This is a genomic window from Rhodococcus sp. PML026, from assembly GCF_000963615.1.
GTDB lineage: Bacteria > Actinomycetota > Actinomycetes > Mycobacteriales > Mycobacteriaceae > Rhodococcoides > Rhodococcoides fascians.
The window spans coordinates 700281-757951 of the sequence record NZ_KQ031375.1; the positions used below are offsets into that span (position 1 = coordinate 700281).

General features: G+C 65.2%; 55 protein-coding genes and 1 pseudogene. 17 read left to right on the forward strand and 39 right to left on the reverse strand.

The genetic code is table 11. The features are described 5' to 3' along the window. From gatB to VF34_RS18755, 4 genes are all read right to left on the reverse strand, one after another. On the reverse strand, nucleotides 1-1400 hold a 1400-nt coding region (gene gatB, locus VF34_RS18740), incomplete at its 3' end, for an Asp-tRNA(Asn)/Glu-tRNA(Gln) amidotransferase subunit GatB (RefSeq protein WP_045841956.1). A 70-nt stretch (nucleotides 1401-1470) separates the two neighbouring features. Then, entirely contained in the window at nucleotides 1471-2502 is a 1032-nt protein-coding gene (locus VF34_RS18745) for an ATP-dependent 6-phosphofructokinase (protein WP_027496638.1), read from the reverse strand. 101 nt (nucleotides 2503-2603) lie between these two features. After that, complete coding sequence (locus tag VF34_RS18750) at nucleotides 2604-3266, reverse strand: response regulator (RefSeq protein WP_032366365.1); 663 nt, start codon at nucleotides 3264-3266, stop codon at nucleotides 2604-2606. A 10-nt stretch (nucleotides 3267-3276) separates the two neighbouring features. Further along, on the reverse strand, nucleotides 3277-4464 hold the full coding sequence (locus VF34_RS18755) for a sensor histidine kinase (protein WP_045841874.1): 1188 nt from the start codon (nucleotides 4462-4464) through the stop codon (nucleotides 3277-3279). 253 nt (nucleotides 4465-4717) lie between these two features. On the opposite strand from VF34_RS18755, the gene VF34_RS18760 reads away from it, so the two are divergent. Together VF34_RS18760 and VF34_RS18765 are read left to right on the forward strand one after the other, a co-directional pair. Further along, complete coding sequence (locus tag VF34_RS18760; RefSeq protein ID WP_231578249.1) at nucleotides 4718-5326, forward strand: hypothetical protein; 609 nt, start codon at nucleotides 4718-4720, stop codon at nucleotides 5324-5326. Further along, nucleotides 5326-6720 carry an alpha/beta-hydrolase family protein gene (locus VF34_RS18765; protein ID WP_045841875.1) on the forward strand — a complete coding sequence of 465 codons (1395 nt, stop codon included), beginning with the start codon at nucleotides 5326-5328 and terminating at the stop codon, nucleotides 6718-6720. Before VF34_RS18760 ends, VF34_RS18765 begins: the two co-directional genes overlap by 1 nt. Before the next feature lie 35 nt (nucleotides 6721-6755). Here the strand turns inward: VF34_RS18765 and VF34_RS18770 are convergent, their stop codons facing one another. The 3 genes from VF34_RS18770 to gatC are packed head-to-tail and all read right to left on the reverse strand — an operon-like array spanning nucleotide 6756 to nucleotide 9613. Continuing rightward, nucleotides 6756-7838 carry an alpha/beta hydrolase gene (locus tag VF34_RS18770; protein ID WP_051365121.1) on the reverse strand — a complete coding sequence of 361 codons (1083 nt, stop codon included), beginning with the start codon at nucleotides 7836-7838 and terminating at the stop codon, nucleotides 6756-6758. A gap of 6 nt (nucleotides 7839-7844) precedes the next feature. Then, a complete protein-coding gene (gatA, locus tag VF34_RS18775; protein ID WP_027496635.1) occupies nucleotides 7845-9317 on the reverse strand; it encodes an Asp-tRNA(Asn)/Glu-tRNA(Gln) amidotransferase subunit GatA in 1473 nt (490 codons plus the stop codon). After that, complete coding sequence (gene gatC / locus VF34_RS18780) at nucleotides 9314-9613, reverse strand: Asp-tRNA(Asn)/Glu-tRNA(Gln) amidotransferase subunit GatC (RefSeq protein ID WP_027496634.1); 300 nt, start codon at nucleotides 9611-9613, stop codon at nucleotides 9314-9316. Before gatC ends, gatA begins: the two co-directional genes overlap by 4 nt. A 292-nt stretch (nucleotides 9614-9905) precedes the next feature. On the opposite strand from gatC, the gene VF34_RS18785 reads away from it, so the two are divergent. Beyond that, complete coding sequence (locus VF34_RS18785) at nucleotides 9906-10556, forward strand: ACT domain-containing protein (protein WP_032372649.1); 651 nt, start codon at nucleotides 9906-9908, stop codon at nucleotides 10554-10556. 24 nt (nucleotides 10557-10580) lie between these two features. Here the strand turns inward: VF34_RS18785 and ligA are convergent, their stop codons facing one another. The 10 genes from ligA to VF34_RS18835 all read right to left on the reverse strand — a co-directional run bounded on the left by ligA (nucleotide 10581) and on the right by VF34_RS18835 (nucleotide 21460). Beyond that, nucleotides 10581-12731, reverse strand: coding sequence for an NAD-dependent DNA ligase LigA (gene ligA / locus VF34_RS18790; RefSeq protein ID WP_371827915.1), 2151 nt, complete (start codon nucleotides 12729-12731; stop codon nucleotides 10581-10583). A gap of 54 nt (nucleotides 12732-12785) precedes the next feature. Then, the gene (locus VF34_RS18795) at nucleotides 12786-12968 is read right to left on the reverse strand and encodes a hypothetical protein (RefSeq protein WP_027496631.1); all 183 of its coding nucleotides are present in this window, start codon (nucleotides 12966-12968) and stop codon (nucleotides 12786-12788) included. Nucleotides 12969-12993: 25 nt separating this feature from the next. Continuing rightward, nucleotides 12994-14181, reverse strand: coding sequence for a GGDEF domain-containing protein (locus tag VF34_RS18800; protein WP_052718694.1), 1188 nt, complete (start codon nucleotides 14179-14181; stop codon nucleotides 12994-12996). A gap of 155 nt (nucleotides 14182-14336) precedes the next feature. Further along, entirely contained in the window at nucleotides 14337-15356 is a 1020-nt protein-coding gene (locus tag VF34_RS18805) for a methionine synthase (protein WP_032372650.1), read from the reverse strand. Continuing rightward, a complete protein-coding gene (mnmA, locus tag VF34_RS18810) occupies nucleotides 15353-16441 on the reverse strand; it encodes a tRNA 2-thiouridine(34) synthase MnmA (RefSeq protein WP_027496628.1) in 1089 nt (362 codons plus the stop codon). The genes VF34_RS18805 and mnmA overlap by 4 nt, the downstream gene beginning before the upstream one ends. Further along, nucleotides 16441-17679 (reverse strand): cysteine desulfurase family protein, encoded by a 1239-nt coding sequence (locus VF34_RS18815; RefSeq protein ID WP_045841876.1) that lies wholly within the window; start codon nucleotides 17677-17679, stop codon nucleotides 16441-16443. Before VF34_RS18815 ends, mnmA begins: the two co-directional genes overlap by 1 nt. A gap of 82 nt (nucleotides 17680-17761) precedes the next feature. Continuing rightward, on the reverse strand, nucleotides 17762-18691 hold the full coding sequence (locus VF34_RS18820) for a lysophospholipid acyltransferase family protein (RefSeq protein ID WP_045841877.1): 930 nt from the start codon (nucleotides 18689-18691) through the stop codon (nucleotides 17762-17764). Beyond that, nucleotides 18688-19506 carry a GNAT family N-acetyltransferase gene (locus tag VF34_RS18825; protein WP_032372652.1) on the reverse strand — a complete coding sequence of 273 codons (819 nt, stop codon included), beginning with the start codon at nucleotides 19504-19506 and terminating at the stop codon, nucleotides 18688-18690. The genes VF34_RS18820 and VF34_RS18825 overlap by 4 nt, the downstream gene beginning before the upstream one ends. A gap of 153 nt (nucleotides 19507-19659) precedes the next feature. Next, on the reverse strand, nucleotides 19660-20616 hold the full coding sequence (locus tag VF34_RS18830) for an electron transfer flavoprotein subunit alpha/FixB family protein (protein WP_027496625.1): 957 nt from the start codon (nucleotides 20614-20616) through the stop codon (nucleotides 19660-19662). 43 nt (nucleotides 20617-20659) lie between these two features. Further along, the gene (locus VF34_RS18835) at nucleotides 20660-21460 is read right to left on the reverse strand and encodes an electron transfer flavoprotein subunit beta/FixA family protein (protein WP_027496624.1); all 801 of its coding nucleotides are present in this window, start codon (nucleotides 21458-21460) and stop codon (nucleotides 20660-20662) included. 173 nt (nucleotides 21461-21633) lie between these two features. Between VF34_RS18835 and VF34_RS18840 the strand changes: the two genes are divergently transcribed. From VF34_RS18840 to VF34_RS18850, 3 genes are read left to right on the forward strand one after another with little or no spacing between them, the layout of a single operon-like run. After that, nucleotides 21634-22473, forward strand: a complete 840-nt coding sequence (locus VF34_RS18840) for a class I SAM-dependent methyltransferase (protein ID WP_032366359.1) — start codon at nucleotides 21634-21636, stop codon at nucleotides 22471-22473. A 23-nt stretch (nucleotides 22474-22496) separates the two neighbouring features. Continuing rightward, entirely contained in the window at nucleotides 22497-24011 is a 1515-nt protein-coding gene (locus tag VF34_RS18845) for a 1,4-alpha-glucan branching protein domain-containing protein (RefSeq protein WP_045841962.1), read from the forward strand. After that, a complete protein-coding gene (locus VF34_RS18850) occupies nucleotides 24008-25255 on the forward strand; it encodes a glycosyltransferase family 4 protein (RefSeq protein ID WP_032372654.1) in 1248 nt (415 codons plus the stop codon). Before VF34_RS18845 ends, VF34_RS18850 begins: the two co-directional genes overlap by 4 nt. A gap of 52 nt (nucleotides 25256-25307) precedes the next feature. On the opposite strand, the gene VF34_RS18855 is transcribed toward VF34_RS18850, so the two are convergent. Further along, nucleotides 25308-26069, reverse strand: coding sequence for an acyltransferase (locus VF34_RS18855; protein WP_027496620.1), 762 nt, complete (start codon nucleotides 26067-26069; stop codon nucleotides 25308-25310). A gap of 151 nt (nucleotides 26070-26220) precedes the next feature. Here VF34_RS18855 and VF34_RS18860 point away from each other — a divergent pair, with 151 nt between their 5' ends. Further along, nucleotides 26221-27549, forward strand: coding sequence for an outer membrane protein assembly factor BamB family protein (locus VF34_RS18860; protein WP_045841878.1), 1329 nt, complete (start codon nucleotides 26221-26223; stop codon nucleotides 27547-27549). Here VF34_RS18860 and VF34_RS18865 read toward each other — a convergent pair. The 5 genes from VF34_RS18865 to VF34_RS18885 are packed head-to-tail and all read right to left on the reverse strand — an operon-like array spanning nucleotide 27537 to nucleotide 32367. After that, complete coding sequence (locus tag VF34_RS18865) at nucleotides 27537-28709, reverse strand: THUMP-like domain-containing protein (protein ID WP_032372655.1); 1173 nt, start codon at nucleotides 28707-28709, stop codon at nucleotides 27537-27539. The genes VF34_RS18860 and VF34_RS18865 overlap by 13 nt on opposite strands. A 54-nt stretch (nucleotides 28710-28763) precedes the next feature. Continuing rightward, entirely contained in the window at nucleotides 28764-29822 is a 1059-nt protein-coding gene (locus VF34_RS18870) for a class I SAM-dependent methyltransferase (protein ID WP_032370757.1), read from the reverse strand. Nucleotides 29823-29878: 56 nt separating this feature from the next. Continuing rightward, a complete protein-coding gene (locus VF34_RS18875) occupies nucleotides 29879-30658 on the reverse strand; it encodes an enoyl-CoA hydratase/isomerase family protein (RefSeq protein ID WP_032372656.1) in 780 nt (259 codons plus the stop codon). A 24-nt stretch (nucleotides 30659-30682) separates the two neighbouring features. After that, a complete protein-coding gene (locus VF34_RS18880; RefSeq protein ID WP_027496615.1) occupies nucleotides 30683-31498 on the reverse strand; it encodes an NUDIX hydrolase in 816 nt (271 codons plus the stop codon). Nucleotides 31499-31545: 47 nt separating this feature from the next. Further along, a complete protein-coding gene (locus tag VF34_RS18885; RefSeq protein WP_027496614.1) occupies nucleotides 31546-32367 on the reverse strand; it encodes an ABC transporter ATP-binding protein in 822 nt (273 codons plus the stop codon). Nucleotides 32368-32428: 61 nt separating this feature from the next. Between VF34_RS18885 and glgX the strand changes: the two genes are divergently transcribed. Then, a complete protein-coding gene (gene glgX, locus VF34_RS18890; RefSeq protein WP_045841963.1) occupies nucleotides 32429-34585 on the forward strand; it encodes a glycogen debranching protein GlgX in 2157 nt (718 codons plus the stop codon). A gap of 11 nt (nucleotides 34586-34596) precedes the next feature. On the opposite strand, the pseudogene yczE reads toward glgX, so the two are convergent. From yczE to ctaD, 4 genes and pseudogenes are all read right to left on the reverse strand, one after another. After that, nucleotides 34597-35175 (reverse strand): annotated as a pseudogene (yczE, locus tag VF34_RS25630) (membrane protein YczE); the annotation flags it as partial. Nucleotides 35176-35250: 75 nt separating this feature from the next. After that, nucleotides 35251-36060: an aminoacyl-tRNA hydrolase gene (locus tag VF34_RS18900; RefSeq protein ID WP_032372659.1), complete on the reverse strand. Its 810-nt coding sequence runs from the start codon at nucleotides 36058-36060 to the stop codon at nucleotides 35251-35253. Next, nucleotides 36057-37283, reverse strand: coding sequence for a phosphoserine phosphatase SerB (serB, locus tag VF34_RS18905; protein WP_032372861.1), 1227 nt, complete (start codon nucleotides 37281-37283; stop codon nucleotides 36057-36059). The genes VF34_RS18900 and serB overlap by 4 nt, the downstream gene beginning before the upstream one ends. A 149-nt stretch (nucleotides 37284-37432) precedes the next feature. Beyond that, entirely contained in the window at nucleotides 37433-39223 is a 1791-nt protein-coding gene (gene ctaD, locus VF34_RS18910; protein ID WP_027496609.1) for an aa3-type cytochrome oxidase subunit I, read from the reverse strand. Nucleotides 39224-39596: 373 nt separating this feature from the next. Here ctaD and VF34_RS18915 point away from each other — a divergent pair, with 373 nt between their 5' ends. The 4 genes from VF34_RS18915 to VF34_RS18930 all read left to right on the forward strand — a co-directional run bounded on the left by VF34_RS18915 (nucleotide 39597) and on the right by VF34_RS18930 (nucleotide 42305). Continuing rightward, complete coding sequence (locus VF34_RS18915) at nucleotides 39597-40610, forward strand: ABC transporter substrate-binding protein (RefSeq protein WP_045841879.1); 1014 nt, start codon at nucleotides 39597-39599, stop codon at nucleotides 40608-40610. Between the two features lie 4 nt (nucleotides 40611-40614). Continuing rightward, complete coding sequence (locus VF34_RS18920; protein WP_032372661.1) at nucleotides 40615-41088, forward strand: NUDIX hydrolase; 474 nt, start codon at nucleotides 40615-40617, stop codon at nucleotides 41086-41088. A 98-nt stretch (nucleotides 41089-41186) separates the two neighbouring features. Then, nucleotides 41187-42104, forward strand: a complete 918-nt coding sequence (locus VF34_RS18925) for an SPFH domain-containing protein (RefSeq protein WP_027496606.1) — start codon at nucleotides 41187-41189, stop codon at nucleotides 42102-42104. A gap of 3 nt (nucleotides 42105-42107) precedes the next feature. Next, nucleotides 42108-42305: a type II toxin-antitoxin system antitoxin gene (locus VF34_RS18930; protein ID WP_027496605.1), complete on the forward strand. Its 198-nt coding sequence runs from the start codon at nucleotides 42108-42110 to the stop codon at nucleotides 42303-42305. Between the two features lie 24 nt (nucleotides 42306-42329). Here the strand turns inward: VF34_RS18930 and nrdF are convergent, their stop codons facing one another. From nrdF to VF34_RS18965, 7 genes are all read right to left on the reverse strand, one after another. Beyond that, nucleotides 42330-43340 (reverse strand): class 1b ribonucleoside-diphosphate reductase subunit beta, encoded by a 1011-nt coding sequence (gene nrdF / locus VF34_RS18935; RefSeq protein WP_032366349.1) that lies wholly within the window; start codon nucleotides 43338-43340, stop codon nucleotides 42330-42332. Nucleotides 43341-43638: 298 nt separating this feature from the next. Further along, entirely contained in the window at nucleotides 43639-44547 is a 909-nt protein-coding gene (locus VF34_RS18940) for a hypothetical protein (RefSeq protein ID WP_032366348.1), read from the reverse strand. Nucleotides 44548-44731: 184 nt separating this feature from the next. Beyond that, nucleotides 44732-46897 carry a class 1b ribonucleoside-diphosphate reductase subunit alpha gene (nrdE, locus tag VF34_RS18945; RefSeq protein ID WP_032370748.1) on the reverse strand — a complete coding sequence of 722 codons (2166 nt, stop codon included), beginning with the start codon at nucleotides 46895-46897 and terminating at the stop codon, nucleotides 44732-44734. Nucleotides 46898-46931: 34 nt separating this feature from the next. Then, on the reverse strand, nucleotides 46932-47393 hold the full coding sequence (gene nrdI / locus VF34_RS18950) for a class Ib ribonucleoside-diphosphate reductase assembly flavoprotein NrdI (protein ID WP_027496602.1): 462 nt from the start codon (nucleotides 47391-47393) through the stop codon (nucleotides 46932-46934). A gap of 24 nt (nucleotides 47394-47417) precedes the next feature. Further along, nucleotides 47418-47651: a redoxin NrdH gene (locus VF34_RS18955; protein ID WP_027496601.1), complete on the reverse strand. Its 234-nt coding sequence runs from the start codon at nucleotides 47649-47651 to the stop codon at nucleotides 47418-47420. A gap of 402 nt (nucleotides 47652-48053) precedes the next feature. Beyond that, a complete protein-coding gene (ykgO, locus tag VF34_RS18960; protein WP_027496600.1) occupies nucleotides 48054-48176 on the reverse strand; it encodes a type B 50S ribosomal protein L36 in 123 nt (40 codons plus the stop codon). Between the two features lie 43 nt (nucleotides 48177-48219). Then, nucleotides 48220-48786, reverse strand: coding sequence for an NAD(P)H-dependent oxidoreductase (locus VF34_RS18965; RefSeq protein WP_027496599.1), 567 nt, complete (start codon nucleotides 48784-48786; stop codon nucleotides 48220-48222). A gap of 104 nt (nucleotides 48787-48890) precedes the next feature. Here VF34_RS18965 and VF34_RS18970 point away from each other — a divergent pair, with 104 nt between their 5' ends. Continuing rightward, entirely contained in the window at nucleotides 48891-49490 is a 600-nt protein-coding gene (locus VF34_RS18970; protein ID WP_027496598.1) for a TetR/AcrR family transcriptional regulator, read from the forward strand. 10 nt (nucleotides 49491-49500) lie between these two features. Here the strand turns inward: VF34_RS18970 and VF34_RS18975 are convergent, their stop codons facing one another. After that, nucleotides 49501-50283, reverse strand: a complete 783-nt coding sequence (locus VF34_RS18975) for a fructosamine kinase family protein (protein ID WP_032372862.1) — start codon at nucleotides 50281-50283, stop codon at nucleotides 49501-49503. Nucleotides 50284-50349: 66 nt separating this feature from the next. On the opposite strand from VF34_RS18975, the gene nadE reads away from it, so the two are divergent. Further along, on the forward strand, nucleotides 50350-51195 hold the full coding sequence (nadE, locus tag VF34_RS18980; protein WP_032372663.1) for an ammonia-dependent NAD(+) synthetase: 846 nt from the start codon (nucleotides 50350-50352) through the stop codon (nucleotides 51193-51195). A gap of 30 nt (nucleotides 51196-51225) precedes the next feature. On the opposite strand, the gene VF34_RS18985 is transcribed toward nadE, so the two are convergent. Further along, complete coding sequence (locus VF34_RS18985; RefSeq protein ID WP_032372664.1) at nucleotides 51226-51471, reverse strand: MoaD/ThiS family protein; 246 nt, start codon at nucleotides 51469-51471, stop codon at nucleotides 51226-51228. A gap of 31 nt (nucleotides 51472-51502) precedes the next feature. Further along, entirely contained in the window at nucleotides 51503-52615 is a 1113-nt protein-coding gene (gene moaA, locus VF34_RS18990) for a GTP 3',8-cyclase MoaA (protein WP_045841880.1), read from the reverse strand. A gap of 119 nt (nucleotides 52616-52734) precedes the next feature. Here moaA and VF34_RS18995 point away from each other — a divergent pair, with 119 nt between their 5' ends. From VF34_RS18995 to VF34_RS19005, 3 genes are read left to right on the forward strand one after another with little or no spacing between them, the layout of a single operon-like run. After that, on the forward strand, nucleotides 52735-53925 hold the full coding sequence (locus tag VF34_RS18995; protein ID WP_032372666.1) for a molybdopterin molybdotransferase MoeA: 1191 nt from the start codon (nucleotides 52735-52737) through the stop codon (nucleotides 53923-53925). After that, complete coding sequence (gene moaCB / locus VF34_RS19000; RefSeq protein WP_045841881.1) at nucleotides 53913-54929, forward strand: bifunctional molybdenum cofactor biosynthesis protein MoaC/MoaB; 1017 nt, start codon at nucleotides 53913-53915, stop codon at nucleotides 54927-54929. Before VF34_RS18995 ends, moaCB begins: the two co-directional genes overlap by 13 nt. Next, nucleotides 54922-55335 (forward strand): molybdenum cofactor biosynthesis protein MoaE, encoded by a 414-nt coding sequence (locus VF34_RS19005; protein WP_027496591.1) that lies wholly within the window; start codon nucleotides 54922-54924, stop codon nucleotides 55333-55335. The genes moaCB and VF34_RS19005 overlap by 8 nt, the downstream gene beginning before the upstream one ends. A gap of 5 nt (nucleotides 55336-55340) precedes the next feature. Here VF34_RS19005 and VF34_RS19010 read toward each other — a convergent pair whose 3' ends face one another. Both VF34_RS19010 and VF34_RS19015 read right to left on the reverse strand, forming a co-directional pair. Beyond that, nucleotides 55341-56399, reverse strand: coding sequence for a CobW family GTP-binding protein (locus VF34_RS19010; RefSeq protein ID WP_032372667.1), 1059 nt, complete (start codon nucleotides 56397-56399; stop codon nucleotides 55341-55343). An 11-nt stretch (nucleotides 56400-56410) separates the two neighbouring features. Then, entirely contained in the window at nucleotides 56411-57496 is a 1086-nt protein-coding gene (locus VF34_RS19015) for an N-acetylmuramoyl-L-alanine amidase (RefSeq protein ID WP_045841882.1), read from the reverse strand. Nucleotides 57497-57671 lie beyond the last annotated feature (175 nt).

Here is a 57671-nt window from a genome sequence, read left to right on the forward strand (position 1 = left end):
CCACTGCGAATCTTGTCCACCACACCGGGGTTCGCGGCAAGTGCTTCGTCGACGGCGGCTTGAAGCTTGGTGTCGTCTTTCTCCAACACCAGATTCCGCGCCGACATCACCTCTGCGGGCTCGCCCTCACCGGCCAAGACGCCGTCCACGATCTGACGAGCACCGTTGTTGTTGACCTTGCCGTCGGCCACCAAGGCTGCCACCTCGGCCACCTGAGCCGGAGTGATCGCCAGATCCCCCAATTCGACGCCGGCGATGTTGGCCTGCTGCGCCAGGTACGACACCCACCACGACCGCGCAGCCTGCGCCGACGCGCCGGCGTCGACGGTCGCCGCCACGAGTTCGAGAGCACCCGAGTTGACCAAGTCGCGCATTTCCTCGTCGGAGACGCCCCAGTCCTTCTGAATTCGCCCGCGGCGCAACCACGGCAGCTCGGGCAGAGTGGCTCGCAGCTCCTCGATCCACGCTGCATCCGGGGCCACGGGAGCGAGGTCGGGCTCCGGGAAGTAGCGGTAGTCCTCCGCGGTCTCTTTCTTCCGGCCCGCCGTGGTGGTGCCGTCGGACTCCTGGAAATGTCGGGTTTCCTGCGTCACCTCGCCGCCGGATTCGAGCACCGCAGCCTGACGGCGCATCTCGTAGCGCACGGCGACCTCGACGCTCTTGAGCGAGTTGACGTTCTTCGTCTCGGTGCGAGTACCGAACTCGGTGGCCGACTTCCGCATCAATGAGACGTTGGCATCGCAACGCAACGAACCCTGATCCATCCGCACATCGGAGACGTTCAGCGACTTCAACAGGTCACGCAATGCGGTCACGTACGCCCGCGCCACCTCCGGTGCCCGCGCCCCGGTACCGGTGATGGTCTTGGTCACGATCTCGACCAGGGGCACACCGGCGCGGTTGTAGTCGAGCAACGAATGCGACGCGCCCTCGATTCGTCCGGTTGCGCCACCGACGTGCGTCGACTTGCCGGTGTCTTCCTCCATGTGGGCACGCTCGATCTCGACGCGGAACGTACTGCCGTCGTCGAGCACGACGTCGAGGTAACCCTCCGTGGCGATCGGCTCGTCGTACTGCGAGATCTGGTAGTTCTTAGGCTGATCCGGGTAGAAGTAATTCTTCCGCGCGAACCGTCCCCACGGAGTGATCGAGCAATTGAGCGCCAGCCCGATACGGATCGCCGACTCCACCGCAGCAGCGTTGACCACCGGCAGTGCGCCGGGGAGGCTGAGGCACACCGGGCACACCTGCGTATTGGGCTCCGCACCGAACGCGGTGGGGCAACCACAGAACATCTTGGTGGCCGTACCCAACTCGACGTGGACCTCCATGCCGAGCACGGGGTCGAACGTGGCGAGCACATCGTCGTAATCGATCAGATCGACGGTTGCAGCAGTCATGCTCCGTAGTTTATGCATTGCATTCGCCACCCGAGTAACCACGTGTCCTCGGGCACCGATCGCCTCGGGGTCAGCCGAAGAACGCTGCCGCGTCGTCGTACCGGGTCTGAGGGACCCGCTTGAGTTGTTTGGTGGCCTCGGCCAACGACACCAGGCCGATCTCGGCACCGCGCAGCGACACCATCTTTCCGAAGTCTCCGGAATGCGCGGCATCGGTGGCGTTGACACCGAATCGCGTTGCGAGCACACGGTCGTACGGAGTGGGAGTGCCGCCGCGCTGCACGTGACCGAGCACCGTGGTGCGTACCTCTTTGTTGATGCGACGTTCGATCTCGACGCCGAGCTGATGTGCGACTCCGGTGAATCGGACGTGACCGAATTCGTCGATACCGCCGTCGAGCAAATGCATCGAACCTTCGACGGGCTTGGCCCCCTCGGCCACGACGCAGATGAAGTGGGAGTCGCCCCGCTGAAAACGCTTGCGCACCAACGTGCATACCTCTTCGACGTCGAAGGGCTGCTCCGGGATGAGAGTCATGTGCGAGCCCGAGGCCAATCCCGCGTGCAACGCGATCCAGCCTGCGTGTCGCCCCATCACCTCCACCAGCATCACTCGCTGGTGCGATTCGGCGGTGCTGTGCAGTCGGTCGATCGCATCGGTGGCGATGGTGAGCGCCGTGTCGAAGCCGAATGTGACGTCGGTGCAATCGATGTCGTTGTCGATCGTCTTGGGGACACCGACCACCGGTACGCCCTCCTCGGACAGCCACGCAGCTGCCGTCAGAGTTCCTTCACCGCCGATCGGAATCAACACGTCGATGCCGTTGTCCTCGAGGGTCTGCTTGACTCGGTCGAGACCGGCCCGCAACACGTCGGGGTTGGTTCGAGCCGTCCCGAGCATGGTGCCGCCCTTGGTGAGCAGCCGGTCGTTGCGGTCGTCGTTGCGCAGCTGGACCCGACGGTCTTCGAGAAGCCCACGCCACCCGTCCTGGAATCCGACGACCGTGGAGCCGTATCGCGCGTCGGCGGTGCGAACGACAGCGCGGATCACCGCATTGAGCCCTGGGCAATCGCCGCCTCCGGTCAGAACTCCGATGCGCATCGATTTTGGCCTCTCTGCTCGCAGGCCCGCGGAGCGGACCGAAGTGACGAACATCAGCCTAATCGGGCGTGGGTCCCCGCGCGCGCCGGTACCGGTCGGCCTCACTTGGGCGTGACGACACCGGTTTCGTAGGCCAGCACGACCGCCTGCGCGCGGTCGCGTAGCCCGAGCTTGCTCAGCACCTTGCCCACATGGGTCTTGACCGTCTGTTCGGCCAAGAACAGCGCACCTGCAATTTCCGCATTGGACATACCGGTCGCGATCAGTTCGAGAACCTCGCGCTCGCGCGGCGTCAGATCGGCCAGGCGCGAAGGAGTGTTCCTCCGCGCACCGCGACGAGTCGTGACGTCGGAAATGAGCCGTCGGGTCACCGACGGTGCCAGCAGCGCATCGCCGGCCGCGACGACCCGTACGCCTCTGATCAGTTCCTCGGCCGGCGCGTCCTTGAGGAGGAATCCGCTGGCCCCGAGAGCCAGGGCCTCGTAGACGTAATCGTCGATGTCGAAGGTCGTCAGCATCAGGACACGGACCGGAGACGCGTGCGACGCGGACAGGATCGCGCGGGCCGCGTCGAGCCCGTTCATCTCGGGCATGCGCACGTCCATCAGCACTACGTCCGGCAACAGCCGCGCTACCTCGCTGACCGCGGTGCGACCGTTGTCGGCGTCGCCGACGACCGAGATGTCGTCCTGCGCGCCGAGCAGTGCACCGAACCCCTGCCGCACCATCGCTTGATCGTCGGCGATGAACACCGTTGTAACCACGCGTGACAGCCTAAACCGCGTCGCCGGCGTCAGCCGTTGCCGGCGGAGTCGACATTCCGGTCGGCACACGAACCGCAACCTCGAACCCACCGCCGGGCAGAGGGGCGGCATGCAGCCGGCCGTGTGCGGCCTGCGCTCGCTCGCGCATTCCCGCGATTCCGTGCCCGCCGCAATCGCTTCCGGGAGTGCGGGAGATGCTCGGGTTCGGAGCCGGTGCGTTGACCACCGTCATGTCCACGACGGCAGGGCCGATCGCGATATCCACCTCCACCTCGGCTTCGGGCGCATGGCGCGCGGCATTGGACAGCGATTCCTGCAGAATACGGAACAGGGCCAGTCCTGTTGTCTCCGAGACCGATTCGACGGTACCGGCGATGGCCCACCGCACATTCATGCCCGCTCTGCGACTTGCCTGCAATGTGCGTTCGAGATCCAGTGCACTCGGCGCGGGCGCGTCCTGCATCTGCGCTCCATCGCTACGCAGTACCCCGAGCATCCCCCGGATCTCGTTGAGCGCCTCGCGTGCACTCGCGCCGATCGACTCGAATTCCCGAGCCGCGGCCGGTGACACGTCGTCCAGTCGGTACGGCGCGCTCTGGGCCTGAACGACGACCATCGACATGTGGTGTGCCACGACGTCGTGCAGATCGCGGGCGATCTTCGCCCTCTCCTCGAGAATCGTGCGGCGAGTGCGTTCGAGTTCGCTGACCTCCTCCTGCTGCGCGAGCTGCCTGCGCGAGAGAACGAGCCACCGGATCAGCAGCCCGAACACGACCACGGCAGTCAGGCCAACCGACCACCCGATTCCGTCGGAGCTCGGCATGTACGCGAAGAACACCAGCATGCTGGCCAACCACGCCACCAACAGCACCTGCGCCGGAGAACGCAGCGCGACCGCGAACAGCAACGCCAACAGGACGAGGATGTGCACCACTTGCCACGGATAGTCGTAATCCGGAACGCGGTCGAACGCCGCCGGAATCACCAACGCGGACAGCGCCGATACCGCCCACCCCATCGCGGGATTGAGTCTGATCAGAGCGAACGGAAACGCCGCCAACGCTGCGACGAACGGTAGCAACGGAACCGAAACCTGATGCGTGACCGTCAGTGTCGGCCACGCGATCGAGTACAGAATTGCCGTCACCGCGATGATCAGCACGTCGACCGAACGGACGCCGCCGATCTGCTCGGGCACCCGGCGCCGAGCACGTACCCCGAGTTCGAGACTCGTCGACCTTTTCTTTCGCACGTCTCGAGCCTAGGCATCATCGACCGCCGGCGTCCTCGTACCGGGGTATCGGTTCGGCATGGCTCGGAGGTATCAGGACCGCGTCGAACCGGTCCCGGGGGCACTCACCACAGCCGAACCTCGGAGCGATGCTCGCCTCGGCCGGCCGAACTTAGCGTCGATCGCCATGAGCCGGAACATATCTCGCACCCTGATGTGCGTGACAGCTGCCATCGTCGTCGTGACCGCCACGACGGGAGCAGCAACGTCGTCACCCACCGAGGACCGTCGCTCCCCCGTGGCACTGACCGTTCGTGCACTGATCACCGAACCCGCCGAGGACGCTGCGTCGACCATCCCGAGCGACTTCGCGGACGTCATGGGCTACCGGCCCGCGGTGCAGGACGGGATGGCGAGCAATCCCGGCGGGGATTGTTCGTCCCCGATCCCACTGCCACCCGAGTTCGAGGCTGCGTGCCGAGCCCACGACCTGGGCTACGACCTCCTCCGGTACGCGAACGCGACGGGGACGACCGTCGACCCACAGTGGCGCAGGGCGATCGACGCCCAACTCGACAGTCGTATGCACGACGCCTGTGACCATCGCACCGAGGAGGGGGCCCGGCAGATCTGCGACGCAGCTGCGGTCGTCGCGGCCACGGCAGTCGACCTCAATTCCTGGCGACAATCGTTCGGTGCACCGGTCGCCGAACCCGCCATGCCCCTGACACTGTTCGGAGCCGTGCTGGCGCTGACGCTGCTGATCGCATCCGTTGTCGCGCGGTACCGACGTGTGTCGATGACCCCGACCCTCACGGACCGACGCTGATGTCCACCACGGCCATCCCGAACCGTGGGGTCGAGACCCCGGTCGCATCGGATGTCCAGTCGCCCAACCGTCTTCGCCTGCCGAGACTCGGCACGTCGGTGTCCGTTGCAGCGGCTGTGGCGATCTCCTCGGCTCCGTCACTTCTGCCCCGCTCCGCCGTCACTGCGGCCCTGTTCACCGGATTCATGGTGGCACTCGCTCTGACGGTCGCATGGGCGGGCCGACGGGTGTTCGGGCCACGACGGCCCGCGTCGCTACGACTACGAGCGTGGACCGTCGTCGCTGCTGCACTGATCTCGAGCGTCGCGTTGGCCTCGAACATACACTGGCAGAATCGATTACGAGCCGCGATGGACGTCGAGCCGGTGAGCTGGAGCTACGCCGTCGACGTTACCGGGGGTGCCCTGTGCGTTGCGCTCGTACTGTGCGGAGCCGGTAGCGCGCTACGGCGAATCTTCTCCGCTCTGGGCCGGAACCGTTGCGTGGCACTGCTCGTCACGGTCGCTGCGCTGTTATACACCCTGGCCGTTCCGTTCGTGCGGTCCACTCTGTCGGCCTCGTACTCGGCCTCGAACTCGGCGATGGACGACGCAGTGGCCGCCCCGACATCGGAGACGAGATCCGGCGGTCCCGGATCCTCGGCACCGTGGCGCACGCTGGGACGCGAGGGCCGCGCGTTCGCGTCGGGAGGGCAGGATCTCGACACCGTACGGACGTACGTGGGACTCGAGTCGGCCGCGACACCGGACGAGCGTGTAGCACTGGCCGTCTCCGAGATGGAACGGGCTGGAGCCTTCGAACGCAGCGTCGTCGTGGTCGCGATTCCTACCGGGTCCGGCTGGGTGGACGAGAATGCGATCACCGGGGCCGAAAGAACGTTCGGCGGTGACGTCGCGACGGTGGCGGTGCAGTACTCCGACAAGCCGAGTTGGGCGACCTTCCTGTTCGCCGAGGACGACGCCCGCCGGTCCGCGAACGCCGTGGTTCGAGCGGTCGCCACCCGAGCGGCGGCGGAGCCGACCACACCGAAAGTCGTCGTGTACGGCCAGAGCCTGGGTTCGGTTGCAGGAAGTGATGCGTACCTTGCCGTGCAACAGAACATTTCGTCACTCTGCGGGGCTGTCTGGGCCGGCCCGCCCGCGGGATCGGTCGACACCGACGGTGCCGCCGTCCTGGCCAACTCGTCGGACCCCGTCGCGCGATGGTCTCTCGATCTGTTGTGGTCGCCGCCGGATACGACGACGTTCACGATCGACGCCCCACGGCCGCCGTGGTTGCCTGTCGTCGGCTTCCTGCAGACGTCCGTCGACCTGCTCGCCGCATTGGATGTCACGTCGGGCCACGGCCATCGATACGGGACCGACCAAGGTGAGGCCATGGCTCGCTGCCGCTGAAGAGCGGGGCCGCCGGAAAAGGGAGTGCTGGACCGTCAGCCGAGCAGACCGAGCCGATTGCCGAGCCAGTCCATCTCCTGATCGAGCGCCGGAGCCCAGACCTGCATCGAATGTCCTCCCGGCAGCTCGCTGTAGTGCACATCCATGCCCGCGGCGGCGGCTGCCCGGTAGGCCCGCTCGGTCTGCGGCCTGAACTCCTCGTCGTCGGCTCCGACGACGAAGGCACCGGCAGAGTCGGGAAAGCTGTTGCGGGAGAGTACTTTCAAAGGCGTATAACGATCGAACCGATCCTCGTCGGCCGGTGTGTCCGCCCCGTACGCAGCAAGGACCGACTCCGCTCTGGTGCCACGACGTTGTTCGTCCTCACCGGAGATGTCGAGAAATGTGGGGTACGCCGACGGGTCCGTCGTCGCGAGCTGAAGGGCGCAGGTTCCGCCGTAGGAGTACCCGCCGACCGCCCAGGATCGCGGGTCCGAGGACACGTGGAGGTTCGACCGAACCCACTGTGGGACATCGACTGTCAGATACGTCGCAGCATTACCGAGGTCCGAATCCATGCACATCGGGTTGGCTTCGGTGTCCCCCAGCCCGTCGGCGACGACGACAACCGGGGCGACGCCGCCGTGACGTGCCGCGAATGCGTCCATCGTCTGCGGTAGTCGGCCACCTTCGATCCAGTCGACCACGTGGCCGGGCTGTCCGGTGAGCAGCACCAGTACCGGGAGGTCGTCCGCTCCGTCGTCGTACGCGGGAGGAAGATAGACCGTCGCCGGACGAGCACGGAACTGCGACACCGTGCCGGGCACCTCCACGTCGAACAACCGGCCGTGTCCTTCGACGTGCACGACCGGTGTACGCCCGAGTGCCGACGCGGCCGTGGGGTACCGCGTCACCGTCAGGTTGGTCAGTACGGCGGTCGCCACCAGAAGCGCCGCTGCCAGGCCCAGTGCGCTCAGCCCACCGACGGGCGAGCCGAGCGGACGGCCACGGCGGATGCGAACCACGATCGCACCGGCGGCCACGATCGCCAGCACCGTGGCCGCCGCCAATCCGATGACCGGGACCGCTCCACCGAGCAAGGGCAGATGCGCCAACCGGGCGGCCCACCGATGCAGCACCTCGAACTACCGCAGATCGCCGCGGGCAGCCTCGTACGCAGCGCCGACGCGGTAGAGCCGCTCGTCTGCGAACGCGGGAGCCATGATCTGCAGACCCACCGGCAGACCGTCCTCGGACGCCAGTCCGGACGGCACCGACATCGCGCAGTGGCCGGCGAGGTTGGTGGGCAGGGTGCACAGATCGTTGAGGTACATCGCCATTGGGTCGTCGACCTTGTCGCCCAACGGGAATGCCGTCGTCGGGGTCGTCGGCGACACGAGCACATCCACCTTCTCGTATGCCGCGTCGAAATCCTGCGCGATCAAGGTGCGGACCTTCAGGGCCGATCCGTAGTACGCGTCGTAGTAACCGGCCGACAGCGCGTAGGTGCCTATCATGATGCGGCGCTTGACCTCCGGCCCGAACCCCTGAGCGCGGGTGGTGGCCATGACCGACTCGGCGCTGTGGTGGCCGTCGTCGCCCGCACGCAGGCCGTACCGCATTCCGTCGAACCGAGCCAGGTTGGACGACACCTCGGACGGGAGAATCAGGTAGTACGCAGCCAATGCATGGACGAAGTTGGGGCACGACACCTCGACAACCTCGGCGCCGAGCGAGGTCAATGCGGCCACTGCGGCGTCGAAGGACGAGATGACACCGGACTGATAGTTGTCCGAGTGCAACTCCTTGACCACACCCACCTTCACTCCGGTCAGGTCGCCGCGAGCGCCCTCTCGGGCCGCCTCGACGACGGGACGAACCGGGGTGTCGACCGACGTGGAATCCCGCGGGTCGTAACCCGCGATGACCTCGTGCAGCAACGCGGTGTCGAGCACCGTACGACCACAGGGTCCCCCCTGATCCAGCGAGGAGGCGCAGGCGATGAGTCCGTACCGCGAGACGCTGCCGTACGTCGGCTTGGTTCCCACGGTGCCGGTCAGTGCCGCGGGCTGCCGGATGGATCCACCGGTGTCGGTGCCGATGGCCAACGGTGCCTGGAACGAGGCAAGCGCAGCCGCGCTTCCGCCTCCCGAGCCGCCCGGGATCCGGGTGGTGTCCCAGGGGTTCTTGGTCGGTCCGTACGCGGAGTTCTCGGTCGAGGAGCCCATCGCGAACTCGTCCATGTTTGTCTTACCGAGAACCGGAATGCCCGCGGCTCGCAGCTTCGAGGTCAGCGTCGCGTCGTACGGCGACACCCACCCGTCGAGAATCTTCGAGCCGGCGGTGGTCGGCATGTCGGTGGTGGTGAACACGTCCTTGAGCGCCAACGGCACCCCGGCGAGCGGTGAGGCCGGTGCCGAGCCCGCGGCCAGCCCGGCGTCGACGTCGCTCGCCGCGGCCAGCGCCTGCGCGCTCGCCACATGCAGAAAAGCGTGAAGGTCGCCGTCGACCTCGGCAATCCGATCCAGATGTGCCCGGGTCACCTCCACCGCACTGACGTCACGCGAGTGGATACGGTCGGCGAGCTCGGACGCGTCGAGCTTGGTCAGGTCGGTCATTCGCTCTCTCCCAGAATCTGCGGCACCGCGAAACGGCCCTCCTCGGCATTCGGTGCACCGGACAGCGACTGCTCCGGCGTCAGACCGGGAACGATCACATCGGGACGCGTCACATTGACGATGTCGCTGGGGTTGGCTGTCGGCGCAACGTCGTCCGTCGCCACCTCGGCCACGGTCTTGACGTGATGGAGGATCGAATCCAACTGGCCGGCGAACTCGTCGAGTTCGGCGTCGCTGAGAGCCAAGCGCGACAGCCGGGCGAGGTGAGCGACCTCGTCGCGGGAGATATCGGGCACCGCGTAGACCCCTTTCACACAGTAGGAGTGGGGCCTGCAGGAACCGGCCCCGTATTTGCGCAGAGCGAACCGCACAGGTCCGCGAACGCGGTCCAGCCTAGTGCGCACCGTTTCGCCGACCTCACTCCCGGTCAGCGGTCTCGATCGGCCGCCGATCTCGCCCGCACGAGTGTCAGAATTGTCACGTCCCGCGTTGCGTGTCGAGCCGGCCAGGTCGAAGATGCAAAGATTGCTCGCGCCGGGGGTGCACAGTGTTCCCTGAACTACGCCAGACGTCGAAAGGGAGCGTGCCATGTCCTACCTGCTCCGCGTACAGCTGCCCGACCGGCCGGGCAGCCTCGGATCGCTGGCCGTGGCCCTCGGCTCGGTCGGAGCGGACATCCTCTCGCTCGACGTCATCGAACGCGGCGACGGCTATGCGGTCGACGACCTTGTGGTCGACGTTGCGCCCGGTTCGCTTCCCGACACGCTGATCACTGCAGCCGAGAACCTCACCGACGTCCGCGTGGACTCGATCCGGCCGTACACCGGCGTTCTCGACACCCATCGCGAACTGGAACTGATCGACCGGGTCGCAGCGGCATCCGACGACCGTCTGCAAGTTCTGGTCGACGGCGCTCCCCGCGTTCTGCGCGTGGGCTGGAGCACCGTGGTGGCCACCAACGCGCACGGTCCGTTCCGCCTGGTCGGTAGCCCGGGCGCACCCGAAACACACGCCGCCGATCTGCCCTGGTTCCCGTTGACCTCTCCCGCTGCACTCGACTCCGACGCAGACTGGGTACCTCAGGTGTGGCGGGACATGGACACCAAGATCGCTGCCGCTCCCCTCGGCACCACCGGCACCGTGCTGATGCTCGGTCGGCCGGGAGGGCCCGAGTTCAGGCCGTCGGAGGTAGCCCGGCTCGGTTACCTCGCCGGGATCGTCGCAACCGTCCTTACCTGATCACCGGAACTCGCCCGGTCTCCCCTACTGCGACGCGTCGGTGTCCGTCGTCGGCTCCGACACTGCGTCCGGGCCCTCGGTCAACAGACGCGTGAACCCTGCCTCGTCCAGGACCGGTACGCCGAGCTCGACGGCCTTGTCGTGCTTCGAACCGGGCGATTCACCGACGACGACGAACGCCGTCTTCTTCGAAACCGAACCGGCGGCCTTTCCACCCCGCAGCAGGATCGCTTCTTTGGCCTCGTCGCGCGAGTAGGACTCGAGCGAACCGGTGACGACGATCGACAGGCCTTCCAGATTGCGCTCGATGGAGGCGTCTCGCTCGTCCTCCATCCGCACACCGGCATTCCGCCATTTCTCCACGATGGCCCGGTGCCAGTCGACCTCGAACCATTCGGACACAGCAGCCGCGATGGTGCCGCCCACCCCGTCCACCGCCGACAACTCCTCGACGGACGCTGCTTCGATGCGCTCGAGGCTGCCGAATTCTCCGGCGAGGGCTCGTGCGGCGGAGGGGCCGACGTGGCGAATGGACAGGCTCACCAGCACTCGCCACAGAGGCTGATTCTTGGCGGAGGACAGATTGTCGAGCAGTTTGCGACCGGTGGCCGACAATGCGCCCGATTTCGTGCGGAAGATCGCCGTCTTCATCAGGTCTTCTTCGGTGAGCGAGAACAAATCGCCCTCGTCCTCGATCGCACCGGTGGCCAGAAGATCCGTCGCCGCTTCGTATCCGAGACCCTCGATGTCGAAACGCTGCCGTTCGGCCACGAAGAACACACGCTCACGGCGTTGCGCCGGGCAGAACTGCGAATTGGGGCAGCGCAGGTCCGCGTCGCCGTCCTTCGCCGGTGCCAACGGCGTCGAGCATTCCGGGCATTCGGTGGGCATGACGAATTCGGTCTCGTCGCCGGTCCTGGCGTCGACGACCGGGCCGAGCACCTCCGGAATGACCTCTCCCGCTTTGCGAATCGTGACGGTGTCACCGATCAGAACGCCCTTGCGCTTGACCTCCGACGCGTTGTGCAGGGTCGCGAGAGACACCGTGGACCCCGCGACGAGCACCGGCGTCATGTACGCGAACGGAGTCACTCGACCGGTTCGGCCGACGCTGACGCGAATGTCCAGCAGGGTGGTGGTGACTTCCTCGGGTGGGTATTTGTACGCGATGGCCCACCGCGGTGCTCGCGACGTCGTTCCGAGCCGACGGTGCAACGACATCTCGTCGATCTTGACCACCAGGCCGTCGATCTCGTGCTCGACATCGTGGCGGTGCTTGTCCCAGTATTCGACCTTCTCTACGACGGCATCGATCCCCTGCACGCGCGTCGTGTGGGTGGAGATCGGCAGACCCCACGCCTGCAGAGCCTCGTAGGCGTGCCACTGCGAATCGGGGGTGAAGCCGACCATCCGTCCGAAGCCGTGACAGATCATGCCGAGACGCCGCTTCGAGGTCACGGCCGGGTTCTTCTGGCGCAGCGAGCCCGCCGCCGAGTTCCGCGGATTGGCGAACGGGGGTTTGCCCTCTTCGACGAGCGCCGCGTTGAGCGCCTGAAAGTCCTCGAGCCGGAAGAACACCTCACCGCGCACCTCGAGCAGCTCCGGGATCGGATATTCGGCGCTGCCGGTCAAGGTATCGGGTATGTCGTCGATCGTCCGAGCATTGAGCGTGACGTCCTCGCCGGTGCGCCCGTCACCTCGGGTCGCACCGCGCACCAGAGTGCCGTTCTCGTACACCAGGTTCAACGCCACACCGTCGATCTTGACTTCGCACAGGTAGTGCAGATCCGGACCGGCCTCGGTCTCGACCCGCTTGGCCCACGCACGGAGCTCGTCGTGATCGAACACGTTGTCCAAGCTCAGCATTCGTTCCAGATGGTCGACGGCGGTGAACTCCGTCGCGAAACCACCGCCCACGAGTTGGGTCGGTGAATCGGCCGTGCGCAGGTCCGGGTGGGCTTGTTCGAGATCGTTCAGTTCGCGCAGCAGGGCATCGAATTCACCGTCCGAGACGATGGGCGAATCACGCACGTAGTAGCGAAATTGATGTCCACGTACTTCCTCGGCCAGTGTCTGCCACCGCTCGCGGTCGGCAGGGGTGGCAGGATCGAGTTCGACTCCGGCAGCCTCGGCGGCATCGTCGGTTCCTGCAGGCAGTTCGGTCGGCTCAGGCACGTGACGAAGATTATCCGACGGCACCGACATCGAAACGATCCTGCGTCCGGAAGGCTATCTGCCCATCAGGCCCAGCAGCAGGGTGGCGGCGATCAACGCCACCGCGCAGATTCCGGCGGTCAGCGCGAATCCGGTCAGGAAGTCGTCGGAGTAGATACCGCCGAGGACGGAGGCCATCACCGAGAGCAGGACACCGGCGGGCAGACCGCGCCGCTGGGCGTCCGAGAGTCGATACATGTCTCGATCATCGCAGATCCCCGTGTCAGATCTCGTCGACGACCACACTGTTCCCGCCGGACTGCTTGGACCGATACATCGCCGCGTCCGCCGTGCGAGCCGCTCGTCCCACGACGGAGGTGCCCACGTCCCACAGCGCGGAGTCCTCACGCAGCAGTGCCATACCGACGCTCGCCGTGACCGGAATGTCGTCCCGGTGGTCGCACAGCACGCGCACCACATCGACGCCGAGGTCGACGGTGCTCTGCGCAGGTCCGACGACGGCCAGCAGAAATTCTTCGCCACCGGTTCGCGCGAGCACTCCGCCGTGGTGGCGGGCGAGTCTGCGCAGCCGATCCGCGACCCGGACGATGACCTCGTCGCCCCGGCTGTGGCCGTAGCGGTCGTTGACGGCCTTGAACTTGTCGATGTCGACCACCAGGAACGCCATCGACAGTCCGCGTTTGTTCGCGAGCTGCCACAGGTCGAGCAGTTCACTGTCGATACCGCGGCGGTTGTACACCCCGGTCAGAGGATCGAGTACCGACCGCTTGGCGTCGTTGGACAACGTCGTCCACGCCACCTGCGCGAACACCGGTACCGCCACCGTTGCCAGCAACAGCACCACCGTCGCCGTCGCGACCGCCGGTCCGTCTACGGCAACCACCTTGCCGTCCATCACAGCGAGGAACGTGCGAATACCGAAGCCGATGATGAACGTCGCCGTCCACACCAGGTGGGCTACGAGCAATCGAGGACTGAGGAAATACGTACAGAACGCTCCGGTGACGGCGAACAGCACCGTTCCGATCAAGGACGCGACCGGCGCGTACAACACCAGCACCGAGGTCGTCAGAATGTCGCCGAACGCCAGGAACCCGACGAAGAACTTCTTCCCGGGGATCGGGCCGAACACGCACCGTGCGGCAACGAGTACCTGCGTGAACAGGACGAAGAAGACCCACCCGATTGCCGGCGAGCCGGTGGGGCCGAGATCGCTGAACAACATGAGAATCGACGTGAGGGCATACATCAGGACGGCGGTGCCGAAGACGACCCGGATGATTCCCGTCAGTGGACGAGTGGACCGGTGGTTGAGGATCCATTCGAAGTCGTGCGGAGCCCGGTACCAATCCGACGTGGCGGCGGCGAGTTTGGCCAGAACTCCGCGTCGATGCCGGCCGGAACGTCGGAGGGAGGCGACTTCATCGAAGCCGCGACCACCTGATGCCATGTACGAACTCCCACCGATTCAAAGCAGACCCCCGACGGCCGTGTGAATGATGTCACACCTGTTGTACGTCCCGAACGACCCGGGACGGAGCCGCAGGACGCTCCAGGCATTCCGACTCGGCACACTGTGTTTCGTCACAATGTCCCGGTCCGTGGTCACAACGATTCGGGTGCGTCCCGATAGGCCGCGACAACCTCGTGGGTGAGAGCCGTTGCTCGACGAGCCCACTCGGGCGTGCTTCCGGCCAAGCCGCAGGACGGCGTCACCGACACCTGCGAAGCGAGTATCGAACGATCGAAGCCGAGGCTGTCGACCAACTTCACACCGGGCTCGGCGCACTCGCGCCACAGGGGTGGCCGGTCCGGGGTTGCCGACGGAACCGATCCCAGTACGAGGGTCTTTCCGGCCTGGAGCAGCTCTCCCAGCGCATCGAGATCGGTTCGACGTAGCTCGTGTGCATCCACGGCCACTGCGACGGCTCGGGTTCGGCGCAGCAGGTCGACGGGAGCTCCCCCGTCACAGCAGTGCACTGCGACCGGTAGCGCGATGGTGTCGACCAGTGAGTCGAGCAGGTCCAGAACCTCCGGTTCCGGGATCGCGCGCACCGAGTCGATACCGGTGATCCCGGTCAGACTGCCCGCGAGAACGGCGGCGAGACTGGGTTCGTCGAGTTGGACCACCACGTTCGCCGAGAGTCTGCGTGCCACTTCTGCACAGTGCAGACGCAGCCCCTCGCCGAGGGATTCCGCGAAGTGCCGTAGAGCGCCGCGGTCGGTCAGCGCACGGTGTCCGTGCCGCAATTCGACCTGCGCGGCCATGGTGAACGGTCCTGCAGCCTGCACCTTGATGGTCCGGCCGGTACCGCGTAGTCCCGCGACCTCCCACAGTTCCTCGAGCACGTCGAGATCCTCGGTGAGAAAATCCGTCGCACGGCGACCGGCCAGCATCGGACGCGGTACGACGCGGTAGCCCGACGTCCGGACGTCGAGTTCGACGTCGACCATGATGGCTCCGGTGCGGCCGATCATGTCGGCACCGAGCCCGCGCCCTGGCAGTTCGACCACGTGTGGCAGTTCACCCAGCTCGCCGAGGACGATGGCGACGGCCTCACGAACGTCGGTGCCGGGCCACGAACCTATGCCGGTCGCCAGCCCTCCGAACGTGCTCGGGGTCACTCGCGCTCGGATCGGGTGCCCGAGATGGTCGAGCTGCCGATCACGATGTCACCGTGAATGTCCTTGCGGTACAACACCGCTGCCTGCCCTTTGGCGACACCGGTCAAGGGTGCCCGGAGCTGGATCTCCATCCCGTCGCCGACGGCCTCGGCAACCGCGTCGGTCAGCCCGCCGTGCGCCCGAACCTGTACGACGCATTCGATGGGCCCGGTGGGCGCGGTGCCCTCGGTCCACACTGCGCGGTCTCCGGTGATGGACCAGACGTCCAGCTTCTGCGCCGAACCGACCATGACGGTGCCGGTGTCCGGTTCGATCGAGGTGACGTAGCGCGGACGGCCGTCCACGGCCGGTCCTTCCACCCCGAGACCCTTACGCTGGCCGATGGTGAAGCCGTGCACACCGTCGTGGTCCGCCAACTCGGCTCCGGTCTCGGAGTCGACGACCTTGCCGGGACGAACACCGATGTGTGCGCCGAGGAAGGCCCGGGTGTCGCCCGAGGGAATGAAGCAGATGTCGTGACTGTCCGGCTTGTCGGCGACGGCGAGACCCCGCTCGGCCGCTTCCTCGCGGATCTCGGACTTGGGGGTGTCGCCGATGGGGAACATCGCACGCGAGAGCTGCCCGCGGTTCAGGACGGCCAGCACGTAGGACTGATCCTTGTCGGCGTCCACCGCACGCCGCAGAACTCCGTCGTGCAGTTGCGCGTAGTGGCCGGTCGCGACGGCGTCGAAGCCCAGTGCCAACGCGCGGTCCGCGAGCGCGGAGAACTTGATCTTCTCGTTGCACCGCAGGCACGGGTTCGGAGTCTCCCCCGCGGCGTACGAGGCGACGAAGTCGTCGATGACGTCTTCTTTGAACCGATCCGCGAAGTCCCAGACGTAGAACGGTATTCCGAGGACGTCGGCAGCTCGGCGTGCATCCCCGGCGTCTTCTTTCGAGCAGCACCCGCGAGAGCCGGTCCGCAGCGCCCCGGGAGCGGTGGACAGCGCCAGGTGAACGCCCACGACGTCGTGCCCCTCGTCGACGGCTCGAGCCGCGGCGACTGCGGAGTCGACTCCCCCGCTCATGGCAGCAAGAACACGCATCAGCGATTTCCTCCTCGAGCTCCGACGCCGGCAAGTCCGGCGGCACGAGCACGTTCGACGACCTGCGGCAGGGCCGCAAGCACAGTGGTGATGTCCGAATCGGACGAGCCGGTTCCCAACGAGAACCGCAGGGATCCGCGGGCCACGCCCGAATCGCACCCGACCGCGATCAGAACATGGCTCGCGCTCGCCACACCCGCCGTGCAGGCGGATCCCGTCGAACATTCTATGCCCGCGGCGTCGAGAAGCATCAACAGCGAATCCCCCTCGCACCCGGGGAAGGTGAAGTGCACGTTTCCGGCGAGCCGCCCGTCGCCCTCCGGGCCGTTGAGGATGGCGTCGGGCACCACCTCGCGAACCCCGATGATGAGTCGATCACGCAACGCGCGAGTTCGTTCCCCGTGCAGCGACAGATTCTGCACCGTCGATCGCAGTGCGGCCGCCATCGCGACGACGCCGGCCGTGTCGGGCGTGCCGGACCGGACGTCACGTTCGTGTCCACCACCGTGGAACAGCGGCACGCACGGGACCTGACGGCCCAGCAACAGGGCTCCGACGCCCTGTGGGCCACCGAACTTGTGTGCGGCGATACTCAGGGCGGACAGACCGCTGTCGGCGAATCCCACTGGTAGGTGCGGTACGGCCTGCACTGCGTCGCTGTGCATCGGAACGCCGTACTCCGCGGCCACCGATGCGAGTTCGGCGATCGGCATGACGGTGCCGATCTCGTTGTTGGCCCACATGACCGTCACCAGCGCGGTCTCGTCTGCGTGCAGAGCCAGCTCGGCGCGCAGCACATCGGGGGTGACCCGGCCCTCGTCGTCGACCGGGAGCCAGGTGACACTCGCCCCTTCGTGCGCGACGAGCCACTCCACCGCGTCGAGCACGGCGTGATGCTCCACCGAGCTGGCGATGATCCTGGTCAGTGCGGCGTTCGAGTCTCGACGGGCCGAAAAGATGCCCTTGACGGCGAGATTGTCGCTTTCGGTATCACCGGAGGTGAAGATCACCTCGGACGGGCGCGCACCGAGGTCCGCGGCGATCGACTCGCGAGATTCCTCGACCCGGCGACGGGCGGACCGGCCCGAGGTGTGCAGCGACGATGCGTTCCCGACGGTGCCGAACACGGAGTTCATCGCCTCGATCGCACACGGCAACATGGGAGTGGTCGCGGCGTGATCGAGGTACACCGATGGCTGCGGCGGGGCGGGGGCAGGCGTACTGCGCACAGAAGGCATAACGCGCTCGACGATACCCGGTCGAGCGACCGCGGACCTACCTGCGCGAGGTGGGTCCACGGTCGCCCGGTTCAGCTGTGGATCAGGCGGCTGCAACCGTCGGCGCGCTGGGGCTTCGCTCGGCTTCGGCCATCACCTCGTGCACCGTCGGGTCGTAGACGTCCTTCCGGGGTCGTTCCGCAGGCTCCACTCCGTCGTCGCGTCGGATCGCCACCTCGCAGCGCCGCGCGAGGTCGTGTCGATCGCCGCCCGGCGCTTCCGGGGCGGTGAACTCGACCTCGGCGCGCAGTCCGGCGAGCCGGAAGATGCGGCCGATCGACGCTCCGATCGTCTCGTCTCCGACGAAGCACGTCGCGGTGGTCGGTTCGCCGTGTCGATCGAGATAGCGCAGCCGGATGGGCTGCACCCACGTCTCGGAATCGATGGCAGCCTGCAACAGAGCCGGGCGAAGCGATCCGTAGGCCAACCCACACCAGGTGGTGGCCTCGGGGAACACCACGACCGAAGCGCCTGCGCGGATTCGGTCGGCAACCTGGTCGACAACGGCCGGGAGCTCACGCAGTCGTGCGCGATCGATGGGGAGCACCTTCATCGCCCGGGCCAGTCGCCCGAGCAGCGGCCAGTCCACCAGATCGGCTCGCGCAACGAACGTCGACGGGCGCACTGCCGTGAGGACGACGACGTCGGTCCACGAAATGTGTCCGGAAACGTGCAGGGCACCACCTGCCGTACGCGACCGCTCCCGCTCCGAGCGTGTATCGAGCACGGTGAGATCGATGCCGATGGCCGATAGCAGCATCCGAGCGCCCAGCCGCGTCAACGCGTGCCGAACCCGGGGAAAGGGCACCCCCAGGACGACCAACAGCGGCAACAGCGCAAAGGCCGCGATCGCCGCAGCGATGCGCAGAACGAGGACGATTCGACGCACCGTGGGCGGATTCTTCGGCAGACACCCGTCACCGCACGGCGAGGACGGCATCCAGGCGTGTGCGCGAACCAGGGGTTGCGTCATCGGGCACCCGACTCGAATGTCGTTGCTGCAGAACGAAGACGGTCCAGATACCTGGTGTTGGCCTCGTGCAGGCCGAGGAGCGCGACGAAATCCGCCACTCCGAATTCCGGGTCGTGGGCGGGCTCACCGCAGATGGAGGCACCGAGCCGGAGGTACCCGTTCATCAACGGCGGCATGGACGCTCGCTTCGCCGCCGGAATGTCGAGGAGATCGACGCCGTCGACGATCACGGGGTTGTAGGGCACGACCCGCCTGTCGACCGCTGTCGCGTGTCGATCCAACAGCCGGTCGCGAACACCACGCACGTTGGCCCCGACCGCTTCCCCGGGAGCCGATTGCATCGGAACCGACACGCAACCCATCACCCACTCGTATCCCGTCACGTCGAGGTAGTGCAGGATTCCCGCCCACATCAGGCCGAGGACCGACCCCGATCGGTGGTCGGGATGCACAGCAGCCCTACCCATTTCGACGATGTTCATCCCGACGGGATCGAGCGCGGAGATGTCGAATTCGGTTGCGGTGTAATAGCCGCCTGCCGACACCGCGGCCTGCGGCGGCAACATGCGATAGCAACCGACGAACGTGTCGGTCCACTGGTCGCGAACGAGAAGGTGGTCGCAGAAATCGTCGAACCGGTCGGCGTCCAGACCGTCCGTGTCGGTGGGTATGGCAAAGCCGGGCTCGGAGGCGAACACGTCGTAGCGCAGGCGCTGCGCCGCGAGTCGGTGTTCGGGGTCGGTGGACAACACGAGCGAATAGCGGTCGGTGGCCGGGACGATCGATGCAGTCGAGCTCATGACGGAAGTGGTCATGAGGTGTGTCTAACGAGCGGGGAAGACTACCGGGCATCGCCGAGGAGAAGTGTCGGAAGAGTTTGCATGAACACGATTGCGCCAGTCGAAACGCGACGGGCCCCCACCGCAATCGCGATGAGGGCCCGTCGAGCAGAGATTTTCGCCGAGAGGCTATCCCTTGTGCTTCTTGACGGCCTCGGTCAGCTGAGGCGCGACGTTGAACAGGTCACCGACGATGCCGTAGTCGGCGATCTCGAAGATGGGTGCTTCCTCGTCCTTGTTCACCGCGACGATGGTCTTCGAGGTCTGCATGCCGGCACGGTGCTGGATGGCTCCGGAAATGCCGAGTGCAACGTACAGCTGCGGGGAGACGGTCTTGCCCGTCTGGCCCACCTGGAACTGGCCCGGGTAGTAACCGGAGTCCACGGCGGCACGCGAGGCACCCACTGCGGCACCCAGCGAATCTGCCAGATCCTCGACGACGGTGAACTTGTCGGCGCTGCCGACGCCACGTCCACCGGAGACGACGACCGTCGCTTCGGTCAGTTCCGGACGGTCGCCGCCGACGATCGGGTCACGCGAGGTGACCTTGACGGTGCCCTCTTCCTGCGCCGGGACCTCGACGGTCTCGCGGGTTCCCGCTCCGGCCTTCGGCTCTGCCTCGACTGCGCCGGGGCGCAGCGAGAGGACGGGGACGTCGCCGTTGGCCTTGGCCTCGACGGTGAACGCACCACCGAAGATGGAGTAGACGGCACTGCCGTCGCCGTTGATCGCGACGACGTCGTTGTGGTAGCCCGAGCCCAGACGGGCGGCGAGGCGGCCGGCAACTTCCTTGCCCTCGATCGTCGCTGCGGTGATGATCGCCGCAGGCGAGACCGACTCGGCGAGGGACGACAGGACGTCGACCTTCGGCGTGACGAGAAAACCGTCGACGTCGTCGGACTCGGCGACGTAGATCTTCTCGGCACCGGCCTCGGTCAACGCGTCGGCGACCTTGTCGGCGGTACCGACCGGGCCGGTGACGACCGCGGACGGCTCACCCAGTGCGCGGGCCGCGGTGATCAGCTCGGAGCTGACCTTCTTCAGTGTTCCTTCGACGTGCTCCACGAGCACGAGTACTTCTGCCATGACTTTGCTCCTCGTTGGTCTTCGATTGCTCGGTGGGGCGGGATCAGATGATCTTCTGGCCTACGAGGTAGGTGGCGATCTTGTCGCCGCCGTCGCCCTCGTCGGTGAGCCGCTCGCCGGCAGTCTTGGGAGGCTTGGGGGTGGACGAGGTGACCGTCGTTCCGGCGTTGTCGACGCCGACGATGCCGTCCTCGACACCGATGTCGGCCAGAGTGATGGTCTGCACCGTCTTCTTCTTGGCGGCCATGATTCCCTTGAACGACGGGAACCGCGGCTCGTTGATCTTCTCGGTGACGCTCACGATGGCGGGCAGCGTGGCTTCGAGTCCGAAGATGCCCTCGTCGGTCTCGCGCTCGCCGGTGACCTTGCCGTCTGCGACGGACAGCTTGCGCAGCTGCGTCAGGGCCGGGATCTGCAGGTATTCGGCGATGATCGCCGGAACTGCGCCGGTGCGGCCGTCGGTGGCCTCGTTACCCGCGATGATGAGATCGGCAGGCTCATCGTTCTCGAACGCGACGTTGCCCAGTGCCGCAGCCAGGGCGTACCCGGTCTGGATGGCGTCGGAGCCGTGCAGGCTCGGGTCGTTGAGGTGTACCGCGCTGTCCGCGCCCATCGACAGAGCCTTGCGGATCGCGTCGGTGGCGCGATCGGGGCCTGCGGACAGAACCTTGACCTCACCGCCCTGAGCTTCCTTGATGAGCAGGGCTTCTTCGACGGCCCGCTCGTTGATCTCGTCGAGAACGGCGTCTGCAGCCTCGCGATCGAGGGTGTAGTCACCGTCGCTGAGCTTGCGCTCGGACCATGTGTCTGGAACCTGCTTGATCAAAACAACGATGTTCGTCATGGGTCTGCGTCGACCTCCTGGTCATGTTCTGCTGATCGTGAGTGTTCTAACGGTTGCTGCAAGTCGAACGGTTGGTGCAGTTCTACGTTCCGCTACGAGGTTACCCCACCGTAGTTACTGGTGGGTAACTTACCTCCCTGCCCGATCGACCATACATCCGCACCCCGACTGTTATGGAGACCACGTTGGCTTACCTCATCGCCGGAGGCACTAACCTTCCGTCGGTGAACGATTCATCGGCTCGGACACCGGCACCGGAACCACTCCCCCTCACCGGCGAGCGAACTGTGCCCGGCATCGCCGAGGAGAACTACTGGTTCCGCCGTCACGAGGTGGTCTACCGCGCACTCGCAGAGCGGTGCCGCGACCGCACGGTGCTCGAAGCCGGATCGGGAGAAGGCTACGGAGCCAACATGATTGCCGAGGTTGCGGCCTGCGTCGTCGGCCTCGACTACGACGTCTCGGCCGCGACGCACGTCCACGCACGCTACCCCGCGGTGACGATGGTGCGCGGCAATCTCGACCGCCTTCCGTTCGCGGATTCCTCGGTCGGCGTCGTCGTCAACTTCCAGGTCATCGAACACCTCTGGGATCAAGGAGCGTTCCTGGCCGAAGTGCACCGCGTCCTCGAGCCCGGCGGCACGCTGTTGATCAGCACACCGAACCGCATCACCTTCTCGCCCGGACGCGACACTCCCCTCAACCCCTTCCACACCCGCGAACTCGACGCGGCAGAACTCACCGAGTTGCTCGTCGCCGCCCGCCTCGAGGTCACCGAACTCACCGGAGTCCGGCACGGCAGCACGCTGGCCGCCCTCGACGCCAAACACGGCGGATCCTTCATCGACGCGCAGATCGAACGAGCACTCGCCGGTGAACCCTGGCCTGCCGAACTCGCCGAGGACGTCGCCGCGATCACCATCGCCGACTTCGACATCGCGGCCGATCGAATCGACGACAGCCTCGACCTGGTCGCCGTCGCCCGAAAGAGCTCGGCTGCGGTGATCGGGTGACATCCGGTGCCACCGTGCCGGGCATGTTCTCCCTCGTGCTGCACTCTCACCTGCCCTGGTTGGCCAATCACGGCAGGTGGCCCGTCGGCGAGGAATGGCTGTATCAGTCCTGGGCCGACTGCTACCTCCCGCTGACCGCGGCACTGGAACGGCTGGCCGACGACGGTTACACCGACGTCCTCTCGCTCGGCGTCACCCCGGTACTCGCGGCCCAGCTCGACGATCCACATTGCCTGGCCGGCATGCACCATTGGCTCGGAAACTGGCAGCTACGCGCGCACGAGGCAACCGACCCCGCGCTCTCGATACGCGAACACCGGGCATCCGCCGCAGCTCTGGACCGCTTCGAGACGCGATGGCGACACGGCAGCTCGGCAGTACTTCGTCCGCTGATCGACACGGGCATCGTCGAACTGCTGGGTGGGCCGCTCGCGCACCCGTTCCAACCGTTGCTCGACGAAAGACTGCGGCGGTTCTCCCTCAGCGAGGGCCTACGCGACGCCGCCGCCCGATGGGGCACCACGCCCCGCGGTATCTGGGCACCGGAATGCGGATTCACCCCCGGAATGGAAACCGAATACGCGGCCGCCGGCGTCTCGCACTTCATGGTCGACGGCCCCGCCATGCGGGGCGACACCTCCCTCGGCCGGCCCGTGTGGGATTCGGACGTCGTCGCGTTCGGGCGCGACCTCCCGGTCAGCTACCGCGTCTGGTCACCGAAGTCCGGCTACCCGGGCCACGGTGCCTACCGAGATTTCCACACCTACGACCACGCGACCGGACTCAAACCGGCCCGGGTCACCGGCCGCACCGTCGACTCGAACGACAAGGCTCCCTACGAACCCGAGCGTGCCGCGGCAGCAGTGGACCGTCACGTCGCCGACTTCGTCGACGTGGTGCGTCGGCGCTTGATCTCCGAATCCGAGCGGATCGGCCGCGATGCCGTGGTGGTGGCCGCGTTCGACACCGAACTGTTCGGACACTGGTGGCACGAGGGGCCACAGTGGCTCGAGAAGTTGATGCGCGCCCTGCCCGCCGCGGGAGTCACCGTCGGAACGCTGAACGATGCCCGGGAACGGGGATACGTCGGAGCCCCACTCGAACTGCAGGATTCTTCCTGGGGATCGGGCAAGGACTGGCGCGTGTGGGCGGGCGACGACGTCGCCGACCTGGTGAAGCTCAACGCCGAGGTGTCCCGGACCGCGCTCGATGCCGTCGACGCCTCCCGTGCCGTCCGAAGCCGGGCGGGTGGCCCCGAACTGCGCAATCGAGTCGACGATCAGATTCTGCGTGAGACACTCATGGCCGTGGCCAGCGACTGGGCGTTCATGGTCAGCAAGGACTCCGCGGCCGGATACGCCCGAGAGCGAGCTCACGTCCACGCACATGCGCTGCGTGAAATCGCTGCCGCGCAGCAGCACCCGGCCCGAGCCGAAGAATTGGCGCGGCAGTGGAATCACGCAGACGGACTGTTCGCGGCGCTGGACGCACGCAGACTGCCCGATGCACGCCGAGAAGGCCCAGGGGGGCGTAGATGAGAGTTCTGATGGTGTCGTGGGAGTACCCACCCGTGGTGGTCGGCGGGCTGGGTCGCCACGTTCATCACCTGGCGACCGAGCTGGTGCGCTGCGGGCACGAGGTCGTCGTTCTCTCTCGCCGACCCACCGGCACCGACGCGTCCACCCATCCCACCTCCCACCACATCGAGGACGGCGTATTGGTGGTCGCCGTCGCCGAGGATCCGGCGCACTTCGTGTTCGGAGAGGACATGCTCGCGTGGACTCTGGCGATGGGGCACGCCATGGTGCGGGCAGGGGTCGCCCTCGGTAAACCCGGCCTCGGCGACGGCTGGCAGCCCGATGTCGTCCACGCCCACGACTGGCTGGTCGCGCACCCGGCCATCGCTCTGGCCGAGTTCTACGACGTCCCGCTGGTCTCGACCATCCATGCCACCGAGGCCGGACGACACAGCGGCTGGATCTCGGGCACCGTCAACCGCCAGGTCCATTCGATCGAATGGTGGCTCGCGAACGATTCCGATGCGATCATCGCGTGCTCGGCGTCGATGAAGGACGAGGTCACAGCCCTGTTCGACGTCGCCGAGTCGACGGTCTCGGTCATTCACAACGGCATCGACGGATCCGCGTGGAGTTTCCGACGCCGACAGCCCCGCTCCGAGCCCGCGAAATTGCTGTTCGTCGGTCGTCTGGAATACGAGAAGGGCATCCAGGACGCCATAGCCGCTCTGCCACGCGTCAGACGAAGTCACCCCGGCACCACGCTGCACATCGCCGGCGAAGGCACTCAGTTCGGGTGGCTGGCAGGTCTGGCACGCACCCACCGCGTCGCCAGGTCGGTGTCGTTCCTCGGCAACCTGAACCACTCCGATCTGCTCGGATGGCTGCACGGCGCCGACGCCATCGTCCTTCCCAGCCGGTACGAACCCTTCGGCATCATCGCCCTCGAGGCCGCGGCAGCAGGCATTCCGTTGGTGGCATCGACGGCCGGCGGACTCGGCGAGGCGATCGTCGACGGCGTCACCGGGCTGTCCTTTCCGCCGGGTGATGTGGCCGCGCTGACGGCGGCGGTGCGGCGGGTGTTGGACAACGCCGATGCGGCGCAGGAGAGAGCCGTCGCCGCTCGGGAACGTCTCACCGTCGACTTCGACTGGAAGCACGTCGCGGAGTCGACGGCTCGGGTGTACCTCGAAGCCAAGCGCAAGGTTCGCCATCCGCTGGGTCGCCCGCACATCGTCGAACGCGCCCTGCCCGATCGCAGCTGACCCATGTGAGTGGAACCTCGTAGTCCACTACGAGGTTCCACTCACATGGGTCTCAGCTCTCCCGCGCCGCCTCGGCCTGACCGAGAGCCTTCTTGCGCGCGATGTCCTCGAGCGCCGCGATGTACTTCGCTCGCTCGGCTGCGCCGGCCTCCCAGGCCGTCTTGCGATTGCGGACGACTTTGGCCGGGGCACCGACGGCGATGCTGTAGTCCGGAATCTCACCCTTGACGACGGCATGGGCACCGAGGACGCAGCCTCGCCCGATTCTGGTTTCCCGCAGGATCGTCACCTTGGCGGCGATCCAGGTGTCGGGTCCGATTCGTACCGGGCCTTTGACGATTCCCTGGTCCTTGATGGGCATGTTCACGTCGTCCATCCGGTGGTCGAAATCGCAGATGTAGCACCAGTCGGCCACGAGCGTCGACGCGCCGATCTCGATGTCGAGGTAGGTGTTGACGACGTTGTCCTTGCCGAACACCACTTTGTCTCCGATGCGGAGCGAACCCTCGTGGCACCGGATGGCATTGCCGTCGCCGATGTGGACCCACCGACCGATCTCGAGGCGAGACAGTTCAGGGGTGGAGTGAATCTCGACGTTCTTGCCGAGGAAGACCATGCCCCGCAGGATCACATGCGGGTTCGCGAGCTTGAACTTGGCCAGACGGTAGTATCGAACCAGGTACCAGGGGGTGTAGGCCTTGTTGGCGAGCACCCAGTCGAGGGACGCCCGCGTGAGAAACCGCGCCTGCTCGCTGTCGCGTCGTCTCGACCCGCGCCAGCGTGTTCGCAGCGGCGCGTTCCACATACTCGTCATGGACGTTCACCCTAGTTTCTCGCTCGCCCGCTCTCTGCCGGCACCCGTCAGCGGGCTAGTGTTGTCTCTCGACCGATGCCCGGGCATCGGCGCAGCAGGCCGAGCGACCGCCGATCGAAAGGGCACAACGGACATCATGGGGAGTGCTCGAATGCGTGTCGGGTTCGGTGCAGGTTCGACGTCCGGAGCAGGCAAGGGTCTGACTGCAGTGGCTGCGACGGTCCTGTTGACCCTTGCCGGGTGCAGCACGGAACCTGCTGCCATCGAACCGCTCTCGCCCGACTCCTGGCCCGCGGCGCACGCGAACCTCCGCAACAGTGGCTCGACGGACGTATCGGTCGGTGCTCCACTGACGCTGGACTGGACTCGACCCACCGGCGGCACCGTGACATCACCGGTATCGATCGGCTCGAACGGGCAGATGTTCGTCACTGCCGCAACCGAATCGGGTTGCAATCTGTTCTCGTTCGAGATCGAGTCCGCCCGCAAACGCTGGTGCAACCGGATCGGCCCTTCCGTGGTGACCGCCACCCCCACCGTCGATTCTGCGATCAACGTCTACATCGGCGACGAAGGCGGGCTGAACTCGTACAACGATCACGGGCAATTACGTTGGCGTACACCGGTATACGGTGTTCCGAAATCCGCCCAGTTCTTGGGCGACGGCAGCGTGCTGTCGATCACCCAGATGGGTCAGGTCAGTGTCCTCGATTCCCAGAACGGCCAACTGCGAGTACCCATTCTCGATCTCGTTCCGGCACCGGACTTCTTGACCGACCCCGATGCGGACTTCCAGCCGATGGCCACCGGACTCGCCCAGTGCAGTTCGGGTGAATCCGAATGCGCTGTGCCTGCCGCGCCCGCGGTGGACCGCGACAGCGACGCCATCTACCTGACCCTGTGGCGACCGGGTTCGATTGCGCCGCAACTGATCTCGCTGCAGTACTCCCGCGACGGCGCACCTGGACTCGTCGAACGGTGGTCCTCGGACCTCCTCCCTGCAGGCGTCGCATCGAGCCCGGTGCTCTCCGAGGACGGATCGACGGTCTACATCGCCGACGTCGACGGGCGACTGACCGCATTCGACACCTCGGACGGAAAACAGAAGTGGACCGAGGGCACGGGACTCGGAATCGGAGGCAGTCCATCGATCGCCTCGGACGGCACCATCGTCCCGGCCGGCGGCGACGGCACCCTGATGGGACTCCGAGACAACGGCGACTCGGCCGAGCGCGTGTGGGTTCGCGACGACGTCGAACAGGCCGGGGCAGCAGCACAATCCGCGGACGGGCGCGGCCACACCGTCGTTCGCGACGGCGACGGACTGGCTCTGCTCACGTTCGACGCGGCGACGGGCGACAGTATCGATTCGCAGCCCCTACCCGATGTCGTCGGCACCACCGTGGGCACGTCCGTCGGTCCCGACGGGCAGGTCGTCACGGCGAGCTACCTGGGCGAGATCTTCACCTACACCGGCTGACGGACCGCGCCCGGCTCGCAGACGAACGCCACGGCCGAGCGCTCGATGCGAGTGATGACGACCGACAGCGAGACCCGACCCCGCAGTTTGAGTTTGGGCCTGAGCAACGCGGGATCCACGTCGACTCCGCGCACCAGGATCTCCACCGCGCCACACCCCAGTCGATTCAGTTGCTGCCGAAGCACTTTCTCCGAGAACTTCGACTGTTCGAGGATTCGGAAACCACGCACGCCGACGGGTACGGCGTCGCCCGTCAGGTACGCGATCCTCGGATCCAATTGCCAGAGGCCGAATTTGGCACCGTAATGCCGCACCAGTCCGGCCCGCACGACCGCACCGTCCGGATCCACGATGTATTCACCAGGCGGCCGAACGGGAATCTCGTCCGACTCGGCGTCGGTGATCTCGAGCGCACTTCCGTCGGATCGCAGGACCGCGGCACGACGCCGAATTCCGCTGTCGCCGAGACCTTCCGACCATAGGCACGCCTCGCGTACTCCCCCGTCGAGGGAGACCACCTCGATCTCACCGGGCCAATCGAGGGCATCGAAATCCAGCCCGGGAGCGCATTTGACGACCAGATCTCGCCCCCGATACGCGTCGAGGAGATCCGGCAACGGAGGTTCGAGCGCCGCGGGATCGTGCCGTCGACGACCACCGACGCGTCGTCCGGGATCGGCCACGATCACGGTCCCCCGTGTCGTCGGGGTCAGTGCGTCGGCGCGCAGTACCGTCGCGGAAGGCACGTTGTGGGCAGCCATGCGCACCCGAATCGGGTCCAGGTCACTTCCCACCGCAAGTTCGGTCGTGTCGACCAACGCCGCCAGCTCGCTGCCGATGGAACAGGTGACATCGTGCACCCGCCGTCCGGCCAGGCGGTCCGCGCGCCTGCGAGCCACGATCGACGGCGTCGCCTGCTGCACCGCGTCGTCGGTGACGAGCCAGCCGTCGGACCCCAGCAGCTTCGCCCGTGCTTTCCGCCGCACCGTCACCGTCTCGACGAGGGCCGCAACGTGCTCGGGGTAGCGGGCACGTACCGAGGCGATATCGCGCAGCGAAGTTCGCGCATCGAGCTCGAGTCGGTCGACTGCACCGAGTGCCTCGGCACCGGCCTCGCTTCGCAGAAAGTCGAGGTCGGTGCCGGTGAAGTCATAGCCCACGGTTGGGACCGATCGATGCAGCGTCGGCCGTACGGCCGACGGTGGTGGAACGATTCAAGCGCGGGGCGCGGGCTTGGTTCCGGTGATCATCACGTTGTAGAACATGCCTCGCGGTACCACGTGCTGCAAGACCTTCTCGTCGACCCAGCTCAGCGTCTTCCACCCGTTGAACGCGAACTTGGCCCAGTTCCAGCCGAGCTTGCCTGCCGGAACGGCAGCCTCGAACGTGCGCACCGGCCACCCGAGCAGAGCGGCAGCGAATTCTTCGGTGTTCGCCTGAACGGCCTCGGCACCTGCCGACAACGCGATGTTCTCGAGGTCGGTCGGATCGAACGTGTGCAGGTCCACGACGGCCTCGAGTGCTGCAGCTCGCGAGGACTCGTCGAGTTCTTCCTGTGGTTTGCGCCAGTCCGCCAGGAACGGCAGCTTGGTGGCACGAGTGGTCGCTTCCCAGGTGATACGGCCCAGCCAGCGAGCGTAGAAGTTGCCCACCGTGGTCGGCTCGCCTGCGAAGACGAAGCGTCCACCGGGCTTGAGAACGCGCAGAACTTCTCGAAGAGACTGCTCGACGTCCGGGATGTGGTGGAGCACGGCGTGACCGACCACCAGATCGAAGGTGTCGTCGTCGTACGGAATCGTTTCTGCGTCGGCCACCCGGCCGTCCACATCGAGTCCGAGGTGCTCGGCGTTGCGCAGCGCGACCTTGACCATTCCGGGTGAGAGGTCGGTGACCGAGCCCTTGTCGGCAATCCCGGCCTGCATCAGGTTGAGCAAGAAGAAACCTGTGCCACAACCCAATTCGAGCGCACGACCGTACGGCAGAGCCGCTCGAGCCGATGCGTCACCGGACACCGCCTGATCGAACCTGCCTCGGGCGTAATCGATGCAGCGCTCGTCGTAGGAGATCGACCACTTGTCGTCGTAGGTCTCGGCTTCCCAGTCGTGGTAGAGCACCTGCGCCAGTTTGGTGTCCGACCGCGCTGCCTCGACCTGCTCGGCCGTGGCGTGCGGATTCGGTGCCGGATCGACCTCGCGGTCTCGCGCCTCGGCCGAGACGAGAGGCGTCACAGAAGCAGTCGGTCGATTCGCACCGTCGTGGGGGCTTGCAGTCATGAGGCGAGCCTACTATCCGGTAGCCATGGAACAAGTTCGTCCACCGACCTCGATGCTCAACGCCCGGTGAAAGCGGCCTTTCCCGGTCCGTTGGCGATGAAGGATTCCATCCCGACGGTGCGGTCCTCGGTGGCGAACAGAGCCGCGAACTGCTGTGCCTCGACGCGCAGTCCGTTGGTCAGGTCGACGTCCAACCCCTGATCTATGGACGCCTTGGCCGCAGCCAGAGCGCGTGACGCTCCGGTCGTGAACTGCCCCGCCCATGCGCGTGCCGCGTTGTACACCTCGTCCGGCGCGACCACCTCGTCCACCAAACCGATGCGCAGGGCCTCCTCGGCTCCGACGAAACGGCCGGTGAAGACCATGTCCTTGGCGCGACTGGGCCCGATCAGACGAGCCAGGCGCTGCGTGCCGCCGCCCCCGGGAATGACTCCGAGAAGCACCTCGGGAACGCCGAGCTTGGCATTGTCTCCGGCGATGCGTCGGTCTGCGCCGAGCGCGACCTCGAGTCCACCGCCCAGTGCGTATCCGGTCACTGCGGCCACGACCGGTTTGGGAATCGTGCTGAGCGAGCCGAGGGCGGACTGCAGTTCCGCCGCGATATCGGTCATCTCGACGACGGACATCGCCGCCATTTCCTTGATGTCGGCACCGGCCGCGAACACCTTTTCGCCGCCGTAGACGATGACCGCTCTGACGTCGGAGTCCACGGTGGCTTCGCGTGCCGCAGCCCGGATCTCCTCCTGCACCTGACGATTGAGCGCGTTCATCGGTGGGCGATCCAAGCGAATGGTGCCGATACCGTCGGATACTTCGAGAGTCACGAACTCAGCCATGGCCGAAGGCTACCGCGCTCGAGTTCAGCGATCCGACCAGGGATGGACCGTGCCCGCGTAGTACGCGTCCTCGCCGTCGAACTCCACTCGGACGGTGCCGTTCTCCCGGGTCAGGACGGGCAGGACCGCCGCGATCGTCTGCTCGTGATCGAGAACGTCGGCCACCGTGTCGAAACGGCCGAGCGCATCGAGCTGGCTCCACGTCGGTGGCAGCAGGACGGTGGTCCCCGAACGCCAGTCCGTCAACGCGTCCTCGGCCGAGCGCCAGCTCACCGACGCCGCCTCGCTGGTCTCACCGTCGGCGTTCTGCCCCTCGGGGAGCACGGCAACGAAGAACCTCGTGTCGTACCGTCGGGCTTCACCGATCGGGGTGATCCAGTGCGACCACGGCCGCAGCAGATCTGCCCGCAGCACCAGATCGTGGTCGGTGAGAAACTGGGCGAACGACAGCTCCCGGCGTTCCAGTCGACCACGTTCCGCAGAGAACGGGGCGGTGTCGGCGACCACCGAATCCGCCGTCGGACCGGCCAACAACACGCCGCACTCCTCGAACGTCTCGCGCGCCGCTGCGCACACCAGCGCCTGCGCCTTCCCCTCGTCGGTGCCGAACCGGTCGGCCCACCACGACGGCGGCGGACCTGCCCACTCGATGTCCGCAGCCGCATCCGACGGATCCACACCGCCACCGGGAAATACCGTCATGCCGCCCGCGAACGCCATCCCGCCGACGCGTTCGAGAAGGAACACCTCGATGCCGGGTTGTGATCGGCCGTCACGGATCAGGATGACGGTCGACGCATCACGTGCTGGAACGGGATCGGCGGCGGTGCTCGAGCTCATCTCCGCAACGTACCGCTGAGCCGGTGCGCCCGGGCACGGGGTCCGCTCTAGCGGCGGTGCGCCCCGGCAGCGCGCGTGCGCCGCGCGAAGTAGCGACCGTCGACGCGATCGAGGGTGATCGACTGGCTGAATGCCTCGGTCAGGTTCTCCGCCGTGATGACGTCGTCGACCAGGCCTTGCGCAACCACGCCGCCCTCCTTGAGGAGCAGTGCGTGGCTGAAGCCGGGCGGGATTTCTTCCACGTGGTGGGTAATCAGCACCGTCGCGGGAGCGTCGGGGTCGGCAGCCAGATCGGCCAACCGGGCTACCAGTTCCTCGCGGCCACCGAGATCGAGGCCGGCAGCGGGCTCGTCCAGCAACAGCAGTTCGGGATCGGTCATCAGGGCACGGGCGATCAGTACACGCTTGCGCTCACCCTCCGACAGGGTGCCGTAGGTCCGCGTCGCCAGATGCTCGGCCCCGAGGCTCTCGAGCATCTCGACGGCCCGTTCGGTGTCGATCGCGTCGTACTTCTCCCGCCAGCGCCCCAGCACGGAGTAGCCGGCGGATACGACCAGATCGGAGACCAGTTCGTCGGCAGGAATTCGGTGCGCCAACGAGGACGACGACAAGCCGATTCGAGGACGCAGTTCCGAGACATCGGTTCTGCCCATCACCTCACCGAGGACGTGAGCGACACCGGACGTGGGATGGATCTCGGCGGCAGCGATACGGAGCAGCGACGTCTTCCCTGCACCGTTGGGCCCGAGTACGACCCACCGTTCGTCCAGTTCCACCTTCCAGGTGACGGGACCCACCAACGTCACGCCACCTCGGCGGACTACGACATCGGTGAAATCTACGAGCAGGTCGGGATCCGGTTCAGACACGGCTCCTATCCTCCCGCACACTCCCCGCGCAGACACGGCAGGATGTGCACGCGTGTCGCCCATTGACGATGTACCTCGCACCTCCCGCCGTCCTGTCGACGGGGTCACTCGCGTGAACCCGCCCGGGCAGCCGTTCCCCCTGGGTGCCACTGCGCACCCCACTGGTACGCAATTCGCAGTCCACGCTCCCGGTGCGGATGGCGTCGAGGTATGTCTGATCGACCCGGACGGCGGCGAGCGGCGCATGGAGTTGACCAACCGGACCTTCGGCATCAGGCATGCCTTCGTCCCCGACGTCGGGCCAGGCGTGCGGTACGGCTTTCGCGCGCACGGCACCTGGGATCCCCACTCGGGCCGACGATTCAACGGGGCCAAGATCCTGCTCGACCCGTCCGCCCGCCAGGTGTCCGGTGACTTCGGGGATCCCGCAGCCCTGTTGGCCTACGAGGACGACCCGTTCGGAGCCCCCAGCAGTCGCGATTCCCTCGGCCACCTCCCGCTCGGCGTCGTCCGCGGACCGTCGGACAACGGCGACCGACCGGTGAGGCCTGCCGTTCCCTGGGACAGAACCGTGCTCTACGAATTGCACGTCGGGTCGTTCACCGCGCGCCACAACGGCGTACCCGAACACCTTCGTGGCACCTACCTCGGGCTCGCGCAACCGGCCGTACTCGAACACCTGGCTCGAACGGGCATCACGTCGGTCGAATTGCTGCCGGTCCACACCACGTTCACCGAACCCGGGGTACGCGCTCGAGGGATGCGAAACCATTGGGGCTACTCCACGGGCGCGTATTTCGCTCCCGATCCGCGTTTCGCCGCCGTACGAGGCAACGAAGTGGACGAGTTCCGGACGATGGTCGACGCCTTGCACAGCGCAGGGATCGAAGTGATTCTCGACGTGGTTTACAACCACACGTGCGAATCCGCGGTCGACGGGCCGTCGATCAGTTGGCGGGGTCTCGACGCGCCGGGGTACTACCTGCTCGACGGTCGCGGATCCGACGTCGACCTGACCGGTTGCGGCAACACACTCGATTCGGCGTCTCCCGCCGTGGTCCGCATGGTGTGCGACAGCCTGCGGTACTGGGTGCAGGACATGGGCGTGGACGGATTCCGATTCGACCTGGCCAGTACGCTCGGCCGACCGGGCGGTTGGCGATTCGATTCTCGTGCACCGCTGTTGACGGCGATCGGTACCGATCCGGTGCTGTCGGGCGTCAAGTTGATCGCCGAACCCTGGGATGCGACCGGTGCCGGATATCAGGTGGGCAACTTCGGGGTCATGTGGTCCGAGTGGAACGACCGCTACCGAGATACCGTGCGAGGATTCTGGGCCGGCCATCACGGAGTGCGCGAATTGGCTTCCCGCCTGGCCGGTTCCGAGGACCTCTATGCCGGCAGCGGTCGACTGCCGTGGGCGTCGATCAATTTCGTCACCGCACACGACGGATTCACCGCACACGACCTGGTCTCGTACGAACGAAAGCACAACGAAGCCAACGGCGAAGAGAACAGAGACGGCACCGACAACAACTCCTCGGTCAACTACGGCGTCGAGGGTCCGACCGACGATCCCTCCGTCCTCGACGACCGTGGGCGACACGTCCGTGCTCTGCTTGCCACCCTGACGCTGTCGACCGGAACACCGATGCTGCTCGCAGGTGACGAACTCGGCCACAGCCAGGGCGGAAACAACAACGCGTACTGCGTATCTCACGATGCACCGGCATCCGACGCCTGGGCAGTCGACTGGGACAGCGCGGATCAGAACCTGATTCGATTCGTGGCGCGCCTGCTGCGCGTACGTGCGAGCGCCCCGACACTGCGTCAGCAGGAGTTCTTCACCGGCCGGGCGACGCCGACCGGTCGACCGGACCTCGTCTGGTTCGATTCCGCCGGAATCGAATTCGATCACGACAGATGGAACGACGATTCGGTGCGCACGATCTCCGCCTGGGTCGACGGGTCCGACGTGCGTTCCTACGCCTCCGACGGCGGGCAGGTGGACGACGCGAGTTCGTTGCTGATCTTGCATTCCGGCGGTCCCGCCGAAATCACGCTGGCCTGCCCCAGTTGGTCGTCGTCTCGATTCGTGCCCGTCCTCGATTCCTCTCGCGTGGACGGCGTCCCACCCGATACCACTGCACTCGAGGCAGGTTCGAAGATTTCGGTGACCGGCTCCACCGTTCTCGTGTTCCGCAGCGCCGGTAGGTGAGTCATGAACAGCTGCACGAGCGGTCCTACCCCGAGCGCGTAGAGCACCGTACCCACACCGAGAGTTCCGCCGAGCAGCCAGCCGGTGAGTACCACTGTCAGTTCGATTCCCGTGCGAGTGAGGCGAATCGACCATCCGGTGCGCGCCACCAACCCGGTCATCAAACCGTCTCGGGGGCCCGGGCCCATTCCCGCACCGATGTAGAGCGCCGTGGCGAAGGCATTGACGACGATGCCCGACACCATTGCCAGTGTCCGAACGATCGGCCCGTCCAGATGGGGCAGAATCGCCGACGTCGTATCCACGGCGACAGCGATGACGATCACGTTGCTCACGGTCCCCAAACCCGGACGCTGCCGCAGCGGTATCCACATCAGGAGCACCGCCACGCCGGTGATGGCAGTGATGGTTCCGAAGCTGAGCGACAGGTGCCGCGACAGACCTTGGTGGAACACATCCCAGGGGTTGACGCCGAGCCCACCGGCGATCATCAGCGACATGGACGCGCCGTACAGCCACAGCCCGACGTAGAGCGCCGTCAGGCGAGACGGGAGACGACGGCCGGCGACGAGTGGCGGTGAGAAAGGCATGGTTTCAGTGTCCGGCCACTGGATACCTCGTTCGATAGCCAGTTATGCGACAGTGGACCCCCGACCGATGCTGTGTTATGTCCGGACAGCGATCACGGTCGTCGAACCGGGAGCCACTTCGGTGAAACCAGCATCTCGAACTGCGACGGCGCGACCCGCGCGGACCTCGTCCAGCGCGTGAGTCCACTGCTCCGGATCCGCCGATCGAACCGAACAGGCGAAACCGGAATCGGCCCAGGCTCGACAGTCGTCGAGGCTCATCGCACCGGCCAGCAACATCGACGCATGACCCACCTGCGCCGCGGCCTTGCCCACCGTCATCGACAGGGACGCGTCGATCCACAGCACCGGACCGGCGCTCGGCGGTGACTCTTCTTCGGCCGGTACGTCGGTGCCGCCGATCTGAAGACGCTTGATGCGCGGATCCAGATCGCCGACGCGACCCGGCACGAAAGCACGGGCCGAAGCGTTCCCGACCTCGACCGTGACACCCGGAACTTCCTGCGCCGCAGTCCATTGTGCGCCGCGGGCACGGCGGGCCACCTTCCTGATCCGCGCCGAGGTCCACGCGACGAAAGGCTCGTGCCACGAGGCGTCGTCACCGACCCGCGGGTCGAGGCACAGCGCCACGACGGCGCGGGCGGCGGCTTCGAGTAGGTCGTTGCGCACCGGCGGATCGGCCTTGGGTATGTGCAGCACCATGGGCATCGCCAGAACCTCCGACGGGTCCTCGGGATCCTCGGCACCGCCGTAGCCGCGGGCCAATTCGGCGTGACGCGAGGCGAACGTGTTGGCGTCCGAGAACTGCTCGGGTTCAGCCGTATCGGACGTCGACTCGACACGGTCCCGATCGACGGAGTCGCCGACGGCGGAGGCGTCGGTCATGGGATCGGGACGCGGCGGACTCCCCCGTCGACGGCATCCGCGGCTTCGATCTCGTTTCGGGTGACCCCGAGAATGAACAGGACGGCGTCCAAGTACGGGTGCGAGATCGCAGTATCGGCGATCTCGCGTAGCGCGGGCTTGGCGTTGAACGCAACGCCGAGCCCGGCCGCGGTAAGCATGTCCATGTCGTTGGCACCGTCGCCGACCGCGACCGTCTGCTCCATCGGCACTCCGGCTTGGGCGGCGAACTCCCGCAGTGCGGTCGCCTTCGCAGCGCGGTCGACGACGTCGCCGGTGACTCGACCCGTCAACTTCCCGTCGACGATCTCGAGTGTGTTGGCCTTCACATAGTCGAGTTCGAGTTCGTGAGCCAATCCCTCGATCACCTGGCGGAACCCACCCGATACGACACCGCAGGCGAAACCGAGACGCCGAAGCGTCCGGATGGTCGTTCGAGCCCCTGCCGTCAGCTCCAAGCTGTCGGCGACGTCGTCGATGACGGATGCGTCGAGGCCTGCCAGCGCGGCGACACGCTGTTCCAACGACTCCGCGAAGTCGATCTCCCCGCGCATCGCCGCCTCGGTGACGGCACGTACCTCGTCTTCGCGCCCGGCCCGGGCGGCAAGCATCTCGATGACCTCGCCCTGGACCAACGTCGAGTCCACGTCGAACACGATGAGTCGTTTCGACCTCCGTGCGATGCCGGCTCGCTCCACTGCGATGTCGACGCCGATTCCCGCTGCGATCGCGGCGAGGCCGGTGCGTAGCTGGAGGTCTGCCTCAGGCGAGGTGTCGGTGGCGGTGACTTGAAGTTCGAGGCCCGTCACCGGGTAGTCCGCGATCCCACGGATGGAATCGATATTGGTCCCCTGCCGGGCCAATTCCCTCGAGATGGTGCTGAACGCTCGCGCAGTCACCGGACGGCCGAGCACGACGACGACATGCGTGGCCAGCGTGCGTCCACCGTTCTGAGCCGCGTCGATCTCGACATCGACATGGACACCCACGGTGGCCATGGCGTCTTCGAGTTCTTCCTGGAGCGCCTCGGGATCGCGTGGACAGGTCAGCAACACCCCGAGGGTCAGCCTGTTGCGGATGACCACCTGCTCCACGTCGAGCAGGCTGACGTCGTGCCGCGACAGGGCCGCGAACAGCACCGATGTGACACCTGGTTTGTCGGGTCCCGTCACCGTTACCAACACCGCAGTGTCGCTCGATCTCACCGAATCTCCCTTTCGCACTGTCCCCCCATTACTGGTGTGCCCTGCTCGTGTCCCGCGACTACCGCCGAACGGGCAGGACGCGCAGGAAAGATTGTCGCAAGCGAAGAGCCCCGCCCGGTAGCCGGGAGGGGCTCTCGCTGTGCTGTGGACTACCGGGGATCCGGGTCGCCCGAACCTTCGTGATCGCTGGTGGCGATCGGAGCCCGGCGGGCCTGTTCGAGTACCGCGGTGGTCTTGCCACCGTGAGCACCAGGACCGACGTGCGCCTCGGACCGCATCCGCTCGACCATGTGCGGGTAGTGCAGCTCGAACGCCGGACGCTCGGAACGAATCCGGGGCAGCTCGGTGAAGTTGTGCCTCGGGGGCGGGCACGAGGTGGCCCACTCCAACGAGTTTCCGTAACCCCACGGATCGTCGACGGTGACGACCTCACCGTATCGGTACGACTTGAACACGTTCCAGACGAACGGCAGCGTCGAGGCACCGAGGATGAACGCACCGATGGTCGAGATGATGTTCAGTTCGGTGAAGCCGTCGGACGGCAGGTAGTCGGCGTAGCGACGTGGCATGCCTTCGTTACCGAGCCAGTGCTGCACCAGGAACGTGGCGTGGAATCCGAAGAACGTCAGCCAGAAGTGCCACTTGCCCAGAGCCTCGTCCATCATCCGGCCCGTCATCTTCGGGAACCAGAAGTAGATGCCTGCATAGGTCGCGAACACCACGGTGCCGAACACCACGTAGTGGAAGTGGGCGACGACGAAGTACGTGTCGGTGACCTGGAAGTCGATGGGAGGCGAAGCCAACAGCACACCGGTCAGTCCGCCGAACACGAACGTGATCAGGAAGCCGATCGAGAACAGCATGGGCGTTTCGAGCGTGACCTGTCCGCGCCACATCGTGCCGACCCAGTTGAAGATCTTCACACCGGTCGGAACAGCGATGAGGAATGTCATGAACGAGAAGAACGGCAGCAGTACCGCGCCGGTGGCGTACATGTGGTGGGCCCACACGGCGATCGACAGTGCAGCGATGGCGATCGTCGCGTAGATCAGACCCGAGTAACCGAAGATCGGCTTGCGGGAGAACACCGGGAACACCTCGGACACGATTCCGAAGAACGGCAACGCGATGATGTAGACCTCGGGGTGCCCGAAGAACCAGAACAGGTGCTGCCACAGCAGCACTCCGCCCGTTGCCGGGTCGAAGAGATGCGCGCCCAGGTGGCGGTCGGCGGCAAGGCCGAGCAGTGCGGCGGTCAGCAGCGGGAACGCCAGCAGGATCAGAATCGACGTGACCAGGATGTTCCAGGTGAAGATGGGCATCCGGAACATCGTCATACCGGGAGCGCGAAGGCAGATCACGGTGGTGATCATGTTGACGCCACCGAGGATGGTTCCCAGACCGGCGACGGCGAGGCCCATGATCCACAGGTCGGCACCGACACCGGGCGAGTGCAGAGCAGAGGTGAGCGGCGTGTACGCCGTCCATCCGAAGTCGGCCGCGCCACCCGGGGTGATGAAGCCGGCCGTGGTGATCAGCGCACCGAACAGGTACAGCCAGTAGGAGAACGCGTTGAGACGCGGGAACGCCACGTCCGGCGCACCGATCTGCAGCGGAAGAATGTAGTTGGCGAAGCCGAACACGATCGGCGTTGCGTACAGCAGCAACATGATGGTGCCGTGCATCGTGAACAGCTGGTTGTACTGCTCGTTGGACAGGAACTGCATCCCCGGCACGGCCAACTCGGCGCGCATCAACAGCGCCATCAGTCCACCGACGAGGAAGAAGGCGAACGACGTCGCGATGTACATGATCCCGAGAACCTTGGGATCGGTTGTGGTCACCGCCTTGTGGATGAACGAACCCTTCGGTCCCATCCGCGGCGGGAAAGGCCGAGCAGCATCCACCGCGGGAGCGGGCCTAGGCGCTAGGGCAGTCACAGATCCTCCTGATTGCGCGTCCGACCCCGAATCACGAGGCGACGTCACTAGTCGTGCGCTACTCGAATCGTAGACCGTCGGACCGACGCTTGCCGAACCGGTCCTACCGTGTGTCGTATTGGATTCGATCGAACCATGGTTCGGGGGGCGATCTGCCTGCGCCGTCGGCCTTTACGAGCCCTCCGACACACCCTGGAGCACCTCCCGAACAGATGGCCGGGAAGGGTCCGCGGCAGTGCTCTGCGCGAGGCGATTTCCGTTACTGTGTGAGACCACCCGACCCGCAGAAAGAAGTTCCGCGTTGCCACTTCGACCACGACTCCCCCGCCGGTTCGCGCCACACACCACGGGCACGGCGGCCGCTGTCTGTCTGATGGCAGCCGTGGCGTTGACCGGATGCTCCGACTCCGCGACCGAGGACGACGCATCCACCATCGTTCGCAGTACGACGAACATTGCCGGAGCGGGGGTGGTCGGTAACAACCGGGACACCGTCGGACTGTGTCCCGCACTTGCCCCACTCGACCCGACGGGAGTCGAGGGCGATACGCGCCCCGTCGGGCACGCCGAGGGAATCAGTGCCATCCCGGCCGATCCACAGCGCATCGTCGTCCTCGACGCTGCAGGCCTCGACGCCAGCTGCGCGGTCGGGATCTGGGAACGCGTCGTCGGCGCTGCCACGCTCGACCCCGACTTCCGGGGAGACGGAGACCAACCGCTGTACCTGGGTACCGGCCTGGCGTCGGTTCCGTCGGTCGGCCCGGTCGGTGCCCCCGACCTCGATGCGATCGCCGCCCTCGACCCGGACCTGATCCTGGGGGCCGATTCTCTCGGATCCGATACCTACGATTCGCTGACTGCCATCGCGCCGACCGTGTTCACCGCGACCGGACAAGGATGGAAAGACACTTTTCTGCAGTCCGCAGCCGCCTTGGGTCGAGGCCAGGCAGGATTCGACCAGCTCGCGTCGTTCTCCGCGGATGCCGAACGCGTCGGACGCGAGATCGACGCGACCCAGACGCAGGCGTCGGTCGTCCGATTCGATGCCGACTCCATCGAGGTCGACGGTCCGGACTCGTTCGCGGGCCAGGTGCTTGCCGAGGTCGGCGTGGGGCGGCCACAGAATCAGCGTGACGGTGGTTTCTCGGTCGAGTCCGGGAACCTGGAGCCCGTCGAGGGAGACATCGTCTACGTGCGATTCGCGGGCCCGGACGGCGAGACCTTCGGCCGTGAGGTGATGGACGGCGACGCGTGGCACGCTCTCGGCTCGGTCACCGACGGGCGAGTGTTCGCGGTGAACGACACGGTCTGGTCCGGCAGTGGAGTTGTCGCGGCGCGCGCCATCCTGGCCGACCTGTCCGCTTCTCTGAACGCCTACGTGTCCTGACGCGATGCCCATTCCGGAATTCGTGCAAGCGCTCCGCAGCGTCGTCGGCACGTCACCACTCTGGTTGTCCGGTGTCAGTGCTGTCGTTCTCGACGACGATCGGCGCGTGCTGCTGACTCTGCGGGCAGACAACAACACCTGGGCCGTGGTCTCCGGAATCCTCGAGCCCGGCGAGGAACCTGCACCCGCCGCGCTGCGTGAGATCGGTGAGGAGACCGGTGTGGACGCCACGATCGTGCGCCTGACGAGCGTCGACGTGACAGAGCCCATCACCTACCCCAACGGCGACGTCGCGCAATATCTGGACATCACGTTCCTCGCTCGCCACACCGGCGGCACTCCTCATGTCGCCGACGACGAGAACCTCGACGTGGCCTGGTTCGAACTCGATGGCCTACCCGAAAACCTCACGGCCACTTCGCGATTGCGAATCGAGAAAGCCATCGCCGACGACCCGTCGGCATGGTTTCGACGCTGACTCCCCTGCCGCACCGAGTACACAGCTCCACCGAACCGTCCCTGTTTCGATTCGTAATGTGATATCACTTTACTATCAACATCGAGAGGGAGGTTCTCATGTCCGCACCCGCTACCGTCGCCGAGAAGCCGACGGGTACACCGACCACGACCATCGCCGAGCGCACCGGCTGGGATCTGCCGGGCTGGTCGATGCTCGGCGTCGGTCTCGCGCTGTTTCTCGGCGGAATCGCCGCGTTCGCTCTCGGACTGGTCTTCTCCGTGGTGGGGCTCACGGTCGTCGGAGTCGTCCTGTTCGTGCTCTCGCTGCCGGCACTCATGGGATTGACTCTGGTGCAACCGAATCAAGCTCGCGTTCTGCAGCTACTCGGCAGTTCGTACAGCGGGACGCTGCGTACACCGGGGCTGCGCTGGACCAATCCGTTGACGTACCGCAGGGCCATCTCGACGCGAATTCGCAACCACGAGACCGGTCAATCGAAGGTCAACGACGCCGACGGCAATCCGATCGAGATCTCTGCCATCGTCGTCTGGCAGGTTGCCGATACCGCCCTGGCGTCCTTCCAGGTCGACGATTACGAGGAGTTCGTGGCCGTTCAGACCGAATCTGCGGTTCGGCATATCGCCGGTAGCTACCCGTACGACGCCGAAGGACGAATGTCGTTGCGCGAGAACGCCGACGAGATCACCGCCGCCATGTCGGAGGAAGTACACGCGCGGGTGCGATCGGCCGGCGTCGAGGTGATCGAGACCCGCATCAACCGTCTTGCCTATGCTCCGGAGATCGCGCAGGCCATGCTGCGACGCCAGCAGGCCGGAGCTGTCATCGCAGCGCGTCAGCAGATCGTCGAAGGTGCGGTGGGAATGGTGGAGATGGCACTCTCGAAGCTCGAGGAGAAACACGTCGTGGAACTCGACGAGGAGCGGAAAGCGGCCATGGTGTCGAATCTGCTCGTGGTGTTGTGCAGCGATCGCGATACCCAGCCCGTCGTCAACACCGGATCGCTGTACCAGTGAGCCATGGCCGTCGAGCGTAAGAAAATTCTGCTTCGGCTGGACCCAGCGGTGCACGACGCTCTTGCCCGCTGGGCCTCCGACGAGCTCCGAAGCACCAACGCTCAGATCGAGTTCCTACTGCGTCGAGCACTGAGCGAGCAGGGCCGAATGCCGAAGGAGGCCAAAGACATTCGCGCGCCGGGCCGCCCACCGAAGGAGTGAGCGGCACGGCGCGAGGATGGGTTTCTAGAAGTCCCAGTCCTCGTCTTCGGTGTTGACGGCCTTTCCGATGACGTACGAGGAGCCCGACCCGGAGAAGAAGTCGTGATTCTCGTCGGCGTTGGGTGACAGAGCCGACAGAATTGCCGGGTTCACATCCGTCTCGTCCTTGGGGAACAGGCCCTCGTAGCCGAGGTTGTTCAGTGCTTTGTTGGCGTTGTAGCGCAGGAACTTCTTGACGTCCTCGGTCAGACCGATCTCGTCGTACAGATCCTGGGTGTACTCGACCTCGTTGTCGTACAGCTCGAACAGCAACTCGAAGGTGTAGTTCTTCAGTTCCTCACGCCGCTCCTCGCTGACCTTCTCGAGACCCTTCTGGTACTTGTATCCGATGTAGTACCCGTGCACGGCCTCGTCACGAATGATCAGCCGGATGAGGTCTGCCGTGTTGGTGAGCTTGGCCCGCGAGGACCAGTACATCGGCAGGTAGAAGCCGGAGTAGAAGAGGAACGACTCGAGCAGAGTCGACGCCACCTTGCGCTTGAGCGGGTCGTCACCGTGATAGAAGTTCAGCACGATCTCGGCCTTGCGCTGAAGGTTGACGTTCTCCTCGGACCAGCGGAACGCATCGTCGATGTCGCGGGTGGAGCTGAGGGTGGAGAAGATGGAGCTGTAGCTCTTCGCGTGCACCGACTCCATGAACGCGATGTTGGTGTACACCGCCTCCTCGTGCGGAGTGATGGCGTCGGGAATGAGGCTGACGGCACCGACCGTCCCCTGAATCGTGTCCAGCAGGGTCAGTCCGGTGAACACGCGCATCGTCAGCTGCTTCTCGACGGCGGTCAGAGTGGCCCACGACGGGATGTCGTTCGACACCGGCACCTTCTCGGGCAGCCAGAAATTACTGGTGAGACGCTCCCAGACTTCGGAGTCCTTGTCGTCCTGGACCCGATTCCAGTTGATCGCGGTGACACGATCGATGAGCTTTAGCGCTGGAGTTCCGTGAGCCGGCGTTTGCGGCTTGGATGCGGTCGTCATTTGGGTCCCCGGTGTCGAGTCGTTTGCTTGGGTTGGTCAAATCTATGTGTGTCCGACCCTCAAACTCAACTTAGCTTCTGATGGTCGGCCTGCCGCTCGATGCTGATCGGCGACCTGAATCAATCTTGACCTTCAAACTACACCCATGCAACTCAGTTGGCTGACGACTCGCCTGATGCAGCAGTTTGCACAATTCACCGAAACTTGTTGTGAAACAGCACTAGTGGCGACAAGATCGCTTGTCGCCACTAGTACTGTTCGTTCAATTGTGCCATCGCGGCCAGCTGCAATAGCCAGATCAACCAGCGTCGCGCTCCTGTAGAGCCGCGCGCATTGCTACAAACTTCCGAAACAAATCCAACACGTCATCTGAGCTTTCCAAAGCTCGCAGAGTCACCTTGAGGTTCGTCCGCCTGCCCGGCTCAAGCCCTGGCAATGTTCTGAGCCTGTACTTCGGACTCTTCAACAATTTCCCTCTAGAGTTCAGAACCGCCTGCTCGTCCTGCACATAAGTCAGTACGCTTGTCTCGTAGAAGCGGCGAGCAGACATGAGCATCCCAGAGCGAGCCCAACTCGTCGGCACGAGCAGAAGCGGCTCGCCATGTGCCACGGGCAACGTGAACGCTGCTACAACCCATTCTCGCGTCGACGGATCCCACGCCTGCGATCGTATGGTCACCAGCTTATGACCGTGCGATGAAAACTCGGGATACCTCCTGACCATCTCTGCCGTGTACCGGGCGAGAGGTCCGTAGATGATTCTGGTCGTTATGTCCGACGTGATGTCATCCCCGACACCGTCGATGTACAGCGGCAATTCCTCCAGGCGCTTGAGGACGCCCACCCTCAGCAGGGCATGAAGATCAGTCGACAGGCCGTTCCAGATCCAACGTCCAACGTCGGCAGCTCCCCCGTGTCCATGGAATCCATTGACGGACATACCAAATCGAGTTTCCTTCGGCTCCGGAAAGTGATTAAGCAAGGCCCGTCCGCGCATGCGATCCGACACCGATGGTGACATCACACATCGAGCGATCGTGTCGAAGTAACTGTCGATGCAGTCGATCGCTTCTCCCGCAAACGGACCAGGAGTTCTACTTAGCCTGATCGCATGCGGATCAATGAAGAGAAGGTTGTCCCTAGCGACAGCCACATCGACGAACGGGACTGCTCTGGTGATACCGAAATACTGAGTGATGTTTTTCATAATGCGGTCCTCCTGGGGATTTAGGCCCAGAGGACGGAAAGAGGCATCTTGCCTCAAGAAGTTCCGATACGCTCAAGTGGACTGATGAAGTCACCCTCGCGCCTCCGGGCCGAGATCGGTCTGGCTCCGTTGCCGCGGAGCCAGACCGAATTTTATTCAGTTCTCTGGCTGATATGCCGAGCCCTCACAACATGCAGGAAACGCAGCCCTCGACCTCGGTGCCCTCGAGGGCCATCTGACGCAGACGGATGTAGTACAGCGTCTTGATGCCCTTGCGCCATGCGTAGATCTGCGCGCGGTTGATGTCGCGGGTGGTGGCCGTGTCCTTGAAGAACAGCGTCAAGGACAGGCCCTGATCGACGTGTTGCGTTGCGGCAGCGTAGGTATCGATGATCTTCTCGTAGCCGATCTCGTACGCATCCTGGTAGTAATCCAGGTTGTCGTTGTCGAGATACGGTGCCGGGTAGTAGACGCGGCCGATCTTGCCTTCCTTGCGGATCTCGATCTTCGACGCCACCGGGTGAATCGACGAGGTCGAGTTGTTGATGTACGAGATCGAGCCGGTCGGCGGAACGGCCTGCAGGTTCTGGTTGTAGATTCCGTACTCCTGCACCGACGCCTTCAGCGCGGCCCAGTCGGCCTGGGTCGGGATGGCGACGTCGGAGTCGGCGAACAACTTCGCGACTTTCGGTGTCGCAGGCTCCCACACCTGGTCGGTGTACTTGTCGAAGAACTCACCCGACGCGTACTTGGAATCCGGGAAACCCTTGAAGTACTGGCCGCGAGCCTTGGCCAGCTGGTTCGAGGCCTGGATGGCGTGGAACAACACCGTGTAGAAGTAGATGTTGGTGAAGTCGATTCCCTCGGTCGAGCCGTAGTGAATGCGCTCGCGGGCGAGGTAGCCGTGCAGGTTCATCTGACCCAGGCCGATCGCGTGAGAGTCGTTGTTGCCCTGCTCGATCGACGGTACCGAGAAGATGTGGGTCTGATCCGACACCGCAGTCAGACCACGGATCGCCACCGCGATGGTCTTACCGAAATCGGGCGAATCCATCGTCTTGGCAATGTTCAGCGAGCCCAGGTTGCACGAGATGTCCTTGCCCACATGGCTGTACGAGAGGTCGTCGTTGAACGTCGACGGCGTCGAGACCTGGAGAATCTCCGAGCACAGGTTGGAGTGAGTGATCTTGCCCTTCACCGGGTTCGCACGATTGACGGTGTCCTCGTACATGATGTACGGGTAGCCGGACTCGAACTGCAGCTCGGCGAGAGTCTGGAAGAATTCACGCGACTTGATCTTGGTCTTGCGAATCCTCTTGTCGTCGACCATCTCGTAGTACTTCTCCGAGACATTGATGTCGGCGAACGGCACTCCGTAGATGCGCTCGACGTCGTACGGCGAGAACAGGTACATGTCCTCGTTCTTCTTCGCCAGCTCGAACGTGATGTCCGGGATGACGATTCCGAGGGACAGCGTCTTGATGCGGATCTTTTCGTCGGCGTTCTCACGCTTGGTGTCGAGGAACTTGTACACGTCGGGGTGGTGCGCGTGCAGGTACACCGCGCCCGCGCCCTGGCGTGCCCCGAGCTGGTTGGCGTACGAGAACGAATCCTCGAGCAGCTTCATGATCGGGATGACACCGGACGACTGGTTCTCGATCCGCTTGATCGGCGCACCTGCTTCGCGAATGTTGCTCAGCAGCAATGCAACTCCGCCGCCGCGCTTGGACAGCTGCAACGCGGAGTTGATGGATCGTCCGATGGACTCCATGTTGTCTTCGATGCGGAGCAGGAAGCACGAGACGGGCTCGCCGCGCTGCTTCTTGCCCGAGTTGAGGAAGGTGGGCGTCGCGGGCTGGAATCGGCCGGCGATGATCTCGTCCACGAGATCGGTGGCCAGGGCTTCGTCACCGGCCGCCAGCGTCAATGCCACCATGCACACACGGTCCTCGAAGCGTTCGAGGTAGCGCTTACCGTCGAACGTCTTGAGCGTGTAGGAGGTGTAGTACTTGAACGCACCGAGGAAGGTCGGGAATCGAAACTTCTTCGAGTACGCGTGGTTGATCAGGAATTTCACGAACTCACGCGAGTACTGGTCCAGAACCTCGGGCTCGTAGTAGTTCTCCTCGACCAGGTAGTCCAGCTTCTCGTCCAGGTCGTGGAAGAACACGGTGTTCTGGTTGACGTGCTGCAGAAAGTACTGATTGGCAGCTTCACGATCCTTCTCGAACTGGATCTCACCGTTGGGCCCGTAGAGATTGAGCATCGCGTTGAGCGCGTGATAGTCCATGTCACCGTCGCTGCGAACGGTCGCGGGTGCGGGTGCTGCGTCGGTGATGGTCGGTGCCACGGCGGTGCTCCTACTGGTCTGTGGTGGTTGATGCTCAGTGCGTGTGGGCAGCGCGACGGACTTCCCGTTCCCAGAAGTCTTCGAGTCCCTCGCGGACTCGCACTACGTCCTCGGGGGTGCCCATCAATTCGAAGCGGTAGAGATACGGAACCGCGCATTTCTGCGAGATGACGTCTCCGGCAAAGCAGAAGGAGTCACCGAAATTGGTGTTTCCGGCAGCGATGACGGCTCTGATCAACGATCGATTGTGCTTGTCGTTGAGAAACTTGATCACACGCTTGGGGACGTAGTTGGTGTCGCGGCCGGCGTACGTCGTTCCTCCGCCGTACGTCGGCACGATCAGGACGTAGGGAGAGTCGACGCGAAACGTGCCGTCCGGATCTCGTAAGGGAATGCGCGTCGCGGGGATATCCAACTTCGACACGAAACGGTGCGTGTTCTCCGACGCGCTGGAGAAGTAGACGAGTGAGTTCGAGGACTGCTGTTGTGAACTCACCGCTCACTCACTTTCTCGATCTGTTCAAGCAGCGTTCGTCGCGAGGGTCTTGATGCGATCCGGGCGGAAACCGGACCAGTGGTCGTCACCGGCGACGACGACGGGGGCCTGCAGGTAACCGAGCGCCATGACGTAGTCACGTGCCTCGGGGTCCTGCGAGATGTCGATGACGGAGTACTCGATACCCGCTTTGTCGAGGGCGCGGTAGGTGGCATTGCACTGGACGCAGGCGGGCTTGGTGTAAACGGTGATGCTCATGGTGTCCCTCTTTCCGTTGTCGCCGTCGGGTGCACCGATGGCGACGATGTGCTCTGCGTGTGGCACCGAGAACATCTCCCGCTCAGGGCGACTGCGACCTGCTCGAACCCACGTCATTCGGGCTCTTCGAGTTGTGGTCTCTCGGCGGGTCAAACACTACACCTAGTGTCCCCCATCTGCCTAGAACACGAGATGTTGCGAACAACATGCGTGGTATTCGCTGGTCACGGCCGTGCGACCGACGCTCGTCCACCCCACATCGGCGTGTCGGACGTCACAAAACGAGGTGTCTTTCGTCACTACCGACCGTCGCCCCGACAGTGACGATCACCGAAGACACCCGCGCACGACGACGGCCCCCCGGAGTTGCTCCGAGGGGCCGTCACGTGGATCACGCGAGTGTCAGCGTTGACGCGCCTTGAACCGCGGCTCCTTCTTGTTGATCACGAACACGACCCCATGGCGGCGAACCACCTGGGCGCCGGGCTTGTTCTTGAGCGATTTCAGAGAATTTCTCACCTTCATGAGACCAGGCTACATGAAAACGATTCCCGATACCATCAAGCGGTCACGCGCTGATGAGTTCCTTCGACGCCTTGACCAACTCGGCCACGACATGGCCGATCTCACCGGACACCTCGGCGTTCTCACGCGGGTGGGCGGCCCCGAACTTGTCGATGGTGCCGCCGATGGAGAGCTGGACGTCCTCGAGTACGGATCCGCCGGCGATGCGGACGGCCTTGCTCGTGTCCTCGTGGGCCCACTTGGCCCCGTTGCCGCTCGGCGATGCGCTGATGACCACGACCGGCTTGCCCACCATGGCACCGGCACCGTAGGGACGTGAGAGCCAGTCGATGGCGTTCTTCAGCACGGCCGGAATGGTGCCGTTGTATTCGGGCGTGACCAACAGCAGCGCAGAAGCCTTCTCGGCAGCGGCGCGCAGAGCGAGGGCGGCCGCAGGCACGGAGCCATCGACGTCGATGTCCTCGTTGTAGAAGGGAACGTCGCCCAGCCCGTCGTAGACCACGATCTCGGCATCGGCCGGTGCGACGGTGACTGCAGTCTCGGCAATCTGCTTGTTCACCGATTCGGCGCGCAGGCTTCCGACGAGAACGAGTACGTGTGCGTCTGACATGAAATCTTCCTTCGAAAGTTCGGATGACGTGATCGTCGTGTCAATTCATACCATCCAAGCGGACCGCGGTCCACTTGCATTCCTCAGCGAGGTACCCTGAACAGGTGACCGGTCCGATGCTGCCCGTAGTAGGCGAAGACTCCGAACGCTGTGACGCTGCCCGCAACCGCCGGCTGCTCCTCGACGCCGCGACGGAGCTGGTGGCGACCCTCGGTGCCGACGCCGTCACCATGGAAGCCGTGGCAACGAGGGCCGGCGTCGGCAAAGGCACCGTGTTCCGGCGCTTCGGCAACCGCGCCGGGTTGATGCGAGCCCTGTTGGATCACACCGAGAAGATGTTGCAGAGCTCGTTCATGTTCGGCGAACCGCCGCTCGGGCCCGGTGCCGATCCCATCGACCGCCTCGTCGCGTTCGGTCGGGCACGGCTGGAATTCGTCAGGGTTCAGGGCGAGGTGCTGCGCGCCGCGGAAAGCTCGGCCGACGCTCGGTATTCGGCTCCGGCGCACATGGTCAATTTCACACACGTTCTGTCTTTGCTCCGTGCAGCCGGCGTGGAGGGAGACCTGGAACTTCTCACCTACTGGCTGCTCACCCCCCTGGAAGCCACGTTGGTGCTGCACCAGTACCGAGACCTCGGAATGACGATGGATCGTCTGGCCGACGGGTGGGAAGATCTGGTGCGCAGAGCAACTCGCGTCCCATAGCGGTTGTCGGTCACGTCGCGAGGATCGACAGTGCCGCCGAATGCAAGGCAGTTCCGTACGAACGGCCGTGTCCGGCCGCATGTACGACCAGAGGATGCAACTGGTGCAGGGCGGTCCGGTCGCGCCACCCCGTCCGCAGCGGGTGCACGGACTCGTAGCCGTCGACCATGGCGTCCAGATGAGGACAGCCGAACAGTGCCGCCATCGCCAGATCCGTTTCGCGATGGCCGCCGTGTGCCGCGGGATCGATCAGCACGACACCCGCATCGGTCCAGAAGACGTTGCCGTTCCACAGGTCTCCGTGGATTCGACTGGGCGGTTCACCGTCGTCGAACTCGCCGTCCGCCACCCGCTCGCACGCCGCCTCGACGGTCGCCGCCTCGGACTGCGTCACGTTTCCGGCGTCGACCGCGATCCGCAGAAACGGCAGCACTCGCTCGGCGGCGTAGAACGAACCCCACGTGGCGTGGACAGTGTTGGTCATGGGCCGCGAGCCGATGAACAACTGCCCGGGAAACGGTGTGCCGTCCGGGCGATTCGGCGGAGCCCCGAATCCGGCCGCGCCGCCGTCGTGCATACGGGCCAGTGCGCGCCCGAATCGACGGGCCGCGATCTCGGTGGGACACGCGGCCGTCAACCGCTCGAGTTCGATGAACGTCGGTCCGCGATCGAGAACACCGACGACAGGCACCCCTGTCTCACCGAGCCACGCGAGTCCCGTCGCCTCGGCCTCGAAGAAGTCCGGGTGCGCGCGCGTATCTCGCTTGACGAAGGTATCGGTGGATCCGCTCACGTCGAACGACACTACGCATCCTTCTCGACCCGAACGCGTACCCGCACTCGTCATTAGGATGATCGGATGGGACACATCAACTCGGAATTGCGCTCCGGAATCATGCGTGAGCTGGCGGTACAGTCGACCATCGATCCGGTGACGGAGGTCCGCAGGCGCGTGGACTTCCTCAAGGACTACCTCGCGTCGACACCGGCCTCCGGTTTCGTACTCGGGATCAGCGGCGGACAGGACAGCACCCTCACCGGCAAGCTCGCACAACGGGCGGTGACCGAACTACGAGCCGACGGGCACGAGGCCGAATTCGTCGCCGTACGGCTCCCCTACGGTGTACAGGCCGACGAAGACGACGCGGCGATCGCACTGAAGTTCATCGATCCCGACCGCACGGTGACGGTGAACATCAAGGAGGCCTCCGATGCCGCAGCCGCTGCGACCGCCGACGCTCTGGGAACCGGCGAGGTCCGAGATTTCGTGCGCGGCAACATCAAAGCTCGCCAACGCATGGTCGCCCAGTACGCGATCGCCGGCGAACTCGGATACGTCGTCGTCGGCACCGATCACGCGGCCGAGGCGGTCACCGGCTTCTTCACCAAGTTCGGCGACGGCGGGGTGGATCTGACGCCACTGACCGGCCTGACCAAGCGACAAGGCGCTGCGCTGCTGCGCGAGCTCGGTGCGCCCGAAAGTACCTGGCGCAAAGTCCCCACCGCGGATCTCGAAGACGACCGACCGGCTCTGCCCGACGAGGAAGCACTCGGCGTCACATACGAGCAGATCGACGACTACCTCGAAGGCAAGGACGTCACCGAGGAAGTGGCCGACAAACTCGAGAAGATGTTCGCCGCGACGCGCCACAAGCGAACCGTTCCAGTGACACCGTTCGACGATTGGTGGAAGAACGGTCACTGACCGACCTTCGTCGGCGGCGATCGGTGACGATCAGCCGCCGGCGAACGGCGGCAGTACGTCGACTCTGCTGCCTACGGACCGACCCAGATCGCGGGTCAACTCGTCTCCGACCAGATACGCCGACACCCGCAGAATCGGTTCCATCGGGGCGCCGTACCGAGAACGGATGGCCTCGCGCAATTCTCCGAGCGTCGCACCGACCGGCAGAGAGAGGTGTTCGGACTCGCAGCCGGACGCGTCGACGGCGGCTGCGAAGTACCGCACCTCCACCTGCATCGTTCGACTATCGTTCGTGCTGGGCTGTGTCTCAACCACCGATTGCTCCCATACTGCGGGTCGGCGGCACGAAGCCCTCGGCGTCGATGCCGTGCCCGGCCCATTTGTTCCACATGGCTCCGCGCCATACTGCTGCCAACTCGTCATCGGTGGCACCGCCCCGCAGCGCAGCGCGAAGATCCGTCTCGTCGTCGCTGAACAGGCAGGACCTGATGGTCCCCTCGGCAGTGAGCCTCGTTCGATCACAGTCGCCGCAGAACGAGCGCGTGACGGACGCGATGATTCCCACGGTTGCCTCCGTGCCGTCCACGCTCCATTCCTCGGCGGGAGCGGACGGATCGGCGCGACCCACTTCACGTAGATCGAAAGCAGTGGACAGCTCGTCGAGCAACGTCTGGGCGTCGATCATGTTGTTGCGGGCCCATTCGTGATCGGCGTCGAGTGGCATCTGCTCGATGAATCGAAGCGCGACCCCCTCGTCCAGACACCACCGGAGCAGATCCACGGACCCGGAGAGGGTATCTCGCATCAGTACGGCATTGACCTTCACCGGACCGATGCCCGCCTTCTTGGCCGCCCGGATGCCGGCCAGCACCGACGGCAGACGATCGCGTCGAGTCAAGCGCGCGAACTGTTCGCGATCGACCGAGTCCAACGACACGTTGACGCGCGTCAGACCGGCCTCGGCGAGGGCCTGCGCACGATGTTCGAGACCGACGGCATTGGTGGTCATGGACAACGGCACGCCGTCCGCCACAGCGGAGCACGAACGAAGGATCTCGTCCAGATCTCGACGCATCAGAGGCTCGCCGCCGGTGAAACGCACGTCGCGTATTCCCAACAGGCGCACGGCAACCGAGACGACCCGAGCGATCTCGCCAGCGGTCAGCAGGTCGGCTGTGGGGATCGCCGGCAGCCCCTCCTCCGGCATGCAGTACGTGCACCGCAGCGAGCACTTCTCGGTGATCGAGATGCGCAGATCGCGTGCCACCCGCCCGAATCGATCGATCAGATGCGGCACGTCGGGACGATCGTCGACCGGGCCGAACGACGACCCCGAGGAAGCTGAACCTATACGTGGGATCCCGAGGGACGTGACACTGTCAACCGTCACCTCACACCTCGAATCCGTCTGTTCCTGCATGTCTCACATCGGCTTGTCTACCCAGTATGCCGCAGCCCACACGCGCCCGTCGTGTCGGCGTGCCTAGGATTGGCAGCCATGACGGCTGAGCACACTCGAGCGATCACCGGACCTGCACTGTGAGCGCCGTATCCGTCGAGGAGCACGCAGCAGCGATCGAGTCGCTGCTCGCAGACTTGGGCACCCGAGCAGCCCAACGAGTACCGCTGGCCGACGCACTGGGGCGGGTGGCATTCCACGATGTGACCTCCCCCGTCGATCTACCTCTGTTCCGAAATTCGCAGATGGACGGTTATGCGGTCGATTCTCGCTCGGTGCAGTCTGCGCCCGTGACGCTTCCGGTATCGACGATCATCGCTGCCGGACCCACCCGACCGTCGACGCTCACGCCCGGTAGCGCAGCCAAGATCATGACCGGCGCACCGATACCCGACGGAGCGGACGCTATCGTCCCCGTGGAGGACACCACGGTGACCACCGCAGGTGCGGTGACCGTCGAACGAGCCCGCGTCGCAGGCGAATTCGTGCGCGAACAGGGTAGCGACGTACGCGCGGGAACGGTCCTGATCGACGCGGGCAGAGTGCTCGAGCCCCGGCACATCTCGGTTCTCGCGGCCGTCGGACTGGCCACCGTCGACGTACGGTCGCGTCCTCGGGTGGCCGTGGTGACCACCGGAGCAGAGTTGGCCGACGCAGGCGAGACGCTCTCGCCCGGTCAGATCTTCGACTCGAACGGCATCACTCTTGCCGCGCACCTGCGCGCGAGCGGTGCCGACGTGGTCACCGTCGCACGCAGCACCGACGATCCGGAACGCTTCCGAAGCATCCTCACCTCCGCAGCCGCATCGGCGGAGCTCATCATCACCTCCGGTGGAGTGTCGATGGGCGACTTCGAGGTGGTCAAGGACGTTCTCGCGCCGCTGGGTGGACAGTTCGGATCGGTTCGGATGCAACCGGGTGGACCGCAGGGCATCACGATGTTCGACGGCACCCCGGTCCTGAGTTTCCCCGGCAACCCCGTCAGCACCGTGGTGTCGTACATCATGTTCGCGCGCAACATCGTTCGGCGATCGGCCGGCCTGCCACCGGTCCTGTCGGGCCCTGCGACTCTGTTCCAGTCGATCACCTCGCCGCCGGGCAGGCGTCAACTGCTCCGCGGAAAATTGCGTGACGACGGCCGGGTCGAACTGGTCGCCGGACCGGGGTCCCACCTGGTGGCCGCACTGGCGTGGGCCGACGTGCTCATCGACATCGCCGCCGAGACAACCGAACTCGCCGCAGGATCACCCGTGGAGGTATGGCCGCTGTGACCACCGAAGTTCCGCAGAACCCCCTGTCGCACCTCGACGACGAGGGCCGCGCCCGCATGGTCGATGTGGCGCACAAGAAAGAAACCTCCCGAACGGCTGTGGCGGCAGGCGAGTTCGTCACCACGCCCGAGGTCATCGGGTTGGTGCAGGCGGACGGCATGCCGAAGGCCGATGTCCTGGCGACCGCTCGGATCGCCGGTATCTCGGCTGCCAAGCGCACGTCCGATCTGATTCCGCTGTGCCATCAACTGGCGCTCTCGTCGGTCAAGATCTCCTTCGGATTCACCGACACCTCCATCACGGTCGAGGCCACCGCCCGCACGACCGGTAGGACCGGCGTCGAGATGGAAGCCCTCACCGCCGTCGCGGTTGCCGGGTTGACTCTGCACGACATGGTCAAGGCAGTCGACCCGGGTGCGACGATGAACGGCGTCCGGCTGATCACCAAAGACGGTGGTAAGCATGGACATTGGCAGCGTGATGCGAAGGCGACCGCCCCCGACGACGACGCTCGGCCGTCGGAGGGGACGAAGTCGGCGGTCGTGCTCGTGGCCTCCACCGGCGGTGCTCGCGGGACCCGCCCGGACACCACCGGCCCGTCCATCGCATCCTGGCTGACCGATCGGGGCTTCGCGGTGCGCGGCCCGCTGGTGTACGCCGATGCCGACATCGAGGCCGGACTCCGCGACTCGCTACGCGGCGAGCCGTCGCTGATCATCTCGACCGGCGGAACCGGCGTCTCCCCTACCGATGCAACTCCGGAGGCCACGGCGGCACTGCTCGACATCGAGATGCCAGGAATAGCAGACCAGATCCGCACCAAGGGAACCTCCGCGACGCCGCACGCGGTGCTGAGTCGCGGGGTGTCCGGGTTGATCGGACGTACCCTCGTCGTCAACTTGCCCGGATCACCGGGAGGCGTGAAAGACGGCTTGGCCGTTCTCGATCCGCTCCTCGATCATGTACTCGCCCAGATCTCAGGAGGAGGACCCCACGATGACTGAACTCGTCGCCCGCATCTCGAACGAGCCGCTGACGACCGCCGAAGTAGAAGCCGCGGTACAGGATTCGCACCACGGTGCCGTGGTGCTGTTCAGCGGAATCGTTCGTGACCACGACGGTGGCCACGCCGTGGAAACTCTCGAATACCGCGCCCACCCCGATGCGGAACGCTTCTTGAGCCGATGCTGCTCGGAGGTCTCGTCCGAAACCGGTCTTGCGGTCGCTGCCGTGCATCGCGTCGGGGACTTGCGGGTCGGCGATCTCGCGCTCGTGGCCGCAGTCGGATCGGCTCATCGCGCCGAGGCGTTCGAGGCGTGCGCCCGACTGGTCGAACGCATCAAGGCCGAGGTACCCATCTGGAAACGGCAGGGCTTCGAAGGCGGGCGCACCGAATGGGTCGGACTGTAGAAGACCTACGCCGGCTCGAGGTATCGATGGACAGGCAACATGGCCGAGGCGTCGACTGCGTCGTCAGGGCCGCGCACGCAGGCCCGCAGTCGATGTTCGACCGCGTCCGCATCGAGTTCGGTGCCGATCAGCACCAGTGATGTCTGCTGGGCTTCATCCCGTGACCACGCTGCACTCTCGAACCGGATGTGTCGCCCCACCGTCTGCACGATGAACTTCTGCTGGTGTCCCGGCAGGTCGAAATGCACGACACCCTTGATGCGGTAGAGGTTTCCGGTCGGGTTCTCGAGAAATGCGATCAGCCGACGCGGCTCCATCGCTGCAGTGCTGACGAACTCGGTGTGCGAGTACTGCGCATGCAGGTGTCGGTGGTGTCCGTGCTCGTGGCAGCTGTTTTCGTCGAGGTGCTCGCGGAGAAGTTCGTCGAAGGACAATTGCACGGGTAGTGCGGATTCGACCGGCCCGTTCTGGGGCCGGTCGAACAACAACAGAGGATCGACGCGTCCGAACGACACAGCTGCGACAGGGACGTCGCCGACAATGGACCGAACCGTCGACACCACCGCAGAGCGCTCCGAATCCTCGACGGCGTCGGACTTGTTCAATACCACCAGATCCGCCAATTGCAAATGCTGATCGATTTCGGGATGCAGGGTGCGGGTAACCGCGAATTCGACCGCGTCGACGACTCCCACCAATCCGCCGTACACGATGAACTCGTTCTCACTGCCGCGCACCATTCGAATGAGATTCCGTGGCTCCGCCAATCCGCTGGCCTCCACCACGATCACGTCTATGGCCGAACGGCGGTGTGCCAGCGCATCGAACATCGCGTCCATGTCAGTGATGTCCACCGCACAGCAGATGCATCCGTTGCCCAGTGACACCATCGAATCGACCTGTCCTGCAACGAGCATGGAATCGATGTTGATCGCACCGAAATCGTTGACCACGACGCCGATCCGAATTCCCGCATCGTTGCGCAACAGATGATTGAGCAGAGTGGTCTTGCCGGCACCCAGAAAGCCGGCAACGATCACCACCGGAATTCGTCGACGCGCCACGCCGGTCGAGACTACCGGGCGGCGAGAATTCGATTCAGGAGGCCTCGAGCGAAGGTGGAGACGCTGCTGACGTTCTCGTCGGTCACCAATCCCTTCAATCCGTCGACACCGAACGATTCGACATACGGCGAGACACTTTCGAGCAGTCGAGACAAGGCACTACGACCCGCTACGGACGTCGACGTAGCTGCGGGGACAGTCGCGCTCGTCGGCGTCGGCGCAGAGGCGGTGGGAACTGCGACGTCCGGCGACGAGGCAGTCTCGGCTCCGAGGAGATAGTCGATGATGCCGGTGGAGATGGCGATCGCATGCTTCACCTGACCGTCCGAGCCCTCCAGCACCGCCGCGTCGTCCGGGTTGGCACCATTGCCCATCTCGACGAACACCAACGGAACAGTCGTCAGTGCGGGCCCCGCGACGTCGGATCGTTCCTGGATCCCGTCGACGACGCCCGAGTAATTGGCGGGATCGAACCCGGCGCGAACGTAGGAATCTCTCATCAGCTTCGAGGCCGAGCGCCCGCCCTCGGACTGAGCCGCATCGGCCGCCGCATTCGGAATCGGCAGTGTCGGCACGATCAGATGGAATCCGTGCTTGTCGGTGTCGGTCGTCGTGCTCGTCGAGTCCGCATGAATGCTGACGGCCACATCGGCTCCGGACGCGCTGGCAGCGCGAGCCCGATCGTCGACGCACCCGCCCCACCCGGTGTCGTCGACGCGGCTGGTCTTCACCGTCGCACCGAGACTCTCCAGACTGGACCGAACCAGCTCCGAGACCTTCCAGTTGATGGTGTGCTCCGGCACCCCGTCCACCGTGGTCATGCCCGTGGTCTGGCAATCCTTGGTACCGCCGCGCCCGTCGTCGACCTGCCGTTGCAGATTCTCCGAGTGAGCTGTGCCCTGGTGACCCGGATCGAGGAAGACCGTCTTTCCCGTCAACTCTCGTCCGGCCGATGCCGTGCCGGGTGTCGCCGACGGCGCAGTGGCGGGCGCGGACGGGTCGGCCGATACCGGTGCGCCGACGAGTGCTCCAGCACCCAGTAGACCTGCGCACATCAGCGTCACCGCAGCCGACCCGGCTGTTCGTGAAGATTTCATCGACTCGTGGGCGCTCCGGTGGAGCCGGTCGCGCCACTCCCCTCTCGGCACCTCGGACGCCGTCGAGCCACGCGGTTCCCATTGACATCAGGAGCTACCGTGCGTCACAACAGACACTTGCTGCTCGAGTGAACCAGATATCGAACCATTCGAGCCCCTGATCGAATTTCGTTAG

Excerpts from the sequence above, each read along its gene's own strand:
- VF34_RS18815 (WP_045841876.1), bottom strand. The coding sequence starts at position 17,679 with ATGCCTTCTGTGCGCAGTACGCCTGCCCCCGCCCCGCCGCAGCCATCG.
- VF34_RS18765 (WP_045841875.1), top strand. The coding sequence starts at position 5,326 with ATGTCCACCACGGCCATCCCGAACCGTGGGGTCGAGACCCCGGTCGCA.
- VF34_RS19005 (WP_027496591.1), top strand. The coding sequence starts at position 54,922 with ATGACTGAACTCGTCGCCCGCATCTCGAACGAGCCGCTGACGACCGCC.
- moaCB (WP_045841881.1), top strand. The coding sequence starts at position 53,913 with ATGGCCGCTGTGACCACCGAAGTTCCGCAGAACCCCCTGTCGCACCTC.
- VF34_RS18850 (WP_032372654.1), top strand. The coding sequence starts at position 24,008 with ATGAGAGTTCTGATGGTGTCGTGGGAGTACCCACCCGTGGTGGTCGGC.
- VF34_RS18785 (WP_032372649.1), top strand. The coding sequence starts at position 9,906 with ATGTCCTACCTGCTCCGCGTACAGCTGCCCGACCGGCCGGGCAGCCTC.
- VF34_RS18965 (WP_027496599.1), bottom strand. The coding sequence starts at position 48,786 with ATGTCAGACGCACACGTACTCGTTCTCGTCGGAAGCCTGCGCGCCGAA.
- VF34_RS18880 (WP_027496615.1), bottom strand. The coding sequence starts at position 31,498 with ATGAGCTCGAGCACCGCCGCCGATCCCGTTCCAGCACGTGATGCGTCG.
- VF34_RS18745 (WP_027496638.1), bottom strand. The coding sequence starts at position 2,502 with ATGCGCATCGGAGTTCTGACCGGAGGCGGCGATTGCCCAGGGCTCAAT.
- nadE (WP_032372663.1), top strand. The coding sequence starts at position 50,350 with ATGGGACACATCAACTCGGAATTGCGCTCCGGAATCATGCGTGAGCTG.
- VF34_RS18955 (WP_027496601.1), bottom strand. The coding sequence starts at position 47,651 with ATGAGCATCACCGTTTACACCAAGCCCGCCTGCGTCCAGTGCAATGCC.
- VF34_RS18930 (WP_027496605.1), top strand. The coding sequence starts at position 42,108 with ATGGCCGTCGAGCGTAAGAAAATTCTGCTTCGGCTGGACCCAGCGGTG.
- gatA (WP_027496635.1), bottom strand. The coding sequence starts at position 9,317 with ATGACCGACCTGACCAAGCTCGACGCGTCCGAGCTCGCCGACCGTATC.
- VF34_RS18920 (WP_032372661.1), top strand. The coding sequence starts at position 40,615 with ATGCCCATTCCGGAATTCGTGCAAGCGCTCCGCAGCGTCGTCGGCACG.
- VF34_RS18925 (WP_027496606.1), top strand. The coding sequence starts at position 41,187 with ATGTCCGCACCCGCTACCGTCGCCGAGAAGCCGACGGGTACACCGACC.
- VF34_RS18940 (WP_032366348.1), bottom strand. The coding sequence starts at position 44,547 with ATGAAAAACATCACTCAGTATTTCGGTATCACCAGAGCAGTCCCGTTC.
- VF34_RS18985 (WP_032372664.1), bottom strand. The coding sequence starts at position 51,471 with ATGCAGGTGGAGGTGCGGTACTTCGCAGCCGCCGTCGACGCGTCCGGC.
- VF34_RS18825 (WP_032372652.1), bottom strand. The coding sequence starts at position 19,506 with ATGACCACTTCCGTCATGAGCTCGACTGCATCGATCGTCCCGGCCACC.
- VF34_RS18830 (WP_027496625.1), bottom strand. The coding sequence starts at position 20,616 with ATGGCAGAAGTACTCGTGCTCGTGGAGCACGTCGAAGGAACACTGAAG.
- VF34_RS18795 (WP_027496631.1), bottom strand. The coding sequence starts at position 12,968 with ATGTATCGACTCTCGGACGCCCAGCGGCGCGGTCTGCCCGCCGGTGTC.
- VF34_RS18855 (WP_027496620.1), bottom strand. The coding sequence starts at position 26,069 with ATGACGAGTATGTGGAACGCGCCGCTGCGAACACGCTGGCGCGGGTCG.
- VF34_RS18875 (WP_032372656.1), bottom strand. The coding sequence starts at position 30,658 with ATGGCTGAGTTCGTGACTCTCGAAGTATCCGACGGTATCGGCACCATT.
- VF34_RS18860 (WP_045841878.1), top strand. The coding sequence starts at position 26,221 with ATGCGTGTCGGGTTCGGTGCAGGTTCGACGTCCGGAGCAGGCAAGGGT.
- VF34_RS18870 (WP_032370757.1), bottom strand. The coding sequence starts at position 29,822 with ATGACTGCAAGCCCCCACGACGGTGCGAATCGACCGACTGCTTCTGTG.
- VF34_RS18900 (WP_032372659.1), bottom strand. The coding sequence starts at position 36,060 with ATGACCGACGCCTCCGCCGTCGGCGACTCCGTCGATCGGGACCGTGTC.
- VF34_RS18835 (WP_027496624.1), bottom strand. The coding sequence starts at position 21,460 with ATGACGAACATCGTTGTTTTGATCAAGCAGGTTCCAGACACATGGTCC.
- VF34_RS18915 (WP_045841879.1), top strand. The coding sequence starts at position 39,597 with ATGGCAGCCGTGGCGTTGACCGGATGCTCCGACTCCGCGACCGAGGAC.
- VF34_RS18820 (WP_045841877.1), bottom strand. The coding sequence starts at position 18,691 with ATGACGCAACCCCTGGTTCGCGCACACGCCTGGATGCCGTCCTCGCCG.
- VF34_RS18840 (WP_032366359.1), top strand. The coding sequence starts at position 21,634 with ATGGAGACCACGTTGGCTTACCTCATCGCCGGAGGCACTAACCTTCCG.
- ykgO (WP_027496600.1), bottom strand. The coding sequence starts at position 48,176 with ATGAAGGTGAGAAATTCTCTGAAATCGCTCAAGAACAAGCCCGGCGCC.
- moaA (WP_045841880.1), bottom strand. The coding sequence starts at position 52,615 with ATGCAGGAACAGACGGATTCGAGGTGTGAGGTGACGGTTGACAGTGTC.
- VF34_RS18845 (WP_045841962.1), top strand. The coding sequence starts at position 22,497 with ATGTTCTCCCTCGTGCTGCACTCTCACCTGCCCTGGTTGGCCAATCAC.
- VF34_RS18800 (WP_052718694.1), bottom strand. The coding sequence starts at position 14,181 with ATGGCATCAGGTGGTCGCGGCTTCGATGAAGTCGCCTCCCTCCGACGT.
- VF34_RS19015 (WP_045841882.1), bottom strand. The coding sequence starts at position 57,496 with ATGAAATCTTCACGAACAGCCGGGTCGGCTGCGGTGACGCTGATGTGC.
- mnmA (WP_027496628.1), bottom strand. The coding sequence starts at position 16,441 with ATGCGTGTTCTTGCTGCCATGAGCGGGGGAGTCGACTCCGCAGTCGCC.
- nrdF (WP_032366349.1), bottom strand. The coding sequence starts at position 43,340 with ATGACGACCGCATCCAAGCCGCAAACGCCGGCTCACGGAACTCCAGCG.